Origin of the sequence: Acidobacterium sp. S8 (genome assembly GCF_009765985.1) — a bacterium.
GTDB lineage: Bacteria > Acidobacteriota > Terriglobia > Terriglobales > Acidobacteriaceae > Alloacidobacterium.
The window spans coordinates 216,809-274,479 of sequence record NZ_LMUM01000028.1 but is presented as its reverse complement, the minus strand read 5'-3'; the positions used below and the strand labels follow the sequence as shown (position 1 = coordinate 274,479).

At 56.4% G+C, this 57,671-nt stretch carries 44 protein-coding genes and 1 tRNA gene (2 of these 45 running past the window's edge); 27 read left to right on the top strand and 18 right to left on the bottom strand.

From position 1 onward, the window contains the following. Positions 1 to 235, bottom strand: partial view of a glycosyltransferase family 2 protein gene (locus GSQ86_RS12990; protein WP_254062352.1) — the 5' portion only. The gene continues 809 nt to the left of window position 1, outside the view; only the first 235 of its 1,044 coding nucleotides appear in the window; its start codon is at positions 233 to 235; its stop codon lies beyond the left edge, outside the window. A 31-nt stretch (positions 236 to 266) separates the two neighbouring features. Between GSQ86_RS12990 and GSQ86_RS12985 the strand changes: the two genes are divergently transcribed. From GSQ86_RS12985 to GSQ86_RS12970, 4 genes are all read left to right on the top strand, one after another. Next, entirely contained in the window at positions 267 to 797 is a 531-nt protein-coding gene (locus GSQ86_RS12985) for a TlpA disulfide reductase family protein (RefSeq protein WP_305782160.1), read from the top strand. A 104-nt stretch (positions 798 to 901) separates the two neighbouring features. Further along, positions 902 to 1,177 carry a hypothetical protein gene (locus GSQ86_RS12980; RefSeq protein ID WP_158750363.1) on the top strand — a complete coding sequence of 92 codons (276 nt, stop codon included), beginning with the start codon at positions 902 to 904 and terminating at the stop codon, positions 1,175 to 1,177. Between the two features lie 61 nt (positions 1,178 to 1,238). Then, complete coding sequence (locus GSQ86_RS12975; RefSeq protein WP_158750362.1) at positions 1,239 to 2,675, top strand: glycosyl hydrolase family 79 C-terminal domain-containing protein; 1,437 nt, start codon at positions 1,239 to 1,241, stop codon at positions 2,673 to 2,675. Positions 2,676 to 2,793: 118 nt separating this feature from the next. Next, a tRNA-Arg gene (locus tag GSQ86_RS12970) sits at positions 2,794 to 2,870 on the top strand. Positions 2,871 to 2,942: 72 nt separating this feature from the next. Here the strand turns inward: GSQ86_RS12970 and GSQ86_RS12965 are convergent. Both GSQ86_RS12965 and GSQ86_RS12960 read right to left on the bottom strand, forming a co-directional pair. Then, positions 2,943 to 3,998: a site-specific integrase gene (locus GSQ86_RS12965; RefSeq protein WP_158750361.1), complete on the bottom strand. Its 1,056-nt coding sequence runs from the start codon at positions 3,996 to 3,998 to the stop codon at positions 2,943 to 2,945. Continuing rightward, positions 3,979 to 4,308 (bottom strand): AlpA family transcriptional regulator, encoded by a 330-nt coding sequence (locus GSQ86_RS12960; RefSeq protein WP_216841134.1) that lies wholly within the window; start codon positions 4,306 to 4,308, stop codon positions 3,979 to 3,981. The genes GSQ86_RS12965 and GSQ86_RS12960 overlap by 20 nt, the downstream gene beginning before the upstream one ends. Before the next feature lie 144 nt (positions 4,309 to 4,452). Here GSQ86_RS12960 and GSQ86_RS12955 point away from each other — a divergent pair, with 144 nt between their 5' ends. Beyond that, complete coding sequence (locus tag GSQ86_RS12955; RefSeq protein WP_158750360.1) at positions 4,453 to 4,926, top strand: hypothetical protein; 474 nt, start codon at positions 4,453 to 4,455, stop codon at positions 4,924 to 4,926. A gap of 112 nt (positions 4,927 to 5,038) precedes the next feature. On the opposite strand, the gene GSQ86_RS12950 is transcribed toward GSQ86_RS12955, so the two are convergent. After that, positions 5,039 to 5,992 (bottom strand): ankyrin repeat domain-containing protein, encoded by a 954-nt coding sequence (locus tag GSQ86_RS12950; protein WP_158750359.1) that lies wholly within the window; start codon positions 5,990 to 5,992, stop codon positions 5,039 to 5,041. 820 nt (positions 5,993 to 6,812) lie between these two features. Here GSQ86_RS12950 and GSQ86_RS12945 point away from each other — a divergent pair. The 3 genes from GSQ86_RS12945 (at position 6,813) to GSQ86_RS12935 (ending at position 11,626) form a co-directional block, all read left to right on the top strand. Then, positions 6,813 to 8,267 carry an alpha-L-fucosidase gene (locus GSQ86_RS12945; protein ID WP_158750358.1) on the top strand — a complete coding sequence of 485 codons (1,455 nt, stop codon included), beginning with the start codon at positions 6,813 to 6,815 and terminating at the stop codon, positions 8,265 to 8,267. A gap of 299 nt (positions 8,268 to 8,566) precedes the next feature. Further along, positions 8,567 to 9,733 carry an NAD(P)/FAD-dependent oxidoreductase gene (locus tag GSQ86_RS12940; protein ID WP_158750357.1) on the top strand — a complete coding sequence of 389 codons (1,167 nt, stop codon included), beginning with the start codon at positions 8,567 to 8,569 and terminating at the stop codon, positions 9,731 to 9,733. 378 nt (positions 9,734 to 10,111) lie between these two features. Next, on the top strand, positions 10,112 to 11,626 hold the full coding sequence (locus GSQ86_RS12935) for a glycoside hydrolase family 32 protein (protein WP_158750356.1): 1,515 nt from the start codon (positions 10,112 to 10,114) through the stop codon (positions 11,624 to 11,626). Between the two features lie 174 nt (positions 11,627 to 11,800). On the opposite strand, the gene GSQ86_RS12930 is transcribed toward GSQ86_RS12935, so the two are convergent. The 3 genes from GSQ86_RS12930 to GSQ86_RS12920 all read right to left on the bottom strand — a co-directional run bounded on the left by GSQ86_RS12930 (position 11,801) and on the right by GSQ86_RS12920 (position 17,265). Next, positions 11,801 to 12,826, bottom strand: a complete 1,026-nt coding sequence (locus GSQ86_RS12930; RefSeq protein ID WP_158750355.1) for a sugar phosphate isomerase/epimerase — start codon at positions 12,824 to 12,826, stop codon at positions 11,801 to 11,803. Positions 12,827 to 13,794: 968 nt separating this feature from the next. Then, on the bottom strand, positions 13,795 to 14,817 hold the full coding sequence (locus GSQ86_RS12925) for a hypothetical protein (protein WP_158750354.1): 1,023 nt from the start codon (positions 14,815 to 14,817) through the stop codon (positions 13,795 to 13,797). Between the two features lie 828 nt (positions 14,818 to 15,645). After that, the gene (locus GSQ86_RS12920) at positions 15,646 to 17,265 is read right to left on the bottom strand and encodes a tol-pal system YbgF family protein (RefSeq protein ID WP_158750353.1); all 1,620 of its coding nucleotides are present in this window, start codon (positions 17,263 to 17,265) and stop codon (positions 15,646 to 15,648) included. Between the two features lie 140 nt (positions 17,266 to 17,405). Here GSQ86_RS12920 and GSQ86_RS12915 point away from each other — a divergent pair, with 140 nt between their 5' ends. The 4 genes from GSQ86_RS12915 (at position 17,406) to GSQ86_RS12900 (ending at position 20,546) form a co-directional block, all read left to right on the top strand. Next, positions 17,406 to 17,756 carry a PadR family transcriptional regulator gene (locus GSQ86_RS12915; protein ID WP_371720653.1) on the top strand — a complete coding sequence of 117 codons (351 nt, stop codon included), beginning with the start codon at positions 17,406 to 17,408 and terminating at the stop codon, positions 17,754 to 17,756. After that, positions 17,753 to 18,484, top strand: a complete 732-nt coding sequence (locus tag GSQ86_RS12910; protein ID WP_158750352.1) for a hypothetical protein — start codon at positions 17,753 to 17,755, stop codon at positions 18,482 to 18,484. The genes GSQ86_RS12915 and GSQ86_RS12910 overlap by 4 nt, the downstream gene beginning before the upstream one ends. Further along, positions 18,481 to 19,542 (top strand): alpha/beta hydrolase-fold protein, encoded by a 1,062-nt coding sequence (locus GSQ86_RS12905; protein ID WP_158750351.1) that lies wholly within the window; start codon positions 18,481 to 18,483, stop codon positions 19,540 to 19,542. Before GSQ86_RS12910 ends, GSQ86_RS12905 begins: the two co-directional genes overlap by 4 nt. Positions 19,543 to 20,270: 728 nt before the next feature. Next, the gene (locus GSQ86_RS12900; protein WP_158750350.1) at positions 20,271 to 20,546 is read left to right on the top strand and encodes a hypothetical protein; all 276 of its coding nucleotides are present in this window, start codon (positions 20,271 to 20,273) and stop codon (positions 20,544 to 20,546) included. Between the two features lie 76 nt (positions 20,547 to 20,622). Here the strand turns inward: GSQ86_RS12900 and GSQ86_RS12895 are convergent, their stop codons facing one another. Beyond that, a complete protein-coding gene (locus GSQ86_RS12895) occupies positions 20,623 to 21,681 on the bottom strand; it encodes an energy transducer TonB (RefSeq protein ID WP_254062351.1) in 1,059 nt (352 codons plus the stop codon). A 364-nt stretch (positions 21,682 to 22,045) separates the two neighbouring features. Between GSQ86_RS12895 and ileS the strand changes: the two genes are divergently transcribed. From ileS to GSQ86_RS12880, 3 genes are all read left to right on the top strand, one after another. Then, positions 22,046 to 24,943 (top strand): isoleucine--tRNA ligase, encoded by a 2,898-nt coding sequence (gene ileS, locus GSQ86_RS12890; RefSeq protein ID WP_158750348.1) that lies wholly within the window; start codon positions 22,046 to 22,048, stop codon positions 24,941 to 24,943. Positions 24,944 to 25,187: 244 nt separating this feature from the next. Next, positions 25,188 to 25,694 (top strand): signal peptidase II, encoded by a 507-nt coding sequence (lspA, locus tag GSQ86_RS12885; protein WP_158750347.1) that lies wholly within the window; start codon positions 25,188 to 25,190, stop codon positions 25,692 to 25,694. Positions 25,695 to 25,885: 191 nt separating this feature from the next. Next, entirely contained in the window at positions 25,886 to 28,345 is a 2,460-nt protein-coding gene (locus GSQ86_RS12880; protein ID WP_254062350.1) for an ABC transporter permease, read from the top strand. 182 nt (positions 28,346 to 28,527) lie between these two features. Here GSQ86_RS12880 and GSQ86_RS12875 read toward each other — a convergent pair whose 3' ends face one another. Next, positions 28,528 to 29,610, bottom strand: a complete 1,083-nt coding sequence (locus tag GSQ86_RS12875; protein WP_158750346.1) for a low specificity L-threonine aldolase — start codon at positions 29,608 to 29,610, stop codon at positions 28,528 to 28,530. Between the two features lie 164 nt (positions 29,611 to 29,774). Beyond that, positions 29,775 to 30,962 (bottom strand): radical SAM family heme chaperone HemW, encoded by a 1,188-nt coding sequence (gene hemW / locus GSQ86_RS12870; RefSeq protein ID WP_158750345.1) that lies wholly within the window; start codon positions 30,960 to 30,962, stop codon positions 29,775 to 29,777. On the opposite strand from hemW, the gene GSQ86_RS12865 reads away from it, so the two are divergent. From GSQ86_RS12865 to GSQ86_RS12850, 4 genes are read left to right on the top strand one after another with little or no spacing between them, the layout of a single operon-like run. Continuing rightward, positions 30,934 to 31,563 (top strand): GNAT family N-acetyltransferase, encoded by a 630-nt coding sequence (locus GSQ86_RS12865; protein ID WP_158750344.1) that lies wholly within the window; start codon positions 30,934 to 30,936, stop codon positions 31,561 to 31,563. The genes hemW and GSQ86_RS12865 overlap by 29 nt on opposite strands. Before the next feature lie 12 nt (positions 31,564 to 31,575). Further along, complete coding sequence (locus GSQ86_RS12860; RefSeq protein WP_158750343.1) at positions 31,576 to 33,528, top strand: ABC transporter ATP-binding protein; 1,953 nt, start codon at positions 31,576 to 31,578, stop codon at positions 33,526 to 33,528. 6 nt (positions 33,529 to 33,534) lie between these two features. Beyond that, positions 33,535 to 34,680, top strand: coding sequence for a lipid-A-disaccharide synthase (lpxB, locus tag GSQ86_RS12855; protein WP_158750342.1), 1,146 nt, complete (start codon positions 33,535 to 33,537; stop codon positions 34,678 to 34,680). An 8-nt stretch (positions 34,681 to 34,688) separates the two neighbouring features. Continuing rightward, positions 34,689 to 36,752, top strand: coding sequence for a M1 family aminopeptidase (locus tag GSQ86_RS12850; protein ID WP_254062349.1), 2,064 nt, complete (start codon positions 34,689 to 34,691; stop codon positions 36,750 to 36,752). 203 nt (positions 36,753 to 36,955) lie between these two features. Here the strand turns inward: GSQ86_RS12850 and GSQ86_RS12845 are convergent, their stop codons facing one another. The 3 genes from GSQ86_RS12845 to GSQ86_RS12835 form a co-directional block, all read right to left on the bottom strand. Next, positions 36,956 to 39,364, bottom strand: a complete 2,409-nt coding sequence (locus GSQ86_RS12845) for an alpha-L-rhamnosidase C-terminal domain-containing protein (RefSeq protein ID WP_158750341.1) — start codon at positions 39,362 to 39,364, stop codon at positions 36,956 to 36,958. A 190-nt stretch (positions 39,365 to 39,554) separates the two neighbouring features. Continuing rightward, on the bottom strand, positions 39,555 to 39,914 hold the full coding sequence (locus tag GSQ86_RS12840; protein WP_158750340.1) for a hypothetical protein: 360 nt from the start codon (positions 39,912 to 39,914) through the stop codon (positions 39,555 to 39,557). Continuing rightward, positions 39,911 to 40,474 (bottom strand): RNA polymerase sigma factor, encoded by a 564-nt coding sequence (locus GSQ86_RS12835; protein WP_158750339.1) that lies wholly within the window; start codon positions 40,472 to 40,474, stop codon positions 39,911 to 39,913. The genes GSQ86_RS12840 and GSQ86_RS12835 overlap by 4 nt, the downstream gene beginning before the upstream one ends. A 124-nt stretch (positions 40,475 to 40,598) precedes the next feature. Between GSQ86_RS12835 and GSQ86_RS12830 the strand changes: the two genes are divergently transcribed. Continuing rightward, positions 40,599 to 41,009 carry a DUF6249 domain-containing protein gene (locus GSQ86_RS12830; protein WP_158750338.1) on the top strand — a complete coding sequence of 137 codons (411 nt, stop codon included), beginning with the start codon at positions 40,599 to 40,601 and terminating at the stop codon, positions 41,007 to 41,009. A gap of 38 nt (positions 41,010 to 41,047) precedes the next feature. Here the strand turns inward: GSQ86_RS12830 and GSQ86_RS12825 are convergent, their stop codons facing one another. Both GSQ86_RS12825 and GSQ86_RS12820 read right to left on the bottom strand, forming a co-directional pair. Beyond that, complete coding sequence (locus GSQ86_RS12825) at positions 41,048 to 42,286, bottom strand: ABC transporter permease (protein ID WP_158750337.1); 1,239 nt, start codon at positions 42,284 to 42,286, stop codon at positions 41,048 to 41,050. An 8-nt stretch (positions 42,287 to 42,294) separates the two neighbouring features. Further along, positions 42,295 to 43,551: an ABC transporter permease gene (locus GSQ86_RS12820; RefSeq protein WP_158750336.1), complete on the bottom strand. Its 1,257-nt coding sequence runs from the start codon at positions 43,549 to 43,551 to the stop codon at positions 42,295 to 42,297. A 167-nt stretch (positions 43,552 to 43,718) separates the two neighbouring features. Between GSQ86_RS12820 and GSQ86_RS12815 the strand changes: the two genes are divergently transcribed. The 5 genes from GSQ86_RS12815 to GSQ86_RS12795 all read left to right on the top strand — a co-directional run bounded on the left by GSQ86_RS12815 (position 43,719) and on the right by GSQ86_RS12795 (position 50,481). Continuing rightward, entirely contained in the window at positions 43,719 to 44,660 is a 942-nt protein-coding gene (locus tag GSQ86_RS12815; RefSeq protein WP_254062348.1) for an MBL fold metallo-hydrolase, read from the top strand. A 49-nt stretch (positions 44,661 to 44,709) separates the two neighbouring features. After that, a complete protein-coding gene (locus GSQ86_RS12810) occupies positions 44,710 to 45,756 on the top strand; it encodes a LacI family DNA-binding transcriptional regulator (RefSeq protein ID WP_158750335.1) in 1,047 nt (348 codons plus the stop codon). A gap of 231 nt (positions 45,757 to 45,987) precedes the next feature. Beyond that, entirely contained in the window at positions 45,988 to 47,019 is a 1,032-nt protein-coding gene (locus GSQ86_RS12805) for an ROK family protein (protein WP_158750334.1), read from the top strand. Then, complete coding sequence (locus GSQ86_RS12800; protein ID WP_158750333.1) at positions 46,904 to 48,433, top strand: sugar porter family MFS transporter; 1,530 nt, start codon at positions 46,904 to 46,906, stop codon at positions 48,431 to 48,433. Before GSQ86_RS12805 ends, GSQ86_RS12800 begins: the two co-directional genes overlap by 116 nt. A gap of 215 nt (positions 48,434 to 48,648) precedes the next feature. Then, positions 48,649 to 50,481, top strand: coding sequence for a PAS domain-containing sensor histidine kinase (locus GSQ86_RS12795; RefSeq protein WP_158750332.1), 1,833 nt, complete (start codon positions 48,649 to 48,651; stop codon positions 50,479 to 50,481). An 18-nt stretch (positions 50,482 to 50,499) separates the two neighbouring features. Here the strand turns inward: GSQ86_RS12795 and GSQ86_RS12790 are convergent, their stop codons facing one another. Next, a complete protein-coding gene (locus tag GSQ86_RS12790) occupies positions 50,500 to 51,762 on the bottom strand; it encodes a M48 family metallopeptidase (RefSeq protein WP_158750331.1) in 1,263 nt (420 codons plus the stop codon). A gap of 435 nt (positions 51,763 to 52,197) precedes the next feature. Between GSQ86_RS12790 and GSQ86_RS12785 the strand changes: the two genes are divergently transcribed. Continuing rightward, positions 52,198 to 54,627, top strand: a complete 2,430-nt coding sequence (locus tag GSQ86_RS12785; RefSeq protein WP_158750330.1) for an ABC transporter permease — start codon at positions 52,198 to 52,200, stop codon at positions 54,625 to 54,627. On the opposite strand, the gene GSQ86_RS12780 is transcribed toward GSQ86_RS12785, so the two are convergent. Continuing rightward, positions 54,621 to 55,790 (bottom strand): FAD-dependent monooxygenase, encoded by a 1,170-nt coding sequence (locus tag GSQ86_RS12780; RefSeq protein ID WP_158750329.1) that lies wholly within the window; start codon positions 55,788 to 55,790, stop codon positions 54,621 to 54,623. The two genes, GSQ86_RS12785 and GSQ86_RS12780, sit on opposite strands and share 7 nt — an antisense overlap. A gap of 89 nt (positions 55,791 to 55,879) precedes the next feature. Between GSQ86_RS12780 and GSQ86_RS12775 the strand changes: the two genes are divergently transcribed. Beyond that, complete coding sequence (locus tag GSQ86_RS12775; protein ID WP_158750328.1) at positions 55,880 to 56,503, top strand: TetR/AcrR family transcriptional regulator; 624 nt, start codon at positions 55,880 to 55,882, stop codon at positions 56,501 to 56,503. Between the two features lie 105 nt (positions 56,504 to 56,608). On the opposite strand, the gene GSQ86_RS12770 is transcribed toward GSQ86_RS12775, so the two are convergent. Next, positions 56,609 to 57,671 carry the 3' portion of a Gfo/Idh/MocA family protein gene (locus tag GSQ86_RS12770; protein WP_158750327.1) on the bottom strand. The gene runs 110 nt beyond the window's last position, so only the last 1,063 of its 1,173 coding nucleotides appear in the window; its start codon lies off the right edge, out of view; its stop codon occupies positions 56,609 to 56,611.

Sequence of the window (57,671 nt, the reverse complement as noted above, 5' to 3'; positions counted from 1 at the left end):
TTGCTTTACCCGTCCAGCCTTTTGGCGGCGCTCCAGGATCGATCACCGTGACCGCGTCGAAGCTTCGTGCGATCTCCCGCGTCCGGTCGGTTGAGCCATCGTCTGATACCAGCAGTTCCCAATCGAGCCCAAGCTCCCACCCTTCTTCCGATTGCGAGACCAGAGATTGCAGGCAGGCTCCCAGGCAGTCCTCTTCATTCCTCGCAGGTACAACGACAGTCAGGTTCAAGTCCACTCCCACACCGTATTATAGAAATGTGCGTGGCTTGCGAACGATTTCAACCCTGGCAACTGGTGCTTTCACACGGATTTTGCGTACGATCGCGGAAGCCGCAGCCATTTCTTCCCTCCTGATGACCGCCGGTTGCGATCGCGGATCGCTGCCCGCACAGGTCGCAAAGCAGGCACCCGCTTTCACCATCGTCGACGGCTCAAAGACCGTCCGCCTCAGCGACTATCGCGGCAAGATCGTAGTGCTCAATTTTTGGGCCTCCTGGTGTGCGCCTTGCCTCGAAGAACTTCCCTCGCTGATTGCGCTTCAAAAGCAGATGCCTCAACTTGTCGTGCTCGCCGTTGATTTCGACGACGATGTCTCTGCCTATCATCAATTCCTCATCGATAATCACGTCGACCTGCTGACCATTCACGACGAATCACAGAGAAGCAACCTGGCCTTCGGCACCACTCGTCCACCTGAAACCTACATCATCGACGGCGAAGGCAAGATTCGCCGAAAGTTCATCGGGCCCCAGGACTGGACCAGCCCCGAGATCACGAACTATCTCAAAAACATCTGAGTGGTTCCACTTTCAGGTTTGTCAACCCGGGCGAATCGAAGTCTCTCGTCTTCTCTCCCGCAACAGACTCGCTAGCCGACAGACGACTTGCTATCATTAGCCATATGACCACCGTAGAAGTTCTCTTCCGCTACGAGCAGCACCCGACTGAAACCGCTATGTTCGCCCTCGGAAATATGAGCGAGGTGTACGGCATCCGCAGCATTCAGCTCAAGGAAGAGTGGCAGACGATTCGCATTGAATACGACGCAACGCGCCTCAACAAGGCAATCGTAGGCCAATTGTTGCGCCGCGCAGGCATCAATATCACGGAAGAGCTTCCGCTCATTCCACCGCAGCCCGTTGCAGGAACAGAAGCCGTACCAGCACCAGCCAAGTAATCAGGTATACGGGCAGTGGCAGGGATATGTAAGACTGGCTCCGCTCCGGAATCTTTCCTATATGCACCGCAGAACATTTCTCACCGGGCTGGCATCCGCAACCGCCTGCACAGTCTCACAAAAAGCATTCGGCACACTCTCGCCAGCAACCTTGAGCGGGAACAATACAATCCCCATTCACTTCGATCCCGCAAAGACACTCGGTAGCGTTTCCGCAAACTTCGTCGGCCTCGGCTACGAAATCTCCTCAGTATCCGCGCCCGGACTTCTGAGTGCTGCAAATCGTAGCTATGTCCAGTTCGTACGCACGCTTGGAGCGAATGGAGTTATCCGCATCGGCGGAAATACCTCTGACTATTCCTCTTTCGATCCGCACGGCCAGCCCATCTCATCCCCCAAAGCGTCCGTTGTCACCGAAGCGAATCTCGAGGAACTGGGCACATTTCTGAAAGTAACCGGCTGGCAGCTGATCTGGGGCCTGAATCTCGGCAAAGGAAGCGAGCAGGAGGCTGTAGATGAAGCGAAAACTGTATCGGCCACCGCCGGGGACAGCCTTCTTGCGTTTGAAATCGGCAATGAGCCTGATCTCTTTTCGCATGAGGGTCATCGCCCGCAGGGCTACAGCTATGAAAACTATCTTGCCGACTTCCGCCGCTATAAACAGGCTGTCCGTGCCAGCCTGCCCCACGCGTCCTTCGCTGGCCCCGACGCCGCAGGCCACACGGATTGGGTCACTCGTTTCGCACAGGACGAAGGCAGCGATCTAAAGTTGTTGACGCACCACTATTACCGCGAGGGGCAGAACCCTTTCAGCACGCTTGACAAACTTCTCAATCCAGATCTACATCTCGAAACGCTCCTCGAAAAGCTGAAACAGGCTTCCCTCGCCTCTCATCTCCCTTATCGAATCTGCGAAACAAATTCGTTTTCCGGTGGAGGCCGCCCCGGTGTCAGCGATACCTTCGGCGCAGCTCTCTGGGTGTTGGATTACATGTTCACTCTCGCTTCAGCCGGAGCCGCCGGCGTCAACCTGGAAACCGGAATCAACCAGCTGAATTTCATCAGCTCATACTCCCCGATTGGCGATAACGGGCATGGCATCTATACAGCCAGCCCACCCTATTACGGCATGCTGGCATTCGCGCAAGCTGCTAAAGGACAACTCGCAGCGCTTAAATATGAGACGTCCGGCGTCAATTTCCGGGCGTATGCAACTGTTGCCTCATCCGGACGCAGCACGGTCACGATCATCAACAAAGATCACTCGCAAGACACCCATATTCTCCTCACCACTTCAACGCCATTTCGCAGAGCCCGAGTGCTGCGGCTCACCGCACCGTCGCTCGAAAGCAAAGACAGCATTCAATTGGGAAATGCCAGCGTCTCTCCCGACGGAACCTGGCGCTCCGCATCCGAAGAAATCGCAAAATTTGATCATCAGGGATGGTCCGTGCCGGTTCCAGCCGGCAGCGCCGCCGTGGTGCAATTTGAGAGCTGAATTTCAGCATTTTCTTCAAGGGAAACGCAGCAGAAAAGAATCGACGGTATCAAGCTCTATCGTTGCGAAACTTCGCAGAAGTTGATATCTTTAAATGAGTTCGCAGTCCTTGCGTTGTGCGCCCATAGCTCAGTTGGATAGAGCGATTGACTACGAATCAATAGGTCGGAGGTTCGAATCCTTCTGGGCGCACCATAATAATCAACAATTTACGGACAGTTAAGAATCGAGTCAAAGTCACACTATGACGCAAAACGTGACGTAGATTCAATTCACTACCTCTGCTGCCCTTCCCTCATTCCTTTGATTGACCACATCAGCGACGTTCTTCAGTGCTGGATGCAGGTACTTCTGCGTCGTTGTGACGCTTTCATGTCCCAATACATCCATTACCAATTTGAGGTTCCCCGTTCGGTCTAGGAGGTCTGTAGCGAAGCTGTGCCGTGCGGAGTATAGAACTAGCTCTTTGGGAAGCCCTGCGTCCTTCCTAGCCTTCCTGAAGGGCTTTTCAATGGCGGTGTGGGTAATGTGCCCAGTCTTGCATTTCTTGTTTCTGGACGGAAAAACCCATTCCGACTTTGCATGCTGAGCACGCACACGCAGAGCATTGCGTACGCGGTCGCTCAGAGGTACATGGCGGGTAGACTTCCTCGTCTTCCCTTCCCGCACGAAAATCAGTGACTTGTTCCAAAGAATGTCATCCCAGCGAAGGCTAATGACCTCATCTGGACGCATCCCTGAGTCGTGGCAGACCAAGAAAACGTCTTTAAGGGGCTGCGGAGCCAGTTTAAGCAGTGTTTCTTCAGACTTGGCGTCCCATACCGCTGTGCGTTGGTTTTCCTTACGCAGTTTGATACGGGGTGCGGCCTGAAGAATGCCGTACTCGTGTGCCAAAGAGAGCATACGGCGCAGGGTACGGAGGGCGCAGTTCTGGTTAGAACCTGTCCCCTTCAATTCCAAGGTATCCGCTACCGAAGTCGTAATACTGTCCAATCGCAGGTCTGCGACGGGCATTGACTTCAGCATCCTCCATCCAGCTTGGTAATAGAGCTTTGATTGTTGAGCCAAGGAGCTCGCCCCTACAAAGGGCAAAAAGCGATCTTCGGCAAACTGACGCAGTCCCGTCATCTGTCCCTTACGAACAGGTGATTCGTTGCGTTGTGCCTGCCTCAGAAATTCCGCTGCCACTTCCCCAGCCTTTGCCTTGGTGGTTTGTTTAGTTGACTTCCTGAACCGCTTGCCATTTACGGTGAAATCAGCAGTCCAGGTATTTGCTATCTTCGCGCTTGTACAAGTCCATGCTTTATCCCTCGAATGCGGCACGCACAGAGGGAACTTGGCGACATTGAGCGATGAACTGCTCTATGTCAAAGGCAGAATGTCGTACCGGAGACTTTTTGCCAGCACCCATTTTAACGAAGTCTGGTCCGATGCCACGACAGCGCCAACTACGAAGGGTCGCCGGGCTGACGCCAAGCTGTTCGGCGGCCTGTTGGTCGTTGAGCAGGGGTTCAGCCGCTGCGCAAATGGATTCAATCACACCCGAAATGGGCGTGGCATATATTTCGATTTCTTCCAATGTTGCCTCCCTCAAATGAAATGAAAAAGCGCCAGCCGAAGCCAGCCCTGACATGGCGAGATCATTATAGCGAACAAAAGGCGAAATAATTTAACTGCTAAATACTTGCTATGGAGCAACGACCGAAAGGGAAATTCATGGGAATCTGGAAGCTACTCTTTAAGCCAAGTAGCCCGGGCCAAACTCTATACGATTGCCGTGAAAGGCTCCAATGGCTTTGTCTGCATTGTCGAGCGATCATGGGCTAACACGACCGATGATCCACAGTTCTGGAATCCCAAAGTACGCGCTCCTCATTGCTTCAATCCACCCGCTGCAAGGACTTTTCTGCCCTTCTTTCTGATGAAGAGCAAACTTGTGCTGGCAGGAAAATCGAAGGCGGAGATCGCAGCGGCCATCGCGTCGGCGCTGGATAAGAAGGATCTGCCGCCGCTTGCGCCTGAGACGATGGTCTATATGATGTCGAAGCAGCAGTATCTAAACGATGACGGCAAGAGTTGGCATCCACATGTAATGTTTTATGCTTCGGGTGATGCTGAGAAAAGCTGGGGAGCTAATCTGCCTGGCTCGCCGGTTATGGCGGCATATGATCCTGAACAACGGGTGACGACTTTCTTCGTTTTGACCAGCGAATGGTCTGACGGAACGCCGGGACCGCCCATGTCGCACTGACCCGCAATTCACTTAGAGTTGCTCATTGCACGGTCAAATAACGAGAAACGGGCATGTATTGAGCAAACGATAGCTAGCTACGTGCCCGTTTCTCGTTACCTATGAACAGCGCTCATGTTGAACGATTCAAGAGGTCAGTGGTTCGGTTTGCCGAACCGGGAAACCTTCGAGCGTAATCAAGGACCGTTCCCTGAAACACCTCTTCCGGATGCTCGTAGTGTCCCGGTAGTTGGCAGCGGACTGTCAGGTCCGCTCCTCGTGAGAGCAGGAGACGTACTACATCAATTCCGAAATCGTGACCCTGTGTCGCGGCGTGAAAGATCGGGGTCTGGCCTCCAAATCCATGGAGGTCGGTGGCAGCATGTGCATTGATATCTGCTCCCGCTTCGAGTAATTGCTTCGCGATTCCAACTTGGCCGAACTCCGCAGCTACGTGCAACAGCGTCGCGCCTTTGAGCGTAAGCATTCGACCGGCGGTGGTGCCGATGTTCAGCGATGGATAACGTCTCTCGATAACGGAAAGATCTTTGCCCATGAGCATGTCGATCTCTGTGGAGTCACCGCTAATCGTGGCAATGACACCCGGCTCATCATATTGCGATGAGCCACCAGCATTTCGTATCAGATTGATTGATTGGACCAACGCGTCTTTGTCGCGGACATATGTTCCCAGCACAAAATCAAGTGCAGTCCCAGGATGAGACCTTCCCTTTGACTGCCACTCCGAAACTTCGCCACAATCGGGATCTGCACCATGCTGCAACAGCCAGTCGAGAGCGATTGGATCCAGCGTCTCGCAGGGCGCGAAGACCACAGGGTAGACCCCATGCCAAGCGGCGTTCACATCGGCCCCGTGTCTGACAAGCAATTCCATCATGGACGTTCGCGCACCATTGAGGCTTGCCCGCATGAGAGGCGCATCGCCTCCTTCGTGAATGTCGGAGCCGTTGTTGATAAGCCACTCTGCTATATCCAGCCGAGCTTTGGAAGGCTCGCTTGTTCCGCGACATTCAGCCGCCCAGGTCAGCGGTCCATCTCCGCAATAGCCGATTGGTGCATGTTTCAATTCGGGGTGTTTCCGCAAGGAGTTGCCAAACCTCAGCCAGGTTATCTAAATTGATTGCCTGTTTCAGGTTTTCCGCGAATGGTAGGCAGAGCACGTGATCTCTCAGCTTTGGCCAGCTTGGGAACCCATAGTGTCGGGCGACCTGAAAGAGCGCCATCGCTAGAGACGGTGCATCACCGTTTGCCAAGCGATCTTTTGCCTGGTCCTTAAGATGACGAAGGTTTGGCTTCGATGGAAGATGAGACGCGGAGGGACGTTGTTCGGACATGCGAACTCCTTTCGGTAAGCGCCCGGTGTCCGCTTCGCAGGCAGAAAGAAGTTTCGCCAAATTGTGAACAGCAAAGGTGGGCTTCTACCCTGTCCGCGAACCGGATGCGTCCTTCACGCTGCTCAAATGCTATTCCAGATCCTGGCTGACTTTCAAGCGCTTTGGGGCCTCGATCACTCCCGATAAGCCGGCTTATCTTTACCAACGCGGATTGTTGGAGAGAAGCGTGTTTGTATGAGCAGGTCATCGATGTCAATGGCCTTTCCTCATCAGAGTCTTTTTGCCATTGTGTTCGCATTTGCTGCTGCTCTCCGCCCGGGTTTGTATTCGGACTCTGATGAGCTGATCGTCATATGAGCTCGGTGCCGGTTCGTGTTTCAGAGGAGAGTCGATGCTACTATTTATCGCTCGGCCTCGGCACGCACGTCGACTTCTGATACGGCTATAGAGGAAGGACCATTCAATCCATCGCGGCTCCAACTGAGCTCGCTTAGTAAGATTTCTTATACGGAACCTGAGGACAGGTCAAAGTAGTCAAGAGAAGGAATCACAATGCAGCGGAGAGAATTCTGCAAGCTAATAGGACTATCGGCAGCTGTGACTGCGGTCGGTGCGGCGGGGGCAACGGAGAAGAGCGACTCATATGTGCCCGTGACTGATTCACTTGTCCTGCGCAAGCTTGATCAGTGGCAGGATTGGAAGTTCGGTTTCATGATGCACTGGGGGCCATATAGTCAGTGGGGCGTGGTCGAATCGTGGTCCATCTGTTCTGAAGATTGGATCAAACGGCCGGCAGGTCTCAGCTACGTGGAATACAAAGAAAAATACCAGGCATTGCCGACGACCTTCAACCCGATCGGGTTTGATCCCGACATCTGGGCCGGCGTCGCCAAAGATGCTGGCATGAAATACGTTGTATTCACGACCAAGCACCACGACGGCTTTTCGATGTTCGATACCAGGCAAACCGACTACCGCATCACCGCGGCTGACGTTCCATTTCACACAAATCCGCGCGCAAACATCGCCAATGAAGTCTTTGCCGCTTTCCGCAAGCAATCCTTCGGAATCGGCGCATATTTCTCCAAACCTGACTGGCGTAATCCGGATTATTGGGCGCCCGAATGGGCCACCCCTGACCGGAATGTCAACTACGACACGCGCAAGTACCCTGAGCGCTGGCGGAAGTTTGTCGAGTTCGTGCATCGACAGGTCGGGGAACTGACCTCCGAGTACGGACCGCTTGATATTCTCTGGCTGGACGGCGGTTGGGTGAATGCGAAGACGCATCCGGATGCGATCGTCGGCGGTGGCGAAGTGCCATGGCCGCAGGACATTGACATGCCGGAGCTGGCTGCGCTCGCGCGCAGGAATCAACCCGGTCTAGTCGTCGTCGACCGCGCAGTCGGGGGCCCCTACGAAAATTACCGTACGCCTGAGCAGCAGATACCGGATACACCGCTGCCGTATCCCTGGGAAACCTGCATGACTCTCGGTAATTCGTGGTCGTACGCGCCCAATGATCACTACAAGTCTGCGCGCCAGATTGTGCACATGCTCGTAGACGTCGTTGCCAAAGGCGGCAACTATTTGCTCAACGTTGGCCCTGATCCGAACGGTGAATTGCCGACTGCGGCGGTTGCGCGACTCGCCGAAATCGGCGCGTGGATGAAGATCAACGATGAGGCCATCTATGCGACGCGTCCAGTCGCGCCATATCGCGACGGCAAGCTGTGTTTCACCCGTGCCAAGGACGGCGCCATCTATGCAATTTATCTCCTCGACGAAGGCGAGGCAGTTCCCGAAATGATCGGATTGAAAGATATTTTGCCGGCGGCAGGGACGACAATACGTCTGCTTGGAAGCGACATCGATCTCAAATGGCAGCGTGATGGTGCGGGTGTGCGGGTCGCTCTTCCAGAATCAGTGCGCAACCAGGCTGCGAACAATTACGCAGTCAGCCTGCGTATTCCGTCATATCGCCGGAAAGGACACAGTCAGGCATAACGAAGCTGAAATAGACAAATCTCCTTCCCAAGCCTCCAGATCTCTATGGTTGAGTTCGCGTCCACCAACCAATTTTGGAGGCGTAGTAGTTATCAATGGCCGCCAAATCGCCCAATGCGCTTTACGGCGGGGCGATAGAAGGCCGATCTCATGATCAGCTTCCCGTCGGATACAACTTAGTAATTGAATTCCGAGTCTAGTGCTGACGCAGGTCATCATATCGGTTGAGCCGAAATGCATCTTAGGGATTGTGGCGGTTGCTGCGGCTCTCAATCGGATTGAAGGATCAGGAAGTAAGTATGAGCGCCACTAACGGAAAGAAGATCGCCATCGTCGGCGGGGGACCAGGCGGGCTCACACTGGCACGACTACTGCAGCAAAGCGGTGCGCAGGTGTCAGTGTACGAGCGTGACCAGAGCCGCAGTGCGCGGGTCCAGGGCAGCGCATTGGATCTCCACGAAGACTCCGGACTGGCGGCGCTGGAAGCCGCTGGCCTGATGGAAGCGTTCTGGGCCAACCATCGACCGGATCTCGATAGCCTTCGTCTTACCGATGCCAATGGGACGGTCCTACACGATCATGTCCGCCGAATGTCCGGGCCGGGGAAGCGTCCTGAGATCGAACGTGGTCCGTTGCGCGACCTTCTGCTCGACTCGCTTCAGCCCGGCACCGTGCAGTGGGATTGCAAACTGGAGTATTCAGAGTTTCAGGGCGAGCAGGTCTTGTTACGTTTTGCGAACGGACAGACCTCAGTGGCTGATATTGCAGTTGGCGGCGACGGCGCAACCTCTCGCATGCGTGAGCTGGTCACTCCTGTTCGGCCGGAGTATGTCGGAGTTTCGCTCGTAGAGGGCCTCGTTCCTGCGGCAAAGCACGCAATACCTGAGTTGTGGAGCCTTCTCCGAGGCTCGGCGTTGATCGCTTTGGGAGGCGAACGGACGATCGGCATGGGAACTAAGCCAGACGGGAGTGTGCTGCTGTACGCGGGATTGAAGACCGATGATCCCGCGGTTAGGCAGAGCCTTGAAGAGGCAATCGGTCCGGAGCAGCGAGTGAGATGGTTCCGCGCCAACTTCAAAGGGTGGAGTGACCTATGGGAACCGCTCTTCAGGGAGGCGGTCTCGATGGTCTGGCGTCCGCTCCTTGTTTGCCCCACGGATCAGCATTGGGAGCCGAAGCCAAACGTTACGCTGATTGGGGATGCAGCGCACGTAATGCCGCCCTACGCAGGCGAAGGCGTGAACATGGCGATGCTCGACGCACTGGTCCTGTCAAGGTTTCTCCTCAGCGAAGACACGCTTGGTGATGCAATCGCCGCGTACGAGACGGAGATGTTCTCCCGCATGCGATCCATGACGGCGGACACAATGGTGAACACGGAGATGTTCTATGCGCCGGATGCCTGCGAGCGCGTTGTGGCTCTATTCCGCAGCTTCGGTAGAGCAGAGGCAGTTCCGCCCGTCTAGCCGATATTTCCACCTTCGTCAGGCTTGCTTGAGCGCTATTTAGATTTCGATTCCGTCCGGTCGGAGGGCCACTTCCGCCAGGTGGGATCTACGAGATGGACTAATGTTTCTTCATAGGTCATTGTGGATGTCGGGGTATCTGGAAGAATCTAGGCTGGAGGGCGTTCCGTGTTTTTGAGCCGCATCATTTTCAATTTGAATGAGCAGGATCTGAGGTATTTCGTTGGTGGGTCACTTCGACTTCCAATCCATCTCCGCTGCGGATTTCTCGCAACTCTTTTTTTGTTAGCCTCCTCGTTTCTGTACTCTCAAAGCAGAATTATTCCCATATCGAAACGCTATCTGAATATCCCCGTGGCGGCCTCAAGTGAGATGCACGTGTTTCAGATCCGAGTCAACGGACTTCAAAAGCGAGAGTTTCCCGCACAATTGGCGGAACTTTCACCGGACTACTGGATATTTATTGACGTCAGTGAATTCAAAGGACAGACCATCACGCTGTCAGGTGAGTCTTCACAGGCCGCCCTCGACCGTATCTATCAGTCTGACAAGATCCAGGGTGCCGATTCTCTCTACAAAGAACGCAATCGTCCTCAATTCCACTTCACGGTCAAGCGGGGTTGGAGCAACGACGTAAACGGCCCGATTTTCTACAAGGGCCGATACCATCTGTTCTGGCAGGCATTTCCGTTCGGCGTTACTTGGAACACCGGCTTCATGTATTGGGGACATGCTGTCAGCAAAGACCTGGTCCACTGGCAGGAATTAGCTCCCGCGCTCATGCTTGACCGGCTCGGTTCACCGTGGTCGGGTTCCAGTTTTGTCGATCGCAACAACGATGGTGGATGGGGAAAAGATGCGCTGGTGTTGGTCTACACGGCCTTCGATCGCAGTTCTAAGAAACAGGTGCAGTGTATTGCTTACAGTACAGACAATGGAGTCACCTTCACTCGCTATGCCGGCAATCCGGTTCTGGACAGCAATGCTGAGGTAGGCTCGAATGATACGAGGGATCCCAAGGTCTTTTGGTACGAGCCAGGCAGGCATTGGGTAATGGTCCTGTTTGAGAAAGATGGGCTGTCCTTCTACACCTCGACAGACCTTAAGGCGTGGAGTCGAAAGAGCCATTTCAAGGGACTGTATGAATGTCCCGATTTTTTCCAGCTGCCTGTCGATGGAGATATCCATCACACCAAATGGATTCTCCATGGCGGCTCGTCGAGGTATTTCATCGGCAGCTTCGATGGCGAATCATTCAAGCCCGAATCTCCGGAGCTTCGTTATGCAGAGGGAGTAAACGCGCACGGGGACGATGTTCTCTATGCGGCGCAATCCTTCGTCGAGATGCCCGATGACAGGAGAGTGCAAATGGCGTGGGGAAGAATCAAACCGGACGGTATGCCGTTCAGCCAGATGATACTGTTTCCCACGGAATTCAAGCTGGTGACCACTCGGGAGGGTCTCCGCATGCGCGCCACGCCGGTTGCGGAAATTGAAAAGCTCCGTCAAAACCCGCAGAAGTGGTCTTCCTTGAATGCTGTCGGAGCAGATAAGGAGCTGAGCAAGGCCGGATCAGAGCCTCTCGATGTGAAGCTTCACGTGACTCTCGAAAAGGACGACATCCTGTCCATTCTGGATGACGGAAAGACAATTGCTTCAATCCATTCCGCAGATTTTGAAAATCGCGGAGGTTCGATTGAGATCTTGATCGATAAAGGCATCGCTGAAATCTTCGTTGATGACGGAGCGCGCTACATCACAGCGGAAATACCCGCACATAGCAGCGGCCACGGCCTGGAGCTGGGCCTAAGGGACGATGCGAGTATGATCGATAGCCTCGAGATCTGCAAAATGAAATCGATGTGGGCTACTCATTCTTCGAGTCGGCAATGAAAGTTTCGATTTGATTCAACCTCAATGGCGACATCATGAAGGCAATACACTTACCGAAGATGGCTCAGAGGATAATCTAAAGGAAATACTTTAAGATCGAGGTGGGCAAATAACCGCCGAAGCCTCAGTAACGACTCACCAAACAGAACAAGTCCCCTGTCGGGCGCACTGTAGTTACACCAGCCGTCCCGGCAGATACTGTCCCAGAAAACGCCGCGCCAGGATGAATCCGTCCTTGCGTTGCTGCGGGAAGTCGGGAAGGTTGCCGCTTTGCGGCACATCCCAGAACTGATCCTCGTGCTCCACCGCGATGCCGCCGTTGAACTGGATTTGCAGCAGCACCGTGAGGAACTCCGGCCAGTTCACAATTCCCTGTCCGGGGATGCGGTAACGCCACCATCCATGCCCGGAAATGCCCACCTGCTGTAGCACCGGCTGTATGATCTCGGTATCCTTGGCATGCACGGCGAGAATGCGATCTTTGAACTGCCACGCCCCGCTGATCGGATCAATGTACTGCCGCACGAAATGCGAAGGATCGAATTCCAGCCCCAGCCGCTTGCTCGGCACGAGGTTGAAGACGGCCAGCATCGCCGCCGGAGTGCTGGCGAAATTGGCCCCGTTTGGGTAGTTCTCCCATCCCATCGCCACGTCAAGTTTTTCGCAAACGGGCAGGTATTTTTCGTTGAAGACATCGGCGAAGGCTTTGGCCTGATCCTCCATGCTGGCGCCTGGCATCCCGCCGCTGAAGGTTCCAACAAACTTGCAGCCCAGGCGATGGCAGAATTCCAAGGCGCGAACAAACTCGGCATTCGCAGTCGCGCGCTTGCCTGCATCGGGGTCCGTGTGGTTGGGACCGAAATATTCAATGCTGACAATGCGAATGCCTGCATTGCGCGCCACGGTCAGAATGTGATCGATGGCGCTGTCGCTTAGATCCGGGTTGAAGTCCGGACCCAGCGTCACCACCACGCCTTCGTAACCGGCTTGCGCTGCAAAGGCGAGCTTGTCCGGCGAATACGGGGTGATGATGGAGAGCTTGGGATAGGGCGTATCCGCTGGCACGGCCGTCTGCCCTGCATGCTCCTGCGCCGTCTGTGCCGTCGCAGTCTTTGCTCCCGCGATGCCCAGCGCCGCCGCGGATGTGCCGCCTACCTTCAAGAAATCGCGCCGATTCCAAAACGAGCCTTCGCTCCCCATATCCTTCGTCTCCTATATTCGATGCAATCCTTCGATCGGGTCACTTGCCTTGCAGAATTATATAGAGCACGTCGAACGATGCGGACAGCAACGAACGAGGCCCCTTTTGGCAAAAATTCGTTAAAGGTCACAGTTGGCGACAATCCGCTCCGAATGTGCGAGCAACGCTACGACGATACTGCGCGCGCATGACCGACTCTGCCGTCGACGGCGAAGACATCGTTCAGGACGCACTGATCGCTCCGGGGGAAGCTGCGCAATCCTCGTAATGGTCTTTGACCGGCAGACACTGGAAGAAAAAACATCGGCGCCGGAATCTTCGCCACGGTGCGTCCTCGGCGGAACGGGACTGAAGAGCTACCTTGGGACGCTCTCCGCTGGTGATCTGGTTGTTCTGGCAACCAACTACAGTGTCAACGCCGCGGAATACCTGCCAGATCGGAAGACGCGTGTCGACAAAGGTCGGGTGCCCTGGTTGACGCGCCACTTATGCGTACTCTCAGCCGCCGCTCACTTCTTTTTAATGCTACGAGAAGCCCGAGTATAGCAATCATTCCGGGATTACGGGCATGCGGGGGCAGCTAGTGTTTTCGCAATCGTATTGTGCAGGTATCAGAATAGCCAGAGCACCTCACCGAATTGTGATCGCAGACATGGTCGAGAACCTAATCCATAAAGCGATCCACAAAGGACTATCGGGCTTCGGTATTTTAAGTGTTCTGGAGCGAGTAGTAAGTCATAGAAAGACTTCAAAAACGTAAACTGCATGACAGAGATCTTCAGCTGCACAACAGGATAGGTACTGAGAAACGCGCCAGTGATCCTGCTTCTGAATAGCCCGCTCATCATTTCTTAGCGGGACGCGCAACGACTTGCGCACTTTACTTCTTTTGACAGAAGCCCCTGAAGTCGACCGGGGAAAGCCGGTTGCCCGCTCTCAACTCTCGAGTGCCGGACATTCCTCCCCTCTACCACATTGTCAGCTTCACGTTATCGACCCATTCATGAATTGGAGCGCCGGTGGAATCCTGGTCCAGTTGGTACTGGATGCCAACCATATCCGGCCAGGAGGTATAGTTGATCGTCCAGGTCTGGTTGAATCCGTAGGGTTGACCATCGACGACCAGCGTGTCGTAGCGATACTGCGTGGGGCTCACGCGCTCAACGTACCACTGGATGTGGTGCCAGGTATTCGGCGCCCAGCGCGGACAAGAGATTCCATTAAGGATCCAACGATTGCCCGCGCTATCCCAGGTAGACCAGTAGCCGTCGCCAAAGTCGCACTGGCTGCCGATCATGAACTCTTTCCCGCCAAGCACCTGCCAGAGATCGAATTCCGAGGACCAGAAGGATGCGGAGGTGGAGTCGTGGTATACCCAGAAGTCCCACAAAAAGTGGGAATTGGAACTGGTACCGAGCATCGTATCGATAAACAGCACGTTGGTCCAGGGCAACCCGTCGACGTACATCTCAAGGCTGCTTCCGCTCTTCGAAGGCTGGTTTTGAAACGGGGCCATCCAGTAGTTGGCGCTGTTGGTCGTGCCATGCGCGCAGACGCTGCAGGCCTTCCAGTCGACGGTGTTGTTCTGCATCTCCTGCAACACCTCAGCGGTTTCAGGGGGAGTGGGCAGGACGGTACTGCTCGGAGGCGGCGGCCCGACCTGGAGCAGCAACGTACCGGACGTGTTGTAGTCGCCCTGGCCGTCCCACGCGCGCGCGTAAAGAAGGTGCCGCCCATTCGTCAGGTTGATTTTCTGAGAGACTGTATTCGAAACGATATTCGTCTGATAAACGATGCGATCATCGAGGTAGATGATCCACCCGGTAACGGGGCCGTACGCGATTGCAGTCACCTGGACCTGGTTTGGGTTCTGACCTGGATTTGGGCTCTGCAACCAAACGCCGGTTATCTGTCCGGACGCTACCCGAGACAATGCCATCAGACAAGTGAGCAACATATAGATAAGAAGAGGAGTCCTGCGAGAGTTCATGTGGGTCACCATCCGGGGAGAAATGCGTTGGCTTGCACGTGGCGGAGCCAAGGTTCGAAACCTGGATCGTGCTGCAAAAGTGCATAACCGGGCGCGTGGCAGCCCGTCCAGGCTCCGCTTGGGCAGGGATAGCGAAGGAACGTCGGGCTGGATGGCGTGTCGCCGCGTATCGTGGGATCCGTAGGAGAACTACGATCTTGAGAGCAGCACCAGTGAGAGTTGTGTCGCGCTACGGTGTAAAGGGCATCGCACACGTCATTAGGATCGGAACTCTCGAACCGCTGCTCCAACGCTGCACGCTTTCTCGGACCGATTTCAAAGTACTTAGTCTTGCGGACGAGATACTATCACGGCTAAGGGGCCGCACGTTCGCACATTTTGTTGCAGGTAATCGTCCAAGCAAGCCAACACTCCGTCTTGCCAAACCCGCGCCTTGTCTTGTGCATTTGCCGCTGGCAGAGCAGCTAGAGTCAGAATCAGAACGAAGAGGCTCGAACGCGGTTGAAGAGTTGATCTCATGTGCGTCTCCACTGGATGCCGATGATGATGCCAGAGATGTTCTGTCTTGGGAGTGTTGCGGGCTACCCGTCAATAACTCATCGGTAAATGGGCGCTGCGAACCGTGGGCCACATTGAACTGGGATGGGAAATTGCCAGCATGCCGATACTCTGGAATGGGGCGTGTGTCCGGCCCAGGAAGCAGGATCGGTCATGGGAAACGCGATTGCGTTGACTAATGGATTGACGATGAGAAGCCGACTTGCAGTTACCAAATCGGCCTTAATGAGGCACTTGTCGATTTGCAATGATTTGAACTTCCAGCGAGATCTATTCGCGCCGGATTTCGGCAGATGCCTCGGCCAGTTCGGGTCGTCCCGGCTGGTCCGCGCGCTTTGCGACGGTAAGCAATTCTTGAAAATAGAGACTGGCCTTCTCGCGATCACCAGCCTGCTTTGCTGCTTCAGCCGCCCCATACAGGGACCAATAGCGATTGGGCTCTTTCCTCAACGAGGCTTGGAACTCTCTCAATGCATCGGAAGGCTGTTTGAGTTGCAGCAGAATCTCTCCGAGCATCTCTCGCGCCGGCTTCAGTGGTCCGGGAGTTACCGAGGCTGTTTCGGTCTTGTCTTCCAATTCTACGGCTAAGCGCATTCCAGCGAGCGCGTCGGCCTGGTGTCCTTCCGCGAAAAGGAGCATGGATGCAAGCTCCTGGCGTTGTATATCGATCTGATTGGCCCAGTAGTCTTCTTTCATTTGGGCAAGCTTATCCCGTATCTGCTCAAGGAAATAAATTGCCTGCTGCACACCAGGACCGTCCTTCAAGTGAGCGGCTCCCAGACCTCGGGTGAAATAGGTAATTGCGTCAGCATATGGAAACGGACTGGGGAGCGGCTCAAGCTTAACCGCATCGGCCCAGGCTTGGCGCTCCAGGCAATAACGCGCCGGAATAGCTGCATGCGCGAAGTAGGCAGCAGAGGCAGGAGCTGCTCCGGTTACATGAGAGGGATCGAACGTGATGAACGTCTGAGCCGATAACTCCACCAACCGTTTTGCAGCCTCGTCCTGCGCGGTTTGCAGATAGGCATAGACCATGTAGTCGCTCGCGTGCAGTACGTCCGCAGGCTGGTCTGCGGCTCGTGCAGCCGCCGTAGAGGAAATATTGGTGTCGATCGAAGATTGCCAGTCGCCAATGCGAGTGAAGGTATGAGATGGCATGTGCAAGGCATGTGGCGTCGAAGGCGCAATCTCTCCATAGCGCCGCGCAGCCTCTGCCGCTCGCGGCGCTAATGCCGGTTCGTCGTAGGCATGGATGATGTAATGGGCTAGTCCCGGATGATTGGGATACTTGACAAAAAGGTTCTCGAGAAGCCCTCCAGCCTTGAGTTGCTTCGCGTAAGTTTTGTCGGAAGGGTCTGCGGAGGATGCAAGCGCCAGCGCATAGAAGATGGTTGCTTCGATGTCATCCGGATAAGCAGCACTTACCGTGGCCATTGCATGTTCATACGCGAGAAGACGGCTGGGCTGGTCGATATGATTGCTGTCGACGTATAGGTGTGCAACTGCGTCGAGATAGGCCCGCTCCCGCTGAGTATGTGCGGCGATAGCGCGCCCCTGTTCAACAGCCTGCAGTCCTTGGCCTAGCTGGGCTGGAGATTTGAAGCCTGCAAAAGGGTTTCCCCAGCTACTGAGTGCAATGCCCCAATCGGCAATCGCACACTGTGGATCGGCTGCTAGAACAGAGTGGAATCCCTGGATGGCGTCCCCAAATTGGAAGGAGTGCATCAGAGCCACCGCTCGATTGAATTGCGATTGCACCGACGGACTGCAGGATGTACGGAAAGTGACGCTGCCAAGAGTCTCCATAGAAGCATGGTCATGAGTTTGAGAGGTAAGCGGTGGCAATGCCGCTGTCCAGGAGCACAGCATCGCGGCAATCAGGATCTTCATACTTCCTAAACTCCTCTTCGCAAGTATTTGGCTCTCTTTGACGCCCAAGACACGACCTTAGACATCGCCTTTGAACTCTGGGTTAGAAACAGCCAGGTATTCATGGATGAAAGCGATGGATAGACATGTGCAGCTGATTAATATCACAATGTAGTTCTTATTATGCTTGGAGAATTCGAATACTCATTCTTACCGTCGCCGCCACGCTCGATGAAGGCGCCTACGGCGCTGCCATCCGCGGGCAGATCGAGCAGAAGACCGGATGTCGATGCTCCATCGGAGCACTTTACACCACCATTGAACGGCTGGAAGCCAAGGGCCTGCTCGAAACATGGATGGGCGATGCCACACCGCAACGCGGAGGCCGCGCCAAACGTATGGTGCGCCTCACCCCCAAAGGCGCCCACGCCGCAAAAGAATTCTACGAAGCCATTACAAAGATCAGCGTCGGGGCCTCCTGGGCCTCGCATCGCCCCGGAGCTAAAGCATGAATCGTGTCATTGTCGACTTCATCGCGCTTCTGCTCCCACCCCCCGACCGCGAAGCCGTCATCGGCGACCTTGCTGAATCTGGCGCATCCCTCGCATCTTCGCTTTTCGCAATCCTCGGCTTCGTCCTCCGGCGTCAATTCCTCTGCTGGCTCTCGTGGCGGCCATGGTTTGCGGCTATTGCTCTCGCATACACCACAACGTGGTTGCTCATGGGCAATTCTGTAGAAGTCAACACAAACGCGCTGAAATGGTATTGGGGACCAGCTTCCTGGCATTATGCACCCTATCGCCTGACCGATTTCACGCTGTCTCTTCTGCGGCTCTTTGCGGCTGCATGGTCTGCTGGGTTTGCTGCCGCTCGAATTTCACGCAGAACGCTCTGGGGCAGCATGCTGTTACTTCTTGGCCCCTCCATTCACTGCTTCAAATTGTTCCACGTAGAGACTCACTTCGATCATCACATCATTCAGCTTTCGCCATTCGCCCTGTTTCTTTATCTGCCGATGATGATTTTCGGCATATGCGCGGGACTGCATAACCTGCGCCCACGTCCTTGGCTGACGCTTCTGTTGATCATTCCCTACTGCGTGCAATTGATTTCTATGATGAAAATCCAGAACGGGCCAAATTTTGTCTTGTGGACCCTCATCCTGCTCTGGCCATGCTGGTATCTCGTATGGCTTACACTTCCCTCGACCCACCGTACCAAGAAAGCCTGCTCGCTATGATTCGCGCCCCTCGTTTATTTGCCCTCGCTTTCGCTTTCCACTTTCTCGTCTCCGCTTCGTCCTTCGCCGCAGACTCCGGCACTCTCGTCGACCGGGAAATTCACTCCGACAATCTCGCCCACAATCTCATCGGCGTCGATCCCACGCGCAAGCTCACCATCTATCTGCCGCCCGGTTACAACACTTCCGCGCAGCGTTACCCGGTCATCTACTTTTTGCCGAACCCATTCGGCGGTCATCGCAATATCTTCGATCAGCACCACGCCGCCGAGTTCTTCGACCGCGCCATCGCCGCCAATCAGATCGGCAAATTCATTCTCGTTTCCGTAGACATGCGGACACGCTTCGGTAGCACCTGGTACGTCAACTCGCCCGTCACCGGCAATTGGCAGGACTTTTACATCCGCGACCTCGTCCCCTACATCGATGCCAACTTCCGCACTCTCGCTACACGCAACTCGCGCGGCCTCCTCGGCGATTATATCGGCGGCTACGGCGCACTTCGCTTCGGCATGGCGTATCCCAACATATTCAGCGTCGTCTACGCCATGCATCCCGTCGGCACCGGTTCCGGCGTGCAAATGCTCGTTTCACGCCCCAACTGGTCCACCATCGCTAATGCAAAATCGCTCAACGACCTGAACAGCGACGGCTTCACTCCCATCTTCGCCAGCATGTTTCAGGCGCACCTGCCCGACCCCGCCAATGCGCCGCTCTATTTCGATCCGCCCGCGCATCTCATCAACGGCAAGCCCGTCATCGACTCCGCACAGATGGCACGTCTGCGCGACAATCTCTTCATCGAATCGCTCATCCCCAAATACGCCGACAATCTCAAGTCCCTCCGCGCTCTCAAAATCGACTGGCCCCGCAGCGACGGCATCTGGGACCACGTCTATGCCAACGAGGCGCTCACCTATAAGCTCAATGAGTTCGGCATCGTCCATGAAGCCGAAGAATTTAACGGCACATGGGGTGGCGATCCCTACTGGGATGGTTCAGACAACCGCGTTTATAACGAAGTCCTTCCCTTCTTCCGCAACCATCTCGACTTCTAAAACTTTCCGCGCAAAGAAAAATCCTTAATAGGATCCCGGGCATCCTCATGAATTCCCCGAGCGTATTCGAGGATTTCCGATCTAAGCATCACTGCCTGTGCGATAAGCTCCGCGATGTTCTCGCGAAGAGCCTCGATCCACGCATGCCTGAAATCAGATACTTTGCTTTCTTTCGATAGAACTAATCCCAACAAGGAGAATGCGCCAGCTACTAATGCGACAAGCAACGCTGAAGATGAACTGGCGATAGTCTTGCTAAGCTCAATTAGCCACGATGGCTCTAGCTTTTCTCAACTGCCCGAGCACTTCTGCTGAACACCCGTGTGTACATCTCGTAGACCATCTCTCCCTCTATCGCCTCACACGTCGGAAATCACAGGGATTCCACTTGCTTGTCGCGCGCCAACACGATACCACCGATAAGGCAGGCATCAAGATATACCAGCCCTCGATTGATTCGCGGTATGTTGCGGTGTGGATCGAGCAATTGGACAGGATAGCGAAGAGAAAGCAAATGCCTAAATATGCTTTAGAAAATGGAAATTTGTTTCTTGGCCACATTTATGTCGAAGCAACGTCTGTCTCTTCGTCCGCGCCTGATGCGTCAGATTTTCTTACCGACTTGCAAAAAGTTCTCTTTCGCTCATAGAGCGCCCGACGAAGTCCTTTGTTTTCAACCCGCAACTTTGGCATTTCCGCTGCATTATCCACAGGCAGGAGCGATGGATATGCCGAAACCAGTAGTGACAATCGAGAACTGGAGTGTCGTGGAGGATGTCAGCTCCTGCAGCTTTCAGCAGTTGCATCAGGGCAACCGCCTCACCGGTTATGTCGTAGGACACGCGCATCTCCCTAATACGAAGCTTGTCTACACGTCCGTCATCGTGAGCGTCGACCTCACTCAACGTCTGGTCGAGACTCTGAACACGATGTACCTGCTGGGCGAGCCTAGCGCCGAATATGAAACTTGGGAGCGCAAAGGAAGGGCCTCAGCCGCCGCGTAACGTATCGCCGCCCTGAACTTGGGCACAGAGAAAAGGCAACCGCAAAGCGGTTGCCTTTTCATCTTGGCTCACGAAATTAGTAGATGCGGAAGTTGACCTCGATATTCACTTCCACTGGTACCGGATGTCCCTGATACATGGCTGGACGGAATTTATACTGCCGGACAGCTTCCACGGCCTTTTCATCCAGTCCCATACCCAGCGGACGAATCACGTGCACATGCTGCGGATTACCCTGCGCATCCACGATCACTGACACGACGCAAATTCCCTGGTACTTGGCACGTCGTGCCTCGTCGGAGAACTCCGGATCAGGCGCAAATATCACCTGCGGAGCAGAAACGCCGCCGCCCGGATGATAGATGCCGCCGCCAGTGCCGCCGCCCGAACCGGGACCGATACCACCGCCAGTGCCAGAGCCAAGCCCTCCGCCAGAACCGGTACCGAAGCCCGATCCTGAACCGGACCCTTGCGAGGCCAAGGCCACTTGTGAAGACTGCGGAATACCGAGATTCGGCATATTCGCATCTGGCATTTTGACGTTTGGCATAACCACCGTCGCCGGAACCGGCAATTTCGGATTATCGATCAATAGCTTCTGTGGGGGAGTGATCTGCTGCTTGTCAAACTTAGGCAGTTTGCCCTTGGAAGCCTCAACCAGTTCATGGTTGCCGCCGCCGCCGCCGCCGCCCATAACACTCGCCTGTTTTGGAGACATCGGCACAAATGGTGAAACATCGACTGGCGTCACCTGCGCCTTCTTGTCAACGGGCCGTGTATGAATGCGAGCTTCGATGATGGCCAGGATAATCAGACCGATGACGACAACGTGCGCCCCGATCGAATACGCACTCGATTTGGCGCTGCGATCCGACTTCAGCAGAACGTCGGTCTCGATCGGCTTCGACGTCAGTTCGAGAGGCGGAAGCTTTTTTGGGAAAAACGCGTCCTGAACATTCGCCCAGAGCGATTTCCAAATCGATTCTTCTACCAGCGTTTCTACAAGGTCACTGTCTAGGTCTGGCTGAGAGGTCAACTGAAGCGGGGGCTGCTTCGAAGAAGAGAAGGCATCGCGCAAATTGGAGATGAGCGATGACCAAATGGAACCGTCGGTTTCGACGAGGAGGTCGGGCATATCCTCTTGCGACCGATTTTTTCCTGGTTCCAGATCCGGAGGTGTCAAAAGCTGATTGCCCATATCACTTCAACCGGGCAGATGAATTGCGATCCACCCGTGTATCTCTCCATTATGGACGACGCATGCCCTGCTTGTCTTGAATATGCGTCGGGAAAATGTTCATACCCTGCCAACAGTTTTCAGCCTGAGCCCAATAGGTCTGATGAGATGTCATGCCAGGATCGCAGTATAACCCCCGCATGATCAGGAACAGAGCCCAATATCTCCCTCTATAGACGTGAGCCTCACCACAAAGTTACTGCGATGAAACCAGATACAATAAAGTTTTACCCATTCTCGAATCTTTTTTATGGGAGAACCGATGTCCACGCCGGAATTACCCCCCAGCACGCCCATCGCAGGCGAGCCGGGGACGACGCCGCTGAAGGCGACCCTTACCCTGCCCCAGACCGACTTCCCAATGAAGGCAAATTTGCCGCAAAACGAGCCTTTACGGCTCAAAAAGTGGGCAGAAACGAAGCTTTATGAGCAGATTCGCGACGTCCGCAAAGGTTCGCCTCGATACCTGCTGCACGATGGTCCTCCTTATGCGAACGGGCCGATCCATCTGGGCCACGCGCTCAATAAGTGTCTTAAGGATTTCATCGTCAAATCGAAGACGATGGCGGGATTTGACGCCCCTTACGTCCCCGGCTTCGACTGCCACGGTCTTCCCATCGAGATCAAGGTAGACGAGCAGTTCGGCCGCAGGAAGCTGGAGATGTCGTCTGTTGAATTCCTGGCCGCCTGCCGCGCCTACGCGCAAAAATATATTGACCTGCAGACCAGCCAGTTTGTTCGCCTCGGCGTCTTCGGTCGCTGGGAACAGCCCTACGTCACCATGTCGAAGGAGTACGAGGCCAAAACCCTCGAAATCTTCTACCGCTTCTTCGAGCAGGAGTTTGTTTACAAGGGATTGAAGCCGGTCTACTGGTGCATCCATGACCGCACCGCTCTCGCCGATGCTGAGATCGAGTACGAGATGCACACCAGCCCCAGCATCTACGTGAAGTACGCCCTCGCCGGGGATTCGAAGACCAGCGACGCCGCCGCCATCGATGCCGCGCTCGCCGAAAAAAATGTATCGACCATCATCTGGACGACGACTCCCTGGACGCTGCCCGCATCGCTGGCTGTCGCTTTTCATCCGGAACTAGAATACGTCGCGCTTGAACAGGACGGCCAGACGTATATTGTCGCCGACGCACTCGCAGCCTCCGTGCGCGAAGCCTGCAAGCTGCAGGACGCCGTCGAAGTCGCCCGCTTCAAGGGAGCGAAGCTCGAACGCGCCACCTTCCAGCATCCATTTCTCGACCGCAGCATCCTCGGCGTACTCGCCGACTACGTCACTACTGAGCAAGGTACCGGCGCTGTCCATACCGCACCTGCGCATGGAGCCGACGACTTCTACACCGGCGCAAAGTACGGCCTCGACCAGACCTGCAATGTCGACAACGCGGGACGCCTGCGCAATGGGCTGCCCGAATACGACGGCCTGACCGTCTTCAAAGCCAACGCCCCAATTATCGAATTATTAGAGAAGCGCGGCGTCCTCATGGGCCGCAGCGACATTTATCACTCCTATCCGCATTGCTGGCGCTGCCACAATCCGGTGATCTTCCGCGCCACCGAGCAATGGTTCATCGAGATCGACAAGCGGATGGGCGATACGACTTTCCGCCAGCTTGCGCTCGATGCAATCCGCAACGACATCAAGTGGGACCCGGCATGGGGCGAAGACCGCATCGCCAACATGATCGAAAGCCGCCCCGACTGGTGTATCTCGCGCCAGCGCATCTGGGGCGTGCCGATTGCGGTCTTCCTCTGCAACCAGTGCCATACCCCGCTCAACGACGCAGCGATCAACAAGAGCCTCGTCGAACGTTTTGAAAAAGACGGCATCGCCGTCTGGCATACACAAGAGCCCGAGCAGCTTCTACCCGCCGGAACGAAGTGTGCAAACTGCAGCGGCACAGACTTCCGCAAGGAAATGGACATCCTTGATGTCTGGTTCGACTCCGGCGCAAGCTGGCACGCCGTTATGGAAGTCGAAACGGAGATCGCTCCGCCCGCCAATCTCTATTTCGAGGGCGGAGACCAATACCGCGGCTGGTTCCACACTTCCCTGCTCACATCTGTTGGCGTCGGCACAGATCACAAGGCTCCTTACACCATGGTCGGCACCGCTGGATGGACCCTCGACGAACAGGGCCGCGCCATGTCGAAGTCGCTCGGCAACGGCGTCGATCCTGTCGATATCGCCAACCGCCTCGGCGCCGAGATCGTGCGCCTATGGGTTGCCTCCGTCGATTTTCGCGAAGACGTAGCCGCCAGCGAAAACCTGATGCAGCGCGTCGCCGACAACTATCGCAAACTGCGCAACACCTTCCGCTTCCTGCTCGGCAACCTGAATGGTTTTGAGCCAGCACAGCACGAAGTGCCCTACGAAGAACTGCTGCCGCTCGACAAATACATGCTCGCCCGCACACGCGAGCTGGTTGAGAAAGTCAGCGCCTGGTACGAAGCCTTCGAGTTCCACCGCGTCTACCATGCCGTCAACGAGTTCTGCATCGTTGACCTGAGCGCGCTCTACCTCGACGTGCTCAAAGACCGCATGTATACCTTCGCGCCGACGAGCAAGGAACGCCGCTCCGCGCAGACGGTCATCTATAAAATCGCCGACGCACTGGTGCGCCTCGTTGCTCCCATCCTCAGCTTCACTGCGGATGAGGTCTGGCAATACTTACCTGCCGACGAAAAGCGTGAGCCAAGTGTACACACAGCCTCTTTCCCGGATGCTGATGCAGTTGCACACCGCGATGCAGCCCTGCTTGCGAACTGGAGCAGGCTGCTTACGATTCGCGACGAAGTGCTGAAAGCGCTCGAAGCTGAGCGCAAGGCGGGGAAGATCGGTAAAGCTTTGGAAGCGAAGATTATAGTATTCACCGCCGCATCTGACCATGATCTGCTGAAGAGTCTGGAAGGCAGTCTCAAAGAGCTCTTCAACGTCTCACAGGTGTCGGTTGCGGAGAAGCAGGGCGAGATCGAAGTAAGACCCGAGCCCGCCGAAGGCACCAAGTGTGAGCGCTGCTGGAACTACTATGCCGACAACGGCCCGCAACGCGTGCAGCCCTACGGCCCATGGCCAAAAGTCTGTGGCCGCTGTGCTGGCGCTCTCGAGCATATGGGCTACCAGCAAACCGTGGGTGCCCCATCCTGACCCCGACTCTGAGTGCAACGAAGAGGAAGGGGAAGGATGGGATATATTTCGATGTGCAGAATTCTCGCTTTCCCACCCTTCGCCTTCGGCTCAGAATGGGGCACCTGGCAAACGGTTGGAGGATAGAAACCCGCTGTCATCCTGAACGCAGTGAAGGATCTGCTTTTCTCACTCGTCGGAGCGAAACAGATCCTTCGTCGCTACGTTCCTCAGGATGACAACATTAGAAGAATAAGAGGTTAGATTGAAGCAACACGACCGCCGCGGCTGGCTCCTCATCATCTCCGCGCTCATCATCGCCTTCGACCGCTGGACCAAAATCCTCGTCGAGCGCCACATCGCCGACGGCGATTCCATCCCCGTCATCCCGCACTATTTCTACATCTCGCACGTGCTCAATCCCGGAGCGGCCTTCAGCCTTTTCTCCGAATCGGCCACACCTGGCCGCACGCGCTGGATACTGACAGCTTTCTCCATCATGGCCGTAATCATCGTCCTCGGCATGATTCTCAAAATCGGCAAGCGCTTCACCGTCACAACCATCGCCCTCGCCCTCATTCTCGGCGGCGCACTCGGCAATGTATGGGATCGCATCCGCTTCGGCGTCGTGACCGATTTCCTCGAAGTCTTCATTCGCTTCGGCCACTGGAGCTACCACTGGCCAGACTTCAACGTCGCTGATTCCGCCATCGTCTGCGGCGGCATCCTCATCCTGCTAGACGCCCTGCTTCCGCAAAAGCAATCTTCTTGATCAGCCGCAGATATGGGTGCCCCATCCTTTCGCGTTTTGTGCGAAAGGGTGGGATTCTGCAATCTCACGCCCCAGCGAAGAAAACCGGAACCAACCTTAAGCCACCGACGTACAATTTTCCAGCCGGCATAAGCAAAGCTGCGCGCTGATCCGTCTAAGCAATTAAACTCGGGCAAAAAGGAAGCAGACCTGTGGGCACTTTGTGGAATGATATTAAGCACTCGCTGCGCATGCTCAGCAAGAATCCCGGCTTCACCGTCGCAGCCGTCGCAGCGCTGGCCCTTGGCATTGGCACCAACACTGCCATCTTTACCGTCGTTAACACGGTCCTGCTCAAGCCCCTCACCTATCCAGATGCCGACCGCATCGTTCAGTTCATGCTGACATCGCCTGAAGGTCAGGGCGCTGCAGCTTCGCCCACTAAATTCAACACCTGGCGTCAGCAGACCAGCGTCTTTCAGGACGTCACCGCCTATGACTTCGGCGGACCGGGCTTCAATCTTACCGGCGATCATCCTGAGCAGGTCCACGGCATCCACGTCAGCGAGGCTTATTTCCGCCTTTTCGGCGCGCCGGTTATGCTGGGCCGCACGTTCACGCCGCAGGAAGACTCGCCCAACGGCGGCAAAGTGGTGGTGCTCAGTTATGGCCTCTGGCAGCGCCGCTTCGGAGGCAATCCGAACGTCGTCGGCACCGCAATCTCGCTCGGCAACGAGCCTTACACCATTGTTGGCGTGCTGGGAAAATCTTTCGCCACCGACCCCGAATCCGACATCTGGGTGCCTTTCCAGATTGATCCCAACAGCACCAACCAGGGCCACTTTTTTCTTGCCGCAGGAAGACTCAAGCCAGGCGTAACGCTGGCTCAAGCCAACGCTCAGCTTAAAATTGCTGCCGACCAGTTCCGGCGTCGTTATCCGAACGGGGTCATGGACCCGAAGGAAGGCTTTGGCGTCCAGCCCTTGCGTGACTCGATCGTCAGTGGCGTCCGCTCTTCGCTCTTCGTGCTTCTCGGAGCTGTCAGCCTTGTGCTTCTCATCGCCTGCGCGAACGTCGCTAACCTGCTGCTCGTCCGCGCCACTGGCCGCAAGCGTGAATTTGCTATCCGTGCAGCCATGGGCGCAACCCGTGGCCGCATCATGCGCCAGTTATTAACCGAAAGCGTTCTGCTTGCCGTTACTGGCGGCGTCCTCGGACTCGTCCTCGGCTACCTCGGCGTGCGCGGTCTTCTTCTCCTCAGCCCCGGCAACATTCCCCGCATCGGCGAAGACGGCGCCTCCGTCGGTCTTGATTGGCGCGTCCTGCTCTTTACCCTCTGCATCTCACTGCTTACCGGAATTCTCTTCGGTCTCTTCCCCGCCATCGGAGCATCGCGCCCCGATCTCAACTCCACGCTCAAGGAAAGCAGCAACCGCTCTGGCACAGGATTCCGCCAGAGCAAGACACGCTCATTGCTTGTCATCAGCGAAGTTTCACTGGCGCTGGTACTGCTCATCGGCGCGGCATTGCTCATTCGAACATTTGTCGCACTGCGTGGCGTGAATCCCGGCTTCAGCTCGCAGAATGTGCTCACATTGCAGATGTCGCTTACGGGCGACCGCTTCTCGAAGACCGCCGGAGTGGCGCAGCTGGCTCAGGCAGGACGCGAGCGCCTCAACGCAATCCCCGGAGTCGAAGCCTCGGCATCCACTTGCTGTCTGCCCCTCGAAGGTGGCTTCGGCCTGCCCTTCAACGTCGTAGGACGCCCGCTCGGCAAAGATCCTTACACCGGCGGAGCAGGCTGGATGAATACCTCGCCCGGATATTTCGCTGTCTTCAAAATTCCCATCCTGCGCGGACGCGATTTCAAAGACAGCGACGCGACCGGAGCACCCGGCGTCGTCCTCATCAACGAGACCATGGCGAAAAAATTCTGGCCAAAAGAAGACCCAGTGGGCCAGCAGATCATCATCGGCAAAGGCGTCGGCCCTCAGTTTGAAGAACCCGCCCGCCAGATCATCGGCATTGTCGGCGACATTCGCGACGGCGGCCTCAACCGTGACCCACGCCCGCTCATGATCATTCCGCAGGCGCAGGTGCCTGACGGTATGACGGCGCTCAACGCCAGCATCGGTCCCGTCGTATGGCTCGTGCGCACCCATACCGATCCGCACCAGTTCATCTCATCCGTCACCGAGCAGCTTCGGCAGGCCAGCGGCGGATTCCCCGTCGCCCGCGTGCGCTCCATGGATGAAGTCGTCGTTCATTCCACCGCGCGTGAAGACTTCAACATGCTGCTGCTCACCATCTTTGGAGCCTCAGCGCTTGTTCTCGCCGCCATCGGCATCTACGGCCTCATGGCTTATTCCGTGCAGCAGCGTACGCAGGAAATGGGCATCCGCATGGCCCTCGGAGCCGACCGCTCGCGCATCCGCAACCTAGTTGTGTGGCAAGGAATGCAGCTCACCATTATCGGCGTCGTCGTCGGCATCGGCGCGGCGTTTGCGCTTACACGACTGATCGCCAGCTTCCTCTTCGGAGTCAAGCCGTATGACCCCATCGTATTTGTAACTGTTCCGGTGATATTAAGCCTCGTGGCGCTCTTCGCGGTCTGGATGCCCGCTACACGTGCGTCGAAGCTCGACCCAATGGAGTCATTGCGCGTGGAATAGCTCACAAATGATAGTTTCGAGAAACTATGGAAGAACGGTCATTCTGAGCGCATCCGCGCGAAGAATGCAGAGAATGCAGATACTTCGAATGCTACTCACAGGTTTCTCAAACGCGCTTCGGCAATTAGCAGCAGAGCGCAAGGACTCAACCCGAGCGAAACAAAGTTCCAAACCAGCGAAATCTAGAGCTTTGCAATCTCTTCGGCGGCCACACGCGCGGCCACTTCGCAGGCAGCACGATCCACATCGTGATGCGTCACAAAGCGCACCGAATTCCGGCCCACCGTCCCACATAAAACACCGCGCTGCTTCAATCGTGCCACCAGCTCGTTTGCTTTGCTCTCATCCTTCAGGCCAAAGATCACGATGTTCGTCTGCACGGTCTGAAGATCGAGCGTGACCTGCGGCAATGCGACCAGCTGCTCGGCGAGAAAACGTGCGTTGGCGTGGTCTTCGACAAGGCGCTTCGGCATCTCTTCCAGCGCAATCAACCCGGCAGCTGCCAGCACGCCTGCCTGACGCATGCCACCGCCGAGAGCCTTGCGCACCATGCGGGCGCGCTCAATCAATTTGCGATTCCCCACCACCATAGAGCCAACCGGCGCGCAGAGTCCCTTTGACAGGCAGAACATCACCGTGTTGAAGCCACTGGTAAGCACCGCGACAGGAACTTTCAAAGCTACCGAAGCATTGAAGACTCGCGCGCCGTCTAAATGCAGTGGAATTCCAAGCTCGCGCGCTCCATTCCAGATTTCCCCGAAGACCGGAAGCGGCGTCACCGTTCCGCCAGCCATGTTGTGGGAGTTTTCGAGAGAGATAAGGCCCGTAGCAGCATTGTTCATGCTGGGCCGTTTCACCACAGATTCAATATGCTTCCAGGTCACGATGCCGCGCTCTGCCGCCACGGTGCGAAACTGGCAGCCTGAAAAAGCTGCGGCCATCGCCATCTCCCAGTCCACAATGTGCGCGCGCGATTCGCAGATGATCTCCTGCCCTGGCTGCGTGTGTAGACGAATCGCAATCTGATTACCCATCGTCCCCGTTGGAACAAAAAGCGCCGCCTCGCGGCCAAATATCTTCGCCGCGCTCGCTTCGAGCAAATTTACCGTTGGGTCTTCGCCGTATACATCGTCGCCGACCTCAGCCGCGGCCATCGCGGCACGCATCGCCTTTGTCGGGCGCGTCACAGTATCGCTGCGCAGATCAATCAAGCCGGTTGGATCCCGAGAAAAAACTTCATCACGCCGCTCAGTTTCAGTAGACATAAAAAGTATTGTCTCAGACCGGATAAACAGATTTGTCACATCCAGACGCAAACCGCGGGTGCCCCATCCTGAGCCGCAGGCGAAGGGTGGGAACTACTACTCTCAATAGCTGTAGTGCTCGGCTCTGTTGCCTTATGCCGCAGGCGAAAGGGTGGGATCACTAACTAAACAACAACCTCACCCAGGCTTAAGAACCGCTCAAAAACATTGTTGGACAACATTCTCCCACGCGAAGTAAGCAAAATCCGATCGCCACGCATCTCCAACAATCCGTCCCCGATCAACTCTTTAACAATCAAACGACTGCCCTCAGCTACATCCATGCCAAATTCGCATTCCAGCTCGCGCAGACTCACGCCATCACACAGTCGCAAACCAAGAAACCAGGCCTCTTCGAGTTCTTCCTGCAGCGACAAAATACGCCGCTCATCCCATCCCGGAGCGGCCAGATAGCTCTCGAGATCATCGGTTGCAGCAAAGCGAACCGGCTCACCCGTCGCACTATGCAGCATCGAATGCGCGTCGACGCCAAGGCCGAGATAAGGCTTCCGCAGCCAGTACCTTTTGTTATGCAGGGATGCCGCTCCGCCGCGAGCGAAGTTGGAAATCTCATATTGCTCCAGACCATGCTGCGCAAGCACGTCCACTGCTTCGACATACATATCCGCAATCGCATCATCGGATGGAATCGCCGGCGCAAAGTACCGCGCGCCGCCATTCAAAACTTCACGGCCCAGCCGGGAATCGTCGTCCACCTCAAGCATGTACACGCTGGCGTGATCGACACCAGAATTCACCAGCACCGCCAACGATTCGCTCCACGAAGCCGCCGTCTGATGTGGCAACCCGGCGATCAGATCGGCATTGATTCGCTGAACCCCCACCTGCTGCACCCGCCGTATATCTTCAAGAGCAATCGCCCGCGTGTGCAGCCGTCCTGAAGCCTTGGCTTCCTGATCGATAAAAGACTGCACGCCGAAACTAATCCGGTTCACGCCGCAATCGAGCATCGCGGCCAGCGCGTCGTCGGCCAGCTGGCCCGGAGCGCATTCGACTGTAATCTCAGCCGCATCCGAAACCTGAAACTGCTCTCGAATGGAGGAGAAAAGTGCCTTCAGCAGCTCCGGCGGCAGAAGACTCGGTGTTCCGCCGCCAAGATAAATCGAATCCACCAGCCTCGGCATCGTCAGATCCCACGCAGCAGCCGCACGCAGATCCTCAATCACCCGGTCGACATATTGCCCCATGTAGCTGGAAGGAAAAACCCCGGAAGCGAAATTACAGTAGGTACACTTCGAGCGACAGAATGGCACCGAAATATATATGCCGAGGGCATTTCCGAGACTGTTCATAGACGCTTCCATCCTCTATTTTCTCATTGTGGACGTTTCTCCCGGCATCATCGTCTCCACCCCACGACTCGTTCTCCGCCGCTGGCAGCCTTCAGACCGCAATCCGTTCGCCGCCATGAATGCCGATCCGCGGGTCATGGAGTATTTCCCGCGACCCTTTACCGTTGAGGAAAGCCATCAGGCCATCGACAGAATCGAAGCAGGATTCGAGCAACGCGGCTTCGGCCTCTGTGCCGTCGAATTGCAGGCGGACCATTCCTTTATCGGCTTCATCGGCCTTTCCGTACCCAATTTCACCGCCCACTTTACCCCCTGCATCGAAATCGGCTGGCGCCTCGCTGCCCGCGCGTGGGGCAACGGATACGCCAGCGAAGGCGCAAAAGCTATCGCAGCTCATGCCTTTGAAACATTAAAACTAGACCAAATCGTCTCCTTCACCGCCGAACAGAACCTTCGTTCCCGTCGCGTCATGGAAAAACTCGGCATGACCTTCAATCCCGACGACAGCTTTGATCATCCGAATTTCCCCCTCGGTCATCTATTAAGACGGCATGTACTCTACCGGCTGCGCGCCCAGGAGTTCGGCCAACCCGTAAAATAGAGACTGGAGCGCATGGCCGACAAGGAAAAGCCGAAGCAAACGCAGCAGCATGAGGATGACGTCGTCGGCAAGGCTTATGACGGCCGTCTGATGCGCCGCCTCATCCGTTACCTTTATCCCTACAAGCTGCCCGCTTTTATTTCGCTCGTCGCTATTCTGATTAAAGCCAGCGCTGACGTCCTCGGTCCTTATCTCACCAAGGTCGCCGTCGATCGCTACATGACGAAGAACACGGCCAAATCGTCATGGCTGGCTGGGCACCTCAGCTCAAACGCTTTTACCGGGATTACCCAGCTCGCCGGGCTCTATCTCGCTTCCCTGCTTCTGAGCTATCTCCTTGAATTCGTGCAGACTTACCTCATGCAGTGGACTGGCCAGAAGGTCATGTTCGACATGCGGAGCGAGATCTTCCGTCATCTGCAGCACATGCATATTGGCTACTTCGACCGCAATCCGGTCGGACGCCTGGTCACGCGCCTTACCAGCGACGTAGACGCGCTGAACGAAATGTTCACCTCCGGCGTCTTTGCCATCTTTGAAGACGTTTTCGTGCTCGCCGGTATCGTCCTCGTTATGCTGCGCATGAACTGGTGGCTGGCGCTGCTCTCGTTTGCCGTTCTGCCGCTCATTCTGATCGTGACCCGCGTCTTCCGCAAGCATGTCCGCGATTCCTACCGCCGCATTCGCTCCGCCATCGCCCGCATTAATTCCTATACACAGGAACACATCAGCGGCATGACCGTGGTACAGCTCTTCAACCGACAGGACCGCTCCTACAAGGAATTCAAGGCCGTCAACCAACAGCACATGGACGCATTCAAAGACGCGATCCTTGCTTATGCGCTCTATTACCCGGCTGTCGAAATCCTCAGCTCCATCGCCATTGCGCTGGTCATCTGGCGCGGCGGATACGGCGTGCTGCACACCACCGTCACCATCGGCGTGCTCGTCGCCTTCATGCAATATGCGCAGCGCTTCTTCCGCCCGATTCAGGACCTGAGCGAGAAATACAACATTCTGCAGGCCGCCATGGCCGCCAGCGAGCGCATTTTCAAGCTTCTCGACACAGCGCCGGAGATCGTCTCCCCCGCACAGCCCAAAGAGAGCGATCACTCAGGGCGCATCGAATTCCAAAACGTCTGGTTCACGTACCAGCGCCTGGACGAAGCACAGCTCACGCAGATCGCAAGAGCTAGCGCAGCCGAGCTGGCAGCGATGCCAGACATTGAATGGATCCTCCGCGGCGTCTCCTTCACCGTCGAACCCGACCAGACTGCCGCCATCGTTGGCCACACGGGCGCAGGCAAGACCACCATCATCAGCCTGATGATGCGCTTTTACGATATTCAGCACGGCAGCATCCTCATCGACGGCGTCGACGTGCGCGAACACGATCTCAATCAGCTCCGCCGACGCTTCGGAGTCGTTCTGCAGGACCCGTTCCTCTTTAGCGGGACGATCGCCGACAACATCCGCCTCGGCTCTGACTGGATCTCCGACGCGCGACTCGAAGAAGCAGCCGATGAAGTCAAAGTCCGCGATTTCATCCAGTCGCTACCCGAAGGTTTCGCCGAGCCGGTACGGGAGCGCGGCAGCGGACTTTCCACCGGCCAGAAGCAGCTCATCAACTTCGCCCGCGCCCTCGCGCACGACCCTAGAATCCTTATCCTCGATGAAGCCACTTCCAGCGTTGATACCGAAACGGAGATGCGCGTCCGTCTCGCGCTCGAACGCATGATCGAAGGCCGCACCTCGGTCGTCATCGCGCACCGCCTCTCTACCGTCCAGCGCGCCGACACCATCCTCGTTATGCACAAAGGCCAGCTTCGAGAAATGGGCACGCACCAGGAACTGCTCGCCCAGCGCGGACTCTACTGGAAGCTCTATCAGCTCCAGTACAAAGATCAGGAGTTCTCAGAAACGCTACCGTCCCTCAACCCTAGCCTCGCCATGGGGACCGACTAACCGAGCATGGCTCATCCTAAAATCTTCATCTCCGCTGGCGAGGCCAGCGGAGAACACTACGCAGCCCAGCTCATCCCTGCCATCCGCAAACTCTCTCCCAACGCTGAATTCTTCGGGCTGGGAGGCCAGCGCATGGAAGCCCTCGGCTTCCGCCGCATCGTGCGCGCCGAAGACGTAGCCGTTATGGGCATCACGGAAATCATTCGCCACATTCCCCGCATCTACGGCGAATACCGCAAGCTCAAAGCCAGCATCGCCAGAGAAAAACCCGATGCCGCCATCCTCATCGACTTCCCCGACGTCAACCTCTCGCTCGCTCGCACCCTGCACAAGCTCGGCATCCCGGTCATCTACTTCGTCAGCCCGCAGCTCTGGGCGTGGAAGAAGTACCGCATCCGCCGCGTACAGCGCTATGTGGATCGCATGCTTGTCATCTTTCCCTTTGAAGAGGCGTTCTACCGGGAGCACCAGGTGGAGGCCAACTTTGTCGGCCACCCTTTGGCTGAGCTTCCACTGCCTTCCATCTCACGAAAAGACTTTGCAGACCAATACCGTCTCGACCCGTCCATACCATGGGTGGGTCTGCTCCCCGGCAGCCGCTTCAAGGAGATTCGCCTCAACCTTCCGGAAATGATTGAAGCCGCCCGCCAACTGCATGAGCCCTGCGAATTTGTTTTGCCGTTCGCGCCTACCCTCACATCCGAGCAAGTCGCTCACGTCCAATCCATGCTCCCGGCAGTGGACCCGCGTATTACCCTTGTTAAAGATGCCCGCGCCACCCTGCATCATGCCCGTGCCAGCGTGGTAGCCAGCGGAACCGCCACCGTCGAAGCCGCCCTGATCGGCAATCCCTTCATGGTGGTCTACCGGGTTTCCGGCTTGACGTATTCTGTTGCAAAGCGGGTAGTGAAGGTCCCGCATGTTGCCATGGTCAATCTCATTGCCGGACGAGAGATCGTTCCCGAACTGATTCAGAGCGACTTTACCGCCGCAAATGTGTTCTCACACCTTAAGAACCTTCTGCATGATGAAAAGGTCCGCAGCAAAATGCAGGCCGATCTGGCCGCGCTAGGCGCTTCGCTGCGTGCGGCAGCCAGTCCAATAGAACAGGTAGCCAGCATCACATTAGAGTTAATGGGTCCGGCACGATGAAGATGCGAATGATGAATTGCCTTGGCATGTCCTTTCTGTGTCCCAACCTTGGCGCTCAAAACCTGAGTGCCCCATCCTTTCGCGCTTTTGCGAAAGAGCCTGCCCTGAGCCTGTCGAAGGGGTGGGGTCAGGCTTTTGCTTTGGCCATCCTGCTTGGATTTGCATTGACTCTTCCAGCCCAGCAGCAGCTGAAGCCAACCCTCGACATCACCGGTTACACCATCAATGCGCAGCTCAGCCCCGCCGATCACAAGCTTTCCGCGACAGCGCAGGTCACCTTCACGGCGCTCAATGACACCGATACGGCGATTTTTGAATTGCACGGCGCGCTCAAGGTCGAAAAAGTAGCCGACACATCCGGCAAACCTCTGACCGGCGAGCGCGGTCCCAACGCGACCGTCATCGTCACCCCTCCGGCTCCGCTCGTCAAAGGCCATCAGTACACGTATGTCTTTACCTATGACGGCATGCTCAACGGCGATGCCGGCAGCCCGGTCGAAGGGCTGAAGCTCGCACAGGTCGGCGACCCCATCAGCTACCTGCTCTATGCCGGACGCTGGTTTCCCATGGTCGGCTATATGACGGATCGCTTTGCCGCCGACATCCATATCACGCTCCCTTCCGGATACCAGGTGATCGGCAGCGGCCCCACCAACATCTCTCACGGGACCGCAGGCGAGCAGCACAATTTCCACTGGGCAAAATCCGGCTTCCCCGGAACTATCATCGCTGGGAAATTCTCAGTCTTATCCCCCGCACCGAACATCCACGTCTACACCACTGAAGCTCACAAGCAATCCGCGCAGGATTACGGTCATACCGCGCTCAACGAATTTGCCTTTTTCACCAGCAATTTCGGAGTTCCCGAGTCTACCCAACTCAATGTCGTGGAGCTTCCAACCGACACTATGCCTGTAGCGTGGGCGCCTGAGATAGCTGCCATTGGCGGAACGCACATCGGCACCAGGGTCAACGATACGCGACTGCTCGCCAATACTATCTCCCATCAATGGTGGGGCAGCGAGATCAGTCCGGCCTCGCTCAACGACGCCTGGATCACCAACGGCATGTCCCGCTATGGCGAGCTCATGTACCTGGAAGACAGCGCCGGCCGCAGCGCGTTGAACGCGGCGATTCAGGATGTTTCCGCGGGTGCGCTCGCCTATGACACTATTCCCCTGACCAGCGTCGGACGGCTCGATCCATTCTCGCCGCAGTTCCAATCCATGACATTGGAAAAAGGCTCTCTCGTCTTCCACATGCTGCGCTGGGAAGTCGGAAACGACAGCTTCCTGAAGATTCTGCGCGCCACGCTCTCGCAGTTCACCGACAAATCCATCAAGACCAGCGACTTTGAAAAGGTAGCCGAAGCGCAATCGCAGCAGCAACTCACGCCCTTCTTCGCGCAATGGCTCGACGGCACCGGCGCTCCGTTATTCAACAATAAATACGCAGTCTACCGCCTCGGTAACAACAAGGGCTTCCGTACCATCGGTGAAATCCAGCAGGACCTTGATCTCTTCAACATGCCTGTCGAGTTGCGTATCGAAACCGACGGCAAAACTGAAATCCGCCGCATCGACGTCGTCGGCTCGGATTCGCAGTTCGTCGTTGATACCTTCGGCCGTCCCCGCCACATCACCATCGACCCGGACAACTGGATTCTGACCAATTCACCCGACATGCAGGTACGCGTTCATATTCTGCGCGGCCAGCAACTCGTAGCCCAGGGCGACAACACCGGCGGCCTTGATGAATATCAGAACGCGCTGAAGGCCAACCCTAACAGCTCACTCGCCAGCTATCGCATCGGCGAAGTGCTCTTTACCATGCGCAACTATCAGGCATCCATCAACGCCTATCGCGATGCCCTGCGCGGCGATGACGAGCCGAAGTGGACTGAAGTCTGGAGCCACATCCAGATCGGAAAAATTTTCGATATCACCGGCCAGCGCGAACGCGCCGTTCCCGAATACCGGCAGGCCCTGCAAACCAACGACAATACGCAAGGCGCGCTCAACGAAGCCCGCAAATATCTGCAGACACCCTACAAACGCGACGACAACGAATAGCTGAAAACTTATGCCTATCTTCGCGAGGATTCTTCGGGCTACCACAATCCGGGCGCACAATGCGGGTGCCCCGGGTTCGCGAAGCTAACCCGGGTATTTTCTGCTTAAAAGAACCCGCCCAATAGGAACGTAGCCGGGTGCCCCATCCTTTCGCGCACTTTGCGAAAGGGTGGGAATCCAACAAATCCAGGCACAACACACCCTTACCGACCACCATCCAACCGAACCGTCTGCGCCCCCGAGTGCAGCGGATACTCTTTCCCCAGCCACACCAACTCCCCATTTAACCCCTCAGGCAAAGTAATCGAAGTCGACCACCGCCCGCCATCCAGCCTGTAATCGACCGTAATCGCCCCGCCAGCATGCGGCATCGAAGCCCGCAGCTCATGCAAACTCCCCAAGTGCGGCTCAATCCTGACCTTTGAAAATCCGGGAGCAGCAGGATGAATCCCCGCCACCACCGTCAACAAATCGTAGTTAGGATGCGCGCTCCACGCATGGCTATCCGAGCGTGTCGGCTCCGGCTTCTCCGCCCAGGTCGACAGCCCGAGCTTCAGCATGTCGTACCAGGGAGTCAGCTGGCCCACGTATAAATCTGCAAGCCCGGCATGTTCGAGAGCCCGGCTCAGATAGAAACGGAAGTAGTAGCTCATCGCCGACATCGGCGGAACCGTCTTCCCGTCCACCGTCGCCTCAGCCCCCTCGCGCGATCCCAATACCCGGCGCAAAACAGCCTGCTGTTCGCCGCGCGGAGCCACATCCTGCCACACCGCCAACACGTTGGCTTGCTGGCTGTAGCTCTTCTTTGCCGGAGTATCAGCGTACACGCCATAGCGCGCATCCCAGTTCAGCCGGTTCAGCGTATCTGTAGCCTTTTGAATCATGCCTTGATAAGCAGCCGTCCGCTCCGGTGAACCAAATTGCTTCTCCAACTCTGCCGCATCACGTAACGCCTCAATAAACTGCAATGTCAGGAATGTCGATCCGCCATCCACTTCCTGTGGCGGATCACCACCCTCATACCCGCTCGTCCAGTCGCCAAACTCCCACCACTTCACTCGTCCCATCAGCCCATCCGGACGAAGGTGCGAAGCATACCAGTCGATCACGCCGCGCGTGCGCGGCAGCGTCTCACGCACCAGAGGCTCATCGTTCACATACATCCAGTAGTCGTGCAACATATCCACCCACAGCAGCGAAAACGGCGGAATAAACTGCGGCAGCCGCGAAGGATAGCGACTCTGCGTCAACCCCTCAGGAACAATCGACGACTCTATATTCGTAATCGCCTGCCGTGCCAGCCTGCTGTCTCCCGTCATCGCATAGGAAATGAGCGCCTGTATCCGCGTGTCGCCAACATACTGCAGCTGCTCCCAATAAGGAGCGTCCATGTATGTCTCATGTGCGCAGAGACGCGCCGTGCGCCAGCCCGTATCCCATAGCTTCTGCAAATCCGGAATATCTCCCGCAATCGTTGCCTTCTCTACAAACGGATATGCATTGAACCAGGCATCCAGTTTTTCGAGGCGCAATGGAGAAGACTTCGTCGTTACATCCACCTGCAGATAACGCCACGTCCGCCACCACAGCGGCTGAAACGACCGCCGTTCGCCGCCATCCGGCATAAACTCATCTGTCAGGCCCTGAATCTGCCGTCCCGCAATCTCGTTGCGATTGCCCTTCTCGCCCTTCGCATCGTAGAGAGCCTCGGCATACGTCAACTTGATTTCCGCATCGCGTCCGCCGCTCGTCACTAATTCTGGATACGCCGTTTGCAGCACTTGATTGTCGAGTAGCAGCGTCGCATGGGTATTTGCTGGAATCTCCAACGAAGACCCCGGAAACTTTGGCTTGGCAGCCAGCCCTTCAAATCGCACAGGCTTTCCCGGAGTTACCAGCCGATGCTCCATCGCCGGCAACTTATCCTGCACCAGCTCCCAGTTGTTGTCCGAGTCCTGTGCCTCACGCATCGCAGCCCCGCCTATCGTCTCAGGAGCATGCCATGAGCCCGCATCGGCCACCGCAGCCGCATCCCAATCCCAGGTAATCAACCTGCCATCGACACTCTCACCTGGCCCGGCCGCATAGTAGCCGGCTACTCCATTCGTAGCCGCGAGTCCGCGCCCTTTTTCCTGTTTCACCAACCATGACGTATCGGTATCGACATCCTTCTCGGCTTCCGTATCGCCCTGCATCATAAAGCCGGAACGGTTGCTCATCTGCGCCACCGGGGAGCGCGAGCCATAATTCCAGACCGTCGCCGCCAGCAAATTTTTGCCTGTATGCAGGAACGGCGCAAGATCGATCGTCTCGAATCGCCAGTGAAACAGATCGCCACGCGACGGACCTTCACCCACGTATTGTCCATTCACATGGAGCAGAAAGCGATTGTCCGCGCTCACATGCACCCAGAAATGCTCGGGCACAGAATTCAACGTAAATTCTTTGCGGAAATAAAAGATGCCGAGATCTTTTTGTGGAGCATTCGGGCAGGCAATCCATCGGGCCTGCCATTTACTGTCAACCAACGCAGGGTTGAGCGGCTTCACATCCTGCGCCCAGTTCAAACCCGCCCCAAAAAAGAATGCAGCAATCAGAAGAACGCGGAACATGCAGGCCAGAGTAACAGAATTTCTACAATCGTCTGCCTCGGGCTACGAGAAAGAAAAGACTCGAATGAATTGTCATCCCGAGCGAAGCCGAGGAACCTGCGGTTCGCACAAAATGGGTGCCCCATTCTTTCGCGCACTTTGCGAAAGGGTGGGAGCTATCACTCTCACGCTAACGATTGTCCTAAAGCTCTTACCGCTTCCCTGTTGCAAGCCGAATCGAAACCAGACTGGAAAGCAGAGTAAGCACAAGTGCGAAAGCAATCCAGCCTGCATTGGCCTGCATCAGCGCATGCTTCACCACCGGCGGCAGCGTCCATTCCGTCACAGTACTCGCCGGCATGCGCGCCACTTCCACAAAGCCAAAAATGAGCATTGCCACCACCGCTGCCATGGCAACAAAGACCGGCAACGCCCGAACCCACGGGAACGGAATCGGCTGGGAAGCCTGAGCTTCCTGCTGCACAGCCTCCATGACAGAAGCCGCAAAGCCGGAGGAAGGCACGATCTCATCGTGCGGGGAAAGCATACGATCCAATTCGTCTTCCATCATGCCTCCTTCAGTCTCGGCGTTTCGAGCAGCTGCGGCAATTTGCCACGCAGAATCTCCCGCCCGCGAAACAGCCTCGCCTTTACTGTACCTTCCGGCAGCCCTAAACTCTTCGATGCCGCAGGCACATCCATGTCATGAAAATAGTACAGAATCATGGCATCGCGATACTTTTCCGGGAGCGCCAGCACCGCGCGTCGCACCACACCGTCGCGCTGACGCTCTTCAAAATCAGCGGAGTGCGACCTCTTATCCATCAGCTCTGGAACATCATCCAATGCAACGTTGTGCGCCGGAATCCGCTTCAGCTCAGATCGGTAAAAGTTCGCCGCCACCGCAAAAAGCCACGTCGAAAATGCAGCATCTCGACGCCAGCTGGCAAGCGAGCGGTACACTCGCAGAAAGGCTTCCTGAGCCATCTCCTCCGCGCGCCCTCGATCGTTGCAGAAGCGGTAAGCCATATTGACCAGCGGTCCCTGCCAGCGGCGCACAATGCCCTCGAAAGATGCCACATCTCCCGCCAGCACCCGCTCCACGTCCGCAAGATCTTCTGTCGCGCTCACGCTTCCTGTTTCCTCGCAGGGTACGACCATCCTGTACCGATGATGGTTGCATTTTTATTTCGAAAATAAAAACGCAACCAGCTTGCTCAGTCTCCGGTCTTACTGGGAGTCAAGGAGGTTGTATATGTTTCAAGGTCCGTTCTGGTTGTTTGCCTTTTTAAGTGTAGGCGCTGCTGCTCTCTTCGGTTTTCTCGCAGTGGCGGCATGGGCCGGCTCACGGCAACAGGAGCGCGAAAGCTACTACCGTAACGACATGCTGAAAAAGATCGCCGAGTCAGACACCAACAGCGCTGTCGCCACCATCGCTTATCTTCAGGAAAAAGAAAAAGTCTCGGCAGCCAACCGTGAGGCAAAAAAACGCGAAGGCTACTCGCTCGGAGGCCTTATCAATATCGCCATCGGCATAGCCCTCCTGGTTTTTCTCATGGCGATCTCGCATAGACCAGAAGTTGGATTGGTCGGCCTTATCCCTTTTCTGATAGGCGTCGCTTTATTGATCCATAACTACCTGACGTCGCCAAAGCGGTCAGCGTAAATCTCATCCGCGGATGGGCAGCCTGCTCATCCGCGCTGCTATTCGTAGCGCAGCGCCTCAATCGGATTCAGGTTCGCCGCTTTAATTGCAGGAATCATGCCGCTCACCATCCCTACGACGATCAGAATGGTAGTGGCCACAACCACGATCATCGGTGAGATCAGCAGCTGAATATCCGCAGCCTCAGCATTCGAGGCGAGCGCACTGTAAAAGGTGATGCGGCCTACGCCGATAGAAACGGCATACGCCAGCGCAATGCCAATGGCACCACCTACACCGGTAATCACCAGCGCCTCAGCAAGAAATTGAACGAGAATGTGCCGCTTGCGTGCGCCCAGAGCTTTCTCAATGCCGATTTCTCGTGTGCGCTGCTGCACTGCCACCAGCATAATGTTCATCAGCCCTATGCCTGCAATGCCCAGCGTCAGGGCGCCAATAAACAGCAGCAGCACCTGCAACGCAATCGTAATCATGCGAAACTGCTTCAGCTGCTCCATCAGATTGGCGACAAAAATTGCATTGTGATCCGAAGGCCGGAAATTATGCGAGGCGGCCATCGTATTGCGAATCGCCTGCTCAACCAACATGTGATCGCCGCGATAATTCAGCCAGATGCCGTCCAGATACTTTAAATCCTTAATGTCGCCAAAAGTATTAAACGGCACATAGACCTGCCGGTTGACGTCATCATCGCCTTCCTGCATCTTCGGTTTCAGTACACCGATCACGGTAAAACTGATGCCATTCAGCCGGATGCGCTGCCCAATCGCATATTGGCCGGAGAAAAGCTTGGTCTTCGCTTCCGAGCCGATCACGGCCACGTGGCTCCGCTGCTGATCATCAAGGTCGGTGAAAAAGCGGCCTGAATCGATGTCGAGCCTCAGAATATCCAAAATCTCCGCGCGATAGCCATTCACCGGCCACGTATACGTATGCAGGTCATTCGCTACCGAAATATTCTTGTTCATCATCGGAGAGATGTGCTCAAGATTCGGCACCGTGTTCCATAGCCGATCCACATCATCCTGCGTAAAACGCACCGGCACGCCTGCCTTGGTGCCGCCAGCCTGCTCGCTCGTCGTTCCTGGAAAGACGCCGATCAACTGCGTTCCCCACTGCGCGAAAATGGCTTCAATGGCGCGGCCAAAACCAGCGCCATATGCCAGCAGCAACACGACCGTTGCAATTCCCCAAGCCATGCCCACAATCGTGATCGTCGTGCGACGACGATTATGCAGCATCGCCTCATACGCCTGGCCCCATAAGTCACGCAGCATAAAAACTCCTATTCACGACGCAGCGCTTCCACCGGTTCCAGCGCAGCGGCTTTGCTGGCTGGGTAAAGCCCGGCGACAATGCCGCTCGCGCTAAGCGAAATAATGGCCAGCGCCGCCGACCACGGCACCAGCCTCGGCGGATCGAAGCCTATATCCGTGTCTCCGATCGCGCTCTGCAAGATAAACATCAGCAGAGCTGCGCCACCAATTCCTACCAACCCGCTCACGCCAGTCAGCAGCAGGCCTTCAAGGAAGAACTGCATCAGGATGCTGCGCGACGTTGCCCCAAGCGCCTTGCGCAATCCGATTTCGCGGGTCCGTTCTGTCACCGAAACCAGCATGATATTGATAATTCCCACCGCGCCCAGCGCGAGCGTTACAATCCCCACGCCGCCCAGAAAAACATCCATCGCTGTCCAGATTTTGCCCACCATCTGCTCGCTCTTGATGGTGTCCCACTCATTGAATGCGTCCTGCGAGTTGGGATCGAAGCCATGTCTTTGCGCGATAATTCTGCGCACCTGCCGCGTTGCCTCAACATTGTCGCCGCGAACCCGCGGCTGATACTGGATCGACGTGACGGAATCGGCGGGAATGTTCTCGCCCTTCAGCGGAAACATCTCCAGCATCGTCGAAAGCGGAATATAAATTTTCTGGTTCTCGTTGTCGTTGTTGCCGCGTCCCGATTTTGCCGCAAGGCCGATCACCTGGAAACGCGATCCGTTCAGCAGCACCGTTTCGCCCATCGCCGGACGCCCCGGGAACAACAGCTTCGCGCTCTTTTCCCCCAGCACAATCACCCGCCGCCGGTCGCGCATATCCGCATCGCTGATGAAACGCCCGTCTTTGATAGGCAGAAAACGTACGCCGCTGTAGTTCGGCTCCGCGCCGATCCCATGTCCGCCCGCGCTTTCATAAAGGCTCTGCTGCTTGATATCGTCACGATTGATGAAGGCCGTCACCGATCGCACCTCGGTGGCCTGGGCGCGAAGCGCCTGCGCATCAGAGAGCGTCAGGTTGTATGGCCGCATGCCCGTATGCTGGTTGGCAATCGCCGGAATCGTCCCGCCCCACATCATGATGAGGTCATTGCCAAGCGTCGCCAGCGACCGCCGTTGGCCCGAGCGAAATCCCTCTCCCACGCTCACCAGCAGCAGCATGGAGCCGACGCCCCACGCAATGCCGAACATGGTCAGAAATGAACGCAGTTTATTCGCCCAGATGGCGCGGAAAACCTGCCCGAAGATGTCGGCGATAGTATGCATGCCCTTTTCCAAGGATACGCATCCGGCAACCCGCCAGTTCCACATCGGTTAGACGAACCGTGCAGAGAATCAGCATAAAGCGAAAATTCCCTCTCTGAACACCCCCTTGACCCCATTCTTCCCGCATCGAACCACTCGTCGCAGGCATCTCTGATACAGGAGATTCCGTGGCACAACCCAGGCAATCCCGGCCCAAATTCAGCTTTATCTTCAATCTCATCGCGCGCTCCGCCTTTCATCCCATGGAGGGCGAACAGCAGAAGCCGGTCCTGACTGGCAGTGGCGAGCTTGGAGTGACCTTCATCGGTCACTCGACTTTCCTGGTCCAGCTGGGCGGCAAAAACCTGATCGTAGACCCGGTATTCGCCAACTGGCTTGTCGTTCTGCATCGCCTGCGCAAGCCCGGCGTCGCCATAAAGGATCTCCCGGCAATCGACGCTGTCCTCTTGACGCACGCCCACATGGACCACCTCAACCTGCCTTCGCTTCGCCGCATCATTCGTCACACGCGCAACCTCACCGGCAAAGCCCCGGCGGCCATCGTACCCTCGAACGTTGCCGACCTGGTGAAAGACCTCGGCTTTTCCAGCGTGACGCAGCTCGCATGGTGGGAATCCGTTCAGCTCAGCAGCATCGATATCACGCTTACTCCGGCCCGGCACTGGGGCGCTCGTAAAATGACGGACACGCACCGTGGCTTTGGCGGCTACGTGCTGCGCAGCGGACCACATTCGCTCTATCACTCCGGCGACACGGGTTACTTTGACGGCTTCCGCGAAATCGGCCAGCGTCTCAAACCGCAGGTCGCGCTGCTTCCCATCGGCGCCTATTCGCCCGACAGCTTCCGCTCCGTGCACACCAGCCCGGAAGACGCACTCATGATCTTCAGCGATCTCGGCGCGCAGACCATGATTCCCATGCACTACGGCACCTTCTGTCTTTCCGCCGAACCCATGGACGAACCGCTGCCCCGCCTTCTCTCAGCCGCAGAAAACGAAGGCATCGCAGATCATGTTCTCGCTCTGCATGAAGGCGAGACGAAAATTTTCCGGCAGCCAAAAGCTCCGATCCGAGATGAGAAGACGTTGACAGCCCCTGAGACTGCCTGAAGACTGGTGCAAAGCGAAAAGAAACCGTACACTTGCACTCAAGTTCACGATGAGCAAATCAGGATCGCATGCCACACTCGCCGATGTCGCCCGTAAAGCCGGAGTCGGCACGACGACCGTCTCCCGCGTTATCAATGGCGGCCACCGCGTCAGCCCACGCACTCTGAACCGTGTACGCGCCGTTATCGAGCAGCTTGGCTACATGCCAAACCAGGCAGCGCGCATTCTCAAAGGCGAGCGTACAAAAACTATCGGCCTCGTCATTCCCAGCATCGCCGACTCCTTTTTCTCCAGCTGCGCCGAAGCTGCGCAGGAGATCGCCCGGGCCAACGACTCGTTACTCATCGTCACTGTTACAAATAACGATCCGCACATCGAGATGGAAAATCTCAACGTGCTCATGCGTCACCGCACCGATGGCTTACTGCTCGCGCCTGCCAACTACCAGAGCGATTCGCTTGCTGATTTCCTCCGCAGAATTTCCACTCCTATCGTCTCCTTTGACCGTCCGATTCCGGGCACTGGCATCCCCAGCGTCGTCGCCGACAATTACAACGGTGCCCGCAGCGCCATCGAGCACCTCATTAGCCACGGGTATAAGCGCATTCTCTGTCTTGGCGGTGAGACCACGCTCTACACTATCCGCGAGCGACTGCGCGGCTACCGTCATGCGGTCGAGGAGGCGGGACTGGTATCGATCGTCGATATGTCGGTGAAGGATTACAAATCGGCTGAGTACGCCATTGAAAGCCATCTTGCCGCATCGCAACCCCCCGACGCCATCTTCACCGTAAAGAACAGCACCACCATTTATGCATTTGAAACGCTGCAGAAGCTGAAAATCTCCATTCCGAAATCGATTGCGCTGCTGGGTTTTGACGATTTCGAGCTGGCATCGACGCTGCGCCCATCGATCAGCGTTGTGCAGCAGCCGATTGAGGACTTAGGCCGGATCGCCGCAGAAATACTCTTCGAACAGCTGCTTCCCACCAAGAAGAAAAAACACCATATCTCAAAAAAACGGCAGGATATGATCAAGCTCGAAACGAGATTGGTTCTTAGAAATTCCTGCGGATGTAATACCCCAGCCAGCTAGGGTTAAAACTAAAAATCATACCTCTGCCACGCCCAAAGAGGGAAACGCTACCACTAATTATGGAATCGTTTCCACCTCCCATTTTTTTCGTGTATATTGCAGAGGATTGTGATTGGACCGCGGGCATCATTCGACTCCAATCAAACATAGGTCACTGATTCGTTATTTTTTTGTTCGAATTGCAACCGGGACAGCCCCAAGGGGCGTCCTTTCTTCGAGACTTGGCTGCGTATGAGTTCTTTTTCGATTGGGGTAGATTTAGGCGGAACGAATCTGCGTGTCGCAGCATACACGTACTCGTCAGGCTTGCTCGAAACAATTCTTCTGCCCACGCGGCTCGCTGCCGGCCGGCACGCAGTCGTTGAAGACATGTGTCAGGCCATCCGGAAACTTCGTTCAACCTATGCCATGCAGCGCGAGTTGATCGGTGTCGGCATCGGCACTCCGGGGCCGCTGGAATTGCCCGCCGGGCGCCTGCACAATCCTCCCAACCTGCCGGGTTGGGACGGCTTCGAGCTTCGCGTGGAAGTGGAAAATTGTCTCGACATGCCGGTCGCCGTGGAAAGCGACGCCAACGTAGCCGCTCTCGCTGAATGTGTCCTCGGCAGCGGACGCACGCTCGGTATCGATTCCCTCTGCATGCTTACCCTCGGCACCGGAATCGGCAACGGCATCATCCTCAACGGTAAAGTCTGGCACGGCGCGCATGGCATGGCCGGAGAAGCCGGACACATCAACATCTGGCCCAACGGGCCTGCCTGCGGATGCGGCAGCCAGGGCTGTCTTGAGATGTACGCCTCAGCCACCGCAGTACGCCGCATCGCGCTCGAAGCCGCAGCATCCGGCGATGCTCCGGCCATCGCAGCTCTCGCTAAAGCCAATCCGGATTTCAGCACGCGGGATCTTTCCGATCTCGCCGAAAAGGGTTCGCCGGACGCGAAGAAAATTTTTGAGGACGTCGGATGGGCCTTGGGAATCGGCATCGGCGATCTTGTGAATACGCTCAACCTGCCGCTCTATGTCGTCGGCGGTGGCCTGGCAAATGCCTGGAGCTTATTCTCACCCACTTTGATAGCCGAAGCTCGCCGCCGCAGCTACGTCTATCGCCTCACCGAGCCGGGCAGCGCAATTCTTGATGGCCACAGCAATGCCGGCACACGTATTATTGCCGCGGAACTCGGCGCGGACTCTGGTCTGCTTGGTGCCTGTATTCTTCCCTACACCATGGCAGCAGCCACCGAAAATATCCCGCTGTCTTCCTGACGAAAGCAGATTTCCTCTCGACAGGATTGCGCCAGCAACACACGAATGCGATGCATCAGCAACATACCGCACCAGAGAATCCAGAATGCGATTGAATTTTTATCTTTTTAAGAGCACGATAGTCGGCGCTCTCGGTGGTCTTCTCTTCGGCTTTGACACTGCTGTCATTGCGGGAACCACCCACCAGCTCACTGACATCTTTCACCTCACCGCCGGCCAATTGGGCTTTACCGTCTCCATCGCCCTCTGGGGAACCGTAATCGGAGCCATGTCCGCGGGCGCCATCGGGCAGAAATTTGGCGGCCGTGAAACGCTGCGCCTCATGGCGCTTCTTTACATTATTTCCTCGGTAGGCTGCGCGTTTTCCTGGAGCTGGTCCTCACTGATCTTTTTCCGCTTTATCGGCGGCCTCGGCATCGGAGGCTCCTCCGTGCTCGGCCCGGTGTATATCGCCGAGCTGGCTCCGGCAAAGTGGCGTGGTCGCCTCGTGGGCCTCTTCCAGATCAACATCGTTCTCGGCATCCTGCTCGCCTACGCCTCGAACTACTTCATTGAGCGCCTCGGCCTCGGAGCGCTGCAGTGGCGCTGGCAGCTTGGCGTCGCAGCCTTTCCCGCCGTGCTCTTCCTCATCATGCTCTACGGCATTCCGCGCAGCTCCCGCTGGCTGGTCACGCAGAACCGCATCGATGAGGCGCGATCCGTACTGCAGTTGATGGGAACGCCTGATTCAGAAGCAGAGCTGAAAGAAATTGTCGATTCCATCCACTTCGAACGCAGCGCAAAATCCGAGCCGCTCTTCCAATACAAGTATCGACTGCCCATTTTCCTTGCCGTTTCCATCGGAATGTTCAACCAGCTCGCCGGAATCAATGCCATTCTTTATTACCTGAATGACATCTTCCGCGCCGGTGGCTTCAGCGCCATGTCCGGCGACCTGCAGGCAGTCCTGGTCGGAGCCATGAACCTCGTCGCCACACTGCTGGCCATGACCGTTATCGACAAGCTGGGACGCAAGACCCTGCTGCTTGTCGGCTCGGTCGGCACCGCTATCTGCCTCTTGGGGGTGGCCTCCATCTTTTACATGAAGCAGCACCAGTCTTCTCTCGTCTGGCTGCTCGTCGGCTACATCTTCTTCTTCGCCATCTCACAGGGCTCGGTGATCTGGGTATACATCAGCGAAGTCTTTCCCACGCGCGTACGCTCGAAAGGGCAAAGCCTTGGCAGCTCGGCGCACTGGGTCATGAATGCCATCATCTCCGGCACCTTCCCGCTCCTCGCAAGATATTCCGCAGGCGCGCCGTTCGTCTTTTTTGCCGCCATGATGGTCGTGCAATTCTTCGTCGTGCTCTTCGTTTATCCCGAGACCAAGGGCTACACGCTCGAACAGATGCAGCACAAACTCGGCATCGAATAACATCCGCTTCACCAGCTATCTCCGGTGTCCCATCTTACTTTTCACGAAGGGACGGGACACCGGAATCCCACCCCTCGTAAATCAGTCGATGCAGCTCTCTCTCGCTCATTTCCAATCACAGATACCCCGTGGTACATTCATGTTTTGATCACCACATAAGCAATGTTGATCTCATGCGTTAAGCCATCCTGGAATTACTGAGCGCGAGGCGCTTTTTGGATTTTTTCTACGACCACCCCAACCCGATGTGGATTTACGACCTGGAGAATTTCCATTTTCTCGAAGTCAATGCAGCAGCTATTCAGGTTTACGGTTGGACCCGCGAAGAATTCCTCAGCATGACCGTTCTCGACATCCGTCCTGAAGAGGACATAGAGTCTGTGCGCACGAATGCGAAACGAGGCGGCGTTCAGCTCTCCTCCGGGCCTTGGCCGCATATTTACAAGGACGGATCCGAACACTTCGTGCGTGTCACTTCCTATCCGACAGAGTTCGCTTCACGTCCCGCCCGCATTGTTACCGTTACCGATCTGACGGAAACCGTACAGGCGAACGAAGCGCTTCGGCAAAGCGAAGCGGAGCTGCGGGCCCTCACCGATCAGCTGCCCGTCGCACTGCTCTATGTCGACAAGCAAGGCAAATGCCGCCGAGCTAATCGCGCCTTTGAAGACTGGTTCGATATCTCGCGCGATGAAGTCGTAAAACTCGAATTTGAATACTTCGTGGTCCGGGGCGACGGTAAGCAATACGAGGCAGATGTGCGTCGCGCATGGGCGCAGGTGTCAAATGGCCACGCCGCTCATTTTGAAAAGACGATCATGGTTCGCGGCAAGAAGCGAATCATCGACGCAACTTACACGCCCGATATCGAAGCCGACGGCCAGTTCTGCGGATTCACCGTCCTGCTGCATGACATTACCGAGCGTCGCGCTCTCGAAGAACAGTTTCGTCATGCGCAGAAAATGGAAGCCATCGGCAGGCTGGCAGGCGGCATTGCGCACGACTTTAACAACATCCTCTCGGTCATGAACGGTTATGCCCGTATCCTCGAACAGGAGCTGCCGCCCAATGAGCGTCTCAGGCGCATGTCGACCGAGATCTATCGCGCAGGCGAGCGCGCTGCGCGGCTCACGCAGCAATTGCTGGCTTTCAGCAGAAAACAGATCAGCCAGCCTCGCACCGTGCGCGTCGATGACCTGCTGAGCGATGACGAAACGATGCTTCGCCGCCTGGTCAGCGACACCATTTTTCTTGAAATTCATCCCGGAGCTGGCGACGCGTGTATCGAAATTGATCCGCACCGTTTCAGCCAGGTCCTTATGAATCTTGTCGTCAACGCCCGCGACGCAATGCAGGATGGCGGCACGCTCACAATTACCAGCCGCACTCAGTACCGTCATGCGCTCATCAGCGTACAGGACAACGGCTGCGGCATGCCCGCATCTGTTCGGGAGCGCCTGTTCGAGCCCTTCTTCACCACAAAGGAAGAAGGAAAAGGGACAGGTCTCGGTCTCGCGACTGTCTACGGTATTGTGCGCGAGGCGGGCGGAACAGTATCAGTGGAATCGGTGGAGGCTTCCGGCTCGACGTTTACCCTATCTCTGCCACTGGTAGCCCAGAAGGATACATCCCCAGCCTCGCTCAAGAAACAGCCATCCATCGAATCTGGAAGCGAGACCATTCTGCTTATCGAAGACGACCTGCACATCCGTTACCTGCTCGCCCACACGCTGCAGGCATGCGGCTATCAGGTGATTCAGGCAGCCAACGGACTCGAAGGACTCAACATCGCCAGGCAGATGTTGTCATCGCTCGACGCGATTATCAGCGATGCCATTATGCCGGGAATGAGCGGACAGGACGTCATCGCTCGACTGCGTCATCTTCGCCCTGAACTGAAAGCTCTGCTCGTCAGTGGACACATCGACGCCGATCCCAAAGGCGTCGCTACCGATCCCTATACTTCATTTCTCTATAAGCCGGTTCCACCCGACGTTCTGGCAAACGAGCTTCGGCGCCTTCTTGACGGCACGCCTGCCCGAGCCTGACATACCAGCAGAACCTAATTAGTTGTTATCGTCACGCCGATGCAGCGTAGGACGATCGTCGCCGGTCTGCGGCGTTGCATTGGGGTTATTCGGATTGCTTGGATCGTTGGTAGCCACGCGCCGCAGCGTGGGCTTGCCATTCTTCGGCTCCATCAGCTTGCGCTTGTTCTCAATGCGCGCCAGCCTTGCCTTCACGTCGTCGAATTCTGACGTCGTCACAAGATACTGATCCCTTGCTGGCAGAATCTTCGCAATCTCTTCTTGCGTGTGCTGAATGCGGTCCGGAGTCTGCGGATGGTTTGAGAATGCCTTGGCCACTGCGCCCGGCTTCTGCTTCTCCAGATTCTGGATCTTCTCAAAGAAGGTGACGAATGCCTGCGGATCGTACCCCGCACGATACATATATTGCAGACCCAGATAGTCCGCCTGTCCCTCGAACTCGCGCGAGAACATCAGGAACGTCATCGGGATGGCAATGTTGATCGCCTCATAAATACCGTAGCCGGTCCAGCTGTAACCGGTCATCATAATCAGCGGAATCGAGCCGAGCTGAACGTAGTTCATGCGCGTCATCTCGCGCGCAGCATGGTGAGCGCACACGTGCGCCGTCTCATGCGCCATCACACCAGCCAGCTCTGCCTCTTCGTCCGCAGCGAGAATCAGGCCCGAGTTGACGTAGAAAAATCCGCCGGGCAGCGCCATCGCGTTGATTTCATCGGTGTCGATGACCTTGATCGTGAAGGGCACCTTGCAATCAGAATTCTTGACGATGTTCTGACCGATACGGTTGATGTACTCCGTCACCACCGGATCGGTAATCAGCTTCGTGCTCTTTTCGATCTCGTCGGCGTACTGCTTGCCCATCTTGATCTCGCCTTCGGTCGAGTACCAGTTACCCACCCCTCGGCCACCGATATTTCGCGTGCCGACGGCGTTCACATCATCCACGCTGCCCGGCTTCACGTTCACTTTTTCCGGCTCCGTGTTTGGCGGCGGTGCGTTCGCGGGAGCTGCATCGGTTTTGTTCTGGTCTTTGGCGGCGGCTGGCGTATCGGCGCTTTGCTTATCCTGCGCGGAAGGCTGGCTCGGTGTGGTCTGGTCCTGCGGCGAAGGCTGGCTGGCTGCTACCGGAGGCGCGGTCTGAGTCTGACTCTGCGTCTGAGGCTGTGCGGAACTTCCGCTCGCGCTCGTACTCTGCGCCAACGCCATCGGGGCTAACACCAGGCTCACAGCAAGCAACAGCTGCGGAGCTGTTATCTTTTTCACTGAATTCGCGGCCATACCGGCACTCTCCGGGAGCACACACTCCCACATCTATAGACGTTAGTATGCGCCTTTTTGTCAGCCTTTGGTGGGCAAATCATTGACTCGCTTTGGTATCACTAAAGGACTTTTCTCCTGACTCCGGCGCGTCAACATATTCAAACGACCAGAGTTCTCAGAATTCGTCGGGAAGCAAGACAGCATTCCAGTTATTGCATACACGGTATTCCAAAGCGTCCTGGACAGCAAAGATGTCGTACTACTATCAAATCGCCCCCAAACTGCACCAAAACGCACGCAAATGCCACTTATTGTCGTCCATTTGTGGACAGGAACGTCTCGGAATCGGACGCCGAGCCCACCTCCAGCCATAGCAAGATCTGCATTTTCAATAGCTTACAACTCAATAAGTTTGGCGAGCGATATGCTTCTTTCTCTACGGGAGATCAGAAAATGTATTTCCGCTATGCCCTCCGCCAACTCCGCAAGAATCCGGGCTTTGCTTTTACCGCTGTCCTCACGCTCGCCATCGGCATAGGGGCTACGACTGCGATCTTCAGCCTTGTCTATGCGGTTCTGCTGCGTCCGCTTCCCTTTCCCCAGCCGGACCAGCTCGTGTGGATCACCCAGCAGGACCACTCCCTGCCCGGTACCGTGGCCGAGTCGCTCAGTTATCCCGATTACTTCGACTGGCGCGCGCAGAATCACACCCTCACGGGCCTCGTCTCGTATCGAGGAGCCAGCGTAACACTGCAGAAGAACGGCGAGCCGCAATTGCTGGACGCGCAGACCGTCTCTTCGAACTTCTTCCAGGTCATGGGCGTTTCTCCCATGCTCGGCAGAGGCTTCCACTGGGACGAAGAAAAGCCCGGAAACCGCGCCGTGATCCTCAGCTACGCCCTGTGGCAGGCCTCTTTCAGCTCAGATAAAAATATCGTCGGCCACTCCATCCGGCTGGGCGACAACGACTACACCGTGGCCGGAGTCCTGCCCGAAACCTATCAGTTTCTTTTGGACACTCCAACGCCCCAGATCTTTCTCTCTCTTGCTCAGGATGCCAGCGGCGCCGATCCGACCACGGGCCAGCGCGGCGATGATGGATTGCATATTATCGGACGGCTGAAACCCGGCGTGACCTTGCAGCAGGCTCGGGCCGACCTCTCCGTCATCGCGAGAAACCTTGCGAAGCAATATCCTGACACCAACAAGTGGTACACCTCGGCCGAGGCTGTCCCCGAACTCGACCATCTGGTCGGCGATACGCGGGTCGCCCTGCGCGTGCTCTTTGCCGCCGTTGTACTCGTACTGCTGATTGCCTGCGCCAACGTCGCGGGTCTGTTGCTGGCACGAGCCTCGCAGCGTCATGCTGAGTTCGCCTTGCGCGCCGCCATCGGAGCCAGCCGCAACGAAATTCTCCGCCAGATGCTCTCCGAATCCGTCATTCTCTCCCTCTGCGGAGGCATCGCCGGCGTCGTGCTGGCAAATGGCATGCTCAAGGCCATGCTGACTCTGCTCCCGCTTGAAATCCCGCGACTGGCGCAGGTTTCCGTGAACGGTCCTGTAGTTATTTTCACCGTCGCCATATCCGTTCTCACTGGAATTCTCTTCGGTCTGCTGCCAGCATGGCGCATGGCCCAGATTGAGCCGTCGTCCGCCCTCCGCGAAGGCTCACGCAGCCTCAGCAGCGGACGCGCGCGTCACAGCCTGCAAAGCGGCCTCGTCGTCGCGCAGACTGCCATCGGCCTGGTGTTGCTCGTCGGCTCCGGATTACTCATCCGCAGCTTCATCCGCGTTATGCACATCGATCCTGGATTCGATGCGAATCATGTGCTTACCGCACGCCTGGGGGTTCCCTTCGATGGCCGCTACCAGCACGACGCGCACTTCCAGCTTTACCAGCAAGTGATGGAAAAGCTTTCGACGCAGCCCGGCGTGCAGGCCCTCTCCGCAGGCTGGCCCTTACCGCTTTCCGACAGCTACGCCTCCGTCTCCTTCAGCATCGAAGGCAGGCCCGTAGCCAAGGGCGACGAGCCGAATGAATCAATCTCCATAACCATGCCCGGTTATTTTGAAACCATGCGCATCCCGCTTATCTCGGGTCGCACTTTCACCCAGCAGGATCAGACCAGGAGCAATCCGGTCATCATCGTCAATCAGGCATTTGCTAAAAAATATTTTCCCGGCCAGAACCCGCTCGGCCAGCACATGAAATCCGATCTGGGCGATGGAACCATCAGCCGTCCCATGCGCGAGATCGTCGGCGTGGTCAGCAATATCAAACGGCAGGGCCTGACAGCGGACGCACAGCCTGAATACTATCTGCCCTATTCGCAGGCTGTAATTACGAATCCCTACTTCACCATTCGCACCAAAGGCAATGCTGAGGGCATCGAAGCGGCCATCCGCAATGCCGTCTCGCAAATCGATTCGACCATTCCTGTCTACAACGTTTCGCCGCTCGAGACATACGTCTCCAAATCCTCAGCACAGCAGCGCTTTGAGACAGTCCTGCTTTCGCTCTTTGCCGGAATCGCCCTCCTGCTCTCAACCATCGGACTCTACGGCCTGCTCTCCTACATAGTCACGCAGCGCACCTTTGAAATCGGTCTGCGCATGGCCATCGGCGCGCAGAGGTCAGACATGCTGCATATGATTCTGCGCCGCGGGCTGCGCCTCGCCGCTATCGGTCTTGGTATCGGCCTCGTAGCATCCGCACTGCTCACGCGACTGTTGACGCATCTGCTTTACGGAATCAAGCCACTCGATCTCGTCACCTTCACCGTTGTCAGCGTGGTCCTGCTGGCCGTCTCCGCATTAGCCAGCTTCGCCCCCGCATGGCGCGCTTCACGCCTCGATCCAATGGAGACACTCCGCGATCAGTAATCCTTAAGGATGATCGAGTTCCCAACCTTCAACGGGATCTCGATCATCATGTTTTTCCACGACGTATGCGGCAGCACGCGCCACATCTGTGTACTCAGCCACAGCTTCCAACGGCTGCGAGGTACAAACCAGTCCGCACCTTCGGCCAGCTTCTGGCAGCGGCCTGTGAACTCCCGCATCAGGGATTCGTATACCGGAAATGCAACCGTATAATCTCCTTCCGCCTGCTTCAGCTCTCCCGCCAGAATGTACGCGCCCACCATGGCCATTCCCGTTCCCATACCCGAAAGCGGAGATGGGCACCAGGCTGCATCTCCCAGCAAAGCAGTTCTTCCATCTGACCACCGGTTCATCTTGATCTGGCTGACCGAATCGAAATAGAAATCCGGCGCGCCCTCCAGCAACTCCAGCAGGCGTGGCACCTCCCACGCCTCATTCGCAAATCGATCGCGAAGGATCTTCTGCTGTTGCGCAGCATCGCGGCGGTCGTATTCCAGAATCGGCGAATCGAAGAAGAAAGACGCCGTAGCCGTCTCGTGATCTCGTCCGAAAATGCCCACCTTCTTTCCAACCGTGCCGTGGTAGAGCCCTGTGCGGTCCAGCTTCATGTAATTGGGAATCGTGAAGATCGAAATGTAATAGCCCAGATGGTGCAGAAAGCGGGACTCTTCACCAAATGCCAGTGCGCGGACCTTGGAATGCAATCCATCCGCCCCAATCACCAGATCGAAAGTACGCCGCTGGCTGCGCTGAAAGCTCACCTCTATCCCGTCATCCTTCGGCGAAAAGCTCGTAACGGAATCGTCGAAGATGTATTCCGCATCCCGCCGAGTGTGCTCGTAGAGAATGTGGGCGAGATCGCCACGCATGATCTCAAGCTCACCGCTGGTAAAGCCGTCGGGCATGCTTGCAATCTTCCGGTTCTCACTATCCACAATCGTGATCGCTCCCGTGCGGGTCTGCATTCTCTCTATCTCTGACCTTATGCCCATGCGCTCCAACACCCGGAGAGACGCACCACGAAAATCCACAGCGTAGCCGCCGGGCCGCACCGAGCACGCACGCTCCACGATAGTGAGATGAAAGCCGTAACGGCTCAGCCAGAAAGCCAAAGCCGGCCCCGCAATGCTGGCTCCGGAGATGAGGATATTGTGATTCTTCAAGATCAAACCTCGGTATAGTACAAATGTATTAGACATTTGTACTATACGTTTGTATGACACAAACGTTCAAATCCAAATAAACTGTACTCATGGGAAATCGTGAAGCTTTATTGCAGGCGGCCAAGACTTGCCTGCTTGAGAAGGGTTATGTACTCACAACCGCTCGTGATATCGCCTCAAAAGCCGGCGTAAGTCTCGCTGCTATCGGATATCACTTCGGCTCGAAAGATGCGCTCCTCACCGAAGCGCTGATGCTCGCTATTGGAGATTGGGAACAGGACTTCCACCGCGCTCTGCAATCCGCCATTCGTCCCAAAGCCGCGCCTGCCGAGAGATTCGAGACGATATGGAAGCGCTTGATCGAGACCTTTGAAACTCACCGCCCACTGTGGGTGGCAAATTTCGAGCTTTTTGCGCATGCCGATCGTCTGCCTGACCTTCGTCGCGTTCTCGGAAAAAACATGCAACAGGCGTGGGCAGGTTTGGCAGCCTTATTCCTTAATGTGGAAGAAAGCTCGATGGACGAGCAGACGGCAAATACCATGGGAGCCTTCTACCATGCGCTGCTCACTGGTCTCATCGCGCAGTTTCTCATCTATCCAAAACAGGCACTTTCTGCGCGCAGCCTGACCGAGGCCATGCGCAGAACCAGCGCCGAACTTCTGCCCAAACCCGGAACAAAAAGCAAGCCGGTAAAAACCGCCCGAAAATAATCGTTTCAGAACGGCCTGAGCGACAATCACCATTCTGGGTGCCCCATCCTTTCGCGCTTTTTGCGAAAGGGTGGGATCCCACACACTCAAACCGCGCAAACAAACTTACGCATTTTTCACCGGCCAGGTAATCTGTCCCTTGCCGCGATAGGCGAGATTGCCGATATGCCCGGCGCGCGCCGCACCCACCCCAGCCTCGACTGGAGCGTTTGGCTCTTTACGCGTACGCATGCACTCAAAGAAATTCTGCACGTGCGTAATGGTTCCGTCTCGAAAGCTGTCCGCCTTGAGTACAGGATTCTGATTCCCCTGCACACCCTCGCGATAGACACCGAAGCCGCCGCGATTGATCTTCAGCGTCGCCTCCGTACCGCGAAATTCGAGCCCCCCGTCATCAATCGAAGAGGCCATCATGCCCTCGTAGACAACATCAAAGCCGGAATAGCGAAACGCCGCCTGCACCGTATCCGGGCAATCCCATTGCTCAAAGATGTACTTGTCTCCCAGCATCTGCGCCACGTGCGGCTGATCGGTCTTCATCGCCCAATGCACAACGTCAATCCAGTGCGTAAACAAATCAGTCATCGCACCGCCGCCAAAGTTCCAGAACCAGCGCCAGCGATAAAATTTCTCTTCGCTGAACGGCTGATCCGGAGCGCCACCAAGCCACTGCTTCCAGTCCAGCGCCTGCGTATCGACTGGCTTCGGTGGCTTGCCACCCTCATAGTTCTGCCACCAGTAAGTCCGCACCTGCGGAACCCGCCCCAGGCTGCCCCCCTGAATCAGATCGACCGCATCACGAAAATGACTCCAGCTGCGCTGCTGCATGCCGCATTGCAGAATCTGTTTTCCTGAACGGACCGCATGTGTCAGCGTGGCGCCCTCTTCAAGCGTGTGCGTCACCGGCTTTTCCAGATACACATCTTTGCCCGCAGCCAGCGCATCCACGGCCATCCGTACATGCCAGTGATCGGGCGAGGCAATGAAAACCGCGTCGATATCTTTCGCCAGCACCTCGTGGTAATCCAAATGGGCCGTAGCCGCTGTCGCATTCGGCCGTTCTTTAATCGCATCCCGCCGAGGCCCGTAGACGTCGCTGACCGCCACAATCTCACAAGGGCCGACCTTCTCGGCAGCATCGAGAAGAGACTGCATACGTCCGCCGTTA

What these genes read in the sequence shown, in the direction of transcription:
- GSQ86_RS12900 (WP_158750350.1), top strand. Translation starts at nt 20,271, where the DNA reads ATGCCGAAACCAGTAGTGACAATCGAGAACTGGAGTGTCGTGGAGGAT.
- GSQ86_RS12805 (WP_158750334.1), top strand. Translation starts at nt 45,988, where the DNA reads ATGAGTTCTTTTTCGATTGGGGTAGATTTAGGCGGAACGAATCTGCGT.
- GSQ86_RS12945 (WP_158750358.1), top strand. Translation starts at nt 6,813, where the DNA reads ATGCAGCGGAGAGAATTCTGCAAGCTAATAGGACTATCGGCAGCTGTG.
- GSQ86_RS12810 (WP_158750335.1), top strand. Translation starts at nt 44,710, where the DNA reads ATGAGCAAATCAGGATCGCATGCCACACTCGCCGATGTCGCCCGTAAA.
- GSQ86_RS12895 (WP_254062351.1), bottom strand. Translation starts at nt 21,681, where the DNA reads ATGCCCGACCTCCTCGTCGAAACCGACGGTTCCATTTGGTCATCGCTC.
- GSQ86_RS12940 (WP_158750357.1), top strand. Translation starts at nt 8,567, where the DNA reads ATGAGCGCCACTAACGGAAAGAAGATCGCCATCGTCGGCGGGGGACCA.
- GSQ86_RS12840 (WP_158750340.1), bottom strand. Translation starts at nt 39,914, where the DNA reads ATGATGGAAGACGAATTGGATCGTATGCTTTCCCCGCACGATGAGATC.
- GSQ86_RS12800 (WP_158750333.1), top strand. Translation starts at nt 46,904, where the DNA reads ATGCCGGCACACGTATTATTGCCGCGGAACTCGGCGCGGACTCTGGTC.
- GSQ86_RS12975 (WP_158750362.1), top strand. Translation starts at nt 1,239, where the DNA reads ATGCACCGCAGAACATTTCTCACCGGGCTGGCATCCGCAACCGCCTGC.
- GSQ86_RS12790 (WP_158750331.1), bottom strand. Translation starts at nt 51,762, where the DNA reads ATGGCCGCGAATTCAGTGAAAAAGATAACAGCTCCGCAGCTGTTGCTT.
- GSQ86_RS12910 (WP_158750352.1), top strand. Translation starts at nt 17,753, where the DNA reads ATGAATCGTGTCATTGTCGACTTCATCGCGCTTCTGCTCCCACCCCCC.
- GSQ86_RS12850 (WP_254062349.1), top strand. Translation starts at nt 34,689, where the DNA reads ATGATGAATTGCCTTGGCATGTCCTTTCTGTGTCCCAACCTTGGCGCT.
- ileS (WP_158750348.1), top strand. Translation starts at nt 22,046, where the DNA reads ATGTCCACGCCGGAATTACCCCCCAGCACGCCCATCGCAGGCGAGCCG.
- GSQ86_RS12980 (WP_158750363.1), top strand. Translation starts at nt 902, where the DNA reads ATGACCACCGTAGAAGTTCTCTTCCGCTACGAGCAGCACCCGACTGAA.
- GSQ86_RS12875 (WP_158750346.1), bottom strand. Translation starts at nt 29,610, where the DNA reads ATGTCTACTGAAACTGAGCGGCGTGATGAAGTTTTTTCTCGGGATCCA.
- lpxB (WP_158750342.1), top strand. Translation starts at nt 33,535, where the DNA reads ATGGCTCATCCTAAAATCTTCATCTCCGCTGGCGAGGCCAGCGGAGAA.
- GSQ86_RS12865 (WP_158750344.1), top strand. Translation starts at nt 30,934, where the DNA reads ATGCCGAGGGCATTTCCGAGACTGTTCATAGACGCTTCCATCCTCTAT.
- hemW (WP_158750345.1), bottom strand. Translation starts at nt 30,962, where the DNA reads ATGAACAGTCTCGGAAATGCCCTCGGCATATATATTTCGGTGCCATTC.
- GSQ86_RS12930 (WP_158750355.1), bottom strand. Translation starts at nt 12,826, where the DNA reads ATGGGGAGCGAAGGCTCGTTTTGGAATCGGCGCGATTTCTTGAAGGTA.
- GSQ86_RS12905 (WP_158750351.1), top strand. Translation starts at nt 18,481, where the DNA reads ATGATTCGCGCCCCTCGTTTATTTGCCCTCGCTTTCGCTTTCCACTTT.
- GSQ86_RS12845 (WP_158750341.1), bottom strand. Translation starts at nt 39,364, where the DNA reads ATGTTCCGCGTTCTTCTGATTGCTGCATTCTTTTTTGGGGCGGGTTTG.
- GSQ86_RS12775 (WP_158750328.1), top strand. Translation starts at nt 55,880, where the DNA reads ATGGGAAATCGTGAAGCTTTATTGCAGGCGGCCAAGACTTGCCTGCTT.
- GSQ86_RS12825 (WP_158750337.1), bottom strand. Translation starts at nt 42,286, where the DNA reads ATGCTGCGTGACTTATGGGGCCAGGCGTATGAGGCGATGCTGCATAAT.
- GSQ86_RS12820 (WP_158750336.1), bottom strand. Translation starts at nt 43,551, where the DNA reads ATGCATACTATCGCCGACATCTTCGGGCAGGTTTTCCGCGCCATCTGG.
- GSQ86_RS12860 (WP_158750343.1), top strand. Translation starts at nt 31,576, where the DNA reads ATGGCCGACAAGGAAAAGCCGAAGCAAACGCAGCAGCATGAGGATGAC.
- GSQ86_RS12960 (WP_216841134.1), bottom strand. Translation starts at nt 4,308, where the DNA reads ATGTCAGGGCTGGCTTCGGCTGGCGCTTTTTCATTTCATTTGAGGGAG.
- GSQ86_RS12925 (WP_158750354.1), bottom strand. Translation starts at nt 14,817, where the DNA reads ATGAACTCTCGCAGGACTCCTCTTCTTATCTATATGTTGCTCACTTGT.
- GSQ86_RS12830 (WP_158750338.1), top strand. Translation starts at nt 40,599, where the DNA reads ATGTTTCAAGGTCCGTTCTGGTTGTTTGCCTTTTTAAGTGTAGGCGCT.
- GSQ86_RS12785 (WP_158750330.1), top strand. Translation starts at nt 52,198, where the DNA reads ATGTATTTCCGCTATGCCCTCCGCCAACTCCGCAAGAATCCGGGCTTT.
- GSQ86_RS12920 (WP_158750353.1), bottom strand. Translation starts at nt 17,265, where the DNA reads ATGAAGATCCTGATTGCCGCGATGCTGTGCTCCTGGACAGCGGCATTG.